The sequence below is a fragment of the Thalassotalea coralli genome (assembly GCF_055786205.1).
Window position 1 is genome coordinate 57,672 of sequence record NZ_JBVVBK010000002.1, and the last position, 57,671, is coordinate 115,342.

At 38.6% G+C, this 57,671-nt stretch carries 55 protein-coding genes (2 of these 55 cut by a window edge); 36 read left to right on the forward strand and 19 right to left on the reverse strand.

Translation table 11 applies throughout. The annotated features are described in order from the left end of the window. Positions 1–89, forward strand: the final stretch of a protein-coding gene (hda, locus tag ACOB80_RS05610; protein ID WP_473164842.1) for a DnaA regulatory inactivator Hda. 622 nt of this gene lie to the left of the window's left edge; 89 of the gene's 711 nt are visible here — the last part of the coding sequence; its start codon lies beyond the left edge, outside the window; its stop codon occupies positions 87–89. Positions 90–127: 38 nt separating this feature from the next. Here the strand turns inward: hda and ACOB80_RS05615 are convergent, their stop codons facing one another. Genes ACOB80_RS05615 through ACOB80_RS05630 form a run of 4 tightly spaced genes read right to left on the reverse strand, consistent with a single transcriptional unit; the run spans position 128 to position 2,955 of the window. Beyond that, positions 128–514, reverse strand: coding sequence for a DUF2069 domain-containing protein (locus tag ACOB80_RS05615; protein WP_473164843.1), 387 nt, complete (start codon positions 512–514; stop codon positions 128–130). Between the two features lie 3 nt (positions 515–517). Next, entirely contained in the window at positions 518–862 is a 345-nt protein-coding gene (arsC, locus tag ACOB80_RS05620; protein WP_473164844.1) for an arsenate reductase (glutaredoxin), read from the reverse strand. A gap of 14 nt (positions 863–876) precedes the next feature. After that, positions 877–2,334 (reverse strand): beta-barrel assembly-enhancing protease, encoded by a 1,458-nt coding sequence (bepA, locus tag ACOB80_RS05625; RefSeq protein ID WP_473164845.1) that lies wholly within the window; start codon positions 2,332–2,334, stop codon positions 877–879. A gap of 24 nt (positions 2,335–2,358) precedes the next feature. Further along, positions 2,359–2,955, reverse strand: a complete 597-nt coding sequence (locus tag ACOB80_RS05630) for a hypothetical protein (protein WP_473164846.1) — start codon at positions 2,953–2,955, stop codon at positions 2,359–2,361. A gap of 95 nt (positions 2,956–3,050) precedes the next feature. Between ACOB80_RS05630 and ACOB80_RS05635 the strand changes: the two genes are divergently transcribed. Beyond that, a complete protein-coding gene (locus ACOB80_RS05635) occupies positions 3,051–3,275 on the forward strand; it encodes a sulfurtransferase TusA family protein (protein WP_473164847.1) in 225 nt (74 codons plus the stop codon). Between the two features lie 3 nt (positions 3,276–3,278). Next, positions 3,279–4,352, forward strand: a complete 1,074-nt coding sequence (locus ACOB80_RS05640; protein ID WP_473164848.1) for an AI-2E family transporter — start codon at positions 3,279–3,281, stop codon at positions 4,350–4,352. A gap of 72 nt (positions 4,353–4,424) precedes the next feature. Here the strand turns inward: ACOB80_RS05640 and bcp are convergent, their stop codons facing one another. Both bcp and ACOB80_RS05650 read right to left on the reverse strand, forming a co-directional pair. Continuing rightward, positions 4,425–4,895 (reverse strand): thioredoxin-dependent thiol peroxidase, encoded by a 471-nt coding sequence (gene bcp, locus ACOB80_RS05645; RefSeq protein WP_473164849.1) that lies wholly within the window; start codon positions 4,893–4,895, stop codon positions 4,425–4,427. A 15-nt stretch (positions 4,896–4,910) separates the two neighbouring features. Beyond that, positions 4,911–5,438, reverse strand: coding sequence for a glycine cleavage system transcriptional repressor (locus ACOB80_RS05650; RefSeq protein ID WP_473164850.1), 528 nt, complete (start codon positions 5,436–5,438; stop codon positions 4,911–4,913). A 300-nt stretch (positions 5,439–5,738) separates the two neighbouring features. Here ACOB80_RS05650 and bamC point away from each other — a divergent pair, with 300 nt between their 5' ends. Together bamC and ACOB80_RS05660 are read left to right on the forward strand one after the other, a co-directional pair. Then, positions 5,739–6,833, forward strand: coding sequence for an NlpB/DapX family lipoprotein (gene bamC, locus ACOB80_RS05655; RefSeq protein WP_473164851.1), 1,095 nt, complete (start codon positions 5,739–5,741; stop codon positions 6,831–6,833). Positions 6,834–7,083: 250 nt separating this feature from the next. Further along, positions 7,084–8,631 (forward strand): HD domain-containing phosphohydrolase, encoded by a 1,548-nt coding sequence (locus ACOB80_RS05660; protein ID WP_473164852.1) that lies wholly within the window; start codon positions 7,084–7,086, stop codon positions 8,629–8,631. Between the two features lie 60 nt (positions 8,632–8,691). On the opposite strand, the gene ACOB80_RS05665 is transcribed toward ACOB80_RS05660, so the two are convergent. The 7 genes from ACOB80_RS05665 to ACOB80_RS05695 form a co-directional block, all read right to left on the reverse strand. After that, positions 8,692–9,174, reverse strand: a complete 483-nt coding sequence (locus tag ACOB80_RS05665; protein ID WP_473164853.1) for a YchJ family protein — start codon at positions 9,172–9,174, stop codon at positions 8,692–8,694. A gap of 111 nt (positions 9,175–9,285) precedes the next feature. Beyond that, positions 9,286–9,684, reverse strand: coding sequence for a hypothetical protein (locus ACOB80_RS05670; protein ID WP_473164854.1), 399 nt, complete (start codon positions 9,682–9,684; stop codon positions 9,286–9,288). Between the two features lie 115 nt (positions 9,685–9,799). Beyond that, the gene (locus ACOB80_RS05675; protein ID WP_473164855.1) at positions 9,800–10,201 is read right to left on the reverse strand and encodes a lysozyme inhibitor LprI family protein; all 402 of its coding nucleotides are present in this window, start codon (positions 10,199–10,201) and stop codon (positions 9,800–9,802) included. Further along, positions 10,201–10,503, reverse strand: a complete 303-nt coding sequence (locus ACOB80_RS05680) for a YciI family protein (protein WP_473164856.1) — start codon at positions 10,501–10,503, stop codon at positions 10,201–10,203. The genes ACOB80_RS05675 and ACOB80_RS05680 overlap by 1 nt, the downstream gene beginning before the upstream one ends. A gap of 5 nt (positions 10,504–10,508) precedes the next feature. Continuing rightward, on the reverse strand, positions 10,509–11,063 hold the full coding sequence (locus ACOB80_RS05685) for a septation protein A (RefSeq protein WP_473164857.1): 555 nt from the start codon (positions 11,061–11,063) through the stop codon (positions 10,509–10,511). A gap of 111 nt (positions 11,064–11,174) precedes the next feature. Beyond that, positions 11,175–12,395: a M24 family metallopeptidase gene (locus tag ACOB80_RS05690; RefSeq protein ID WP_473164858.1), complete on the reverse strand. Its 1,221-nt coding sequence runs from the start codon at positions 12,393–12,395 to the stop codon at positions 11,175–11,177. 92 nt (positions 12,396–12,487) lie between these two features. Further along, positions 12,488–13,195, reverse strand: coding sequence for an SEL1-like repeat protein (locus tag ACOB80_RS05695; protein WP_473164859.1), 708 nt, complete (start codon positions 13,193–13,195; stop codon positions 12,488–12,490). A gap of 303 nt (positions 13,196–13,498) precedes the next feature. Between ACOB80_RS05695 and ACOB80_RS05700 the strand changes: the two genes are divergently transcribed. The 17 genes from ACOB80_RS05700 to ACOB80_RS05780 are packed head-to-tail and all read left to right on the forward strand — an operon-like array spanning position 13,499 to position 37,514. Continuing rightward, positions 13,499–13,774 (forward strand): STAS domain-containing protein, encoded by a 276-nt coding sequence (locus ACOB80_RS05700; protein ID WP_473164860.1) that lies wholly within the window; start codon positions 13,499–13,501, stop codon positions 13,772–13,774. A gap of 40 nt (positions 13,775–13,814) precedes the next feature. After that, positions 13,815–14,177 (forward strand): response regulator, encoded by a 363-nt coding sequence (locus tag ACOB80_RS05705; protein WP_473164861.1) that lies wholly within the window; start codon positions 13,815–13,817, stop codon positions 14,175–14,177. 5 nt (positions 14,178–14,182) lie between these two features. Beyond that, the gene (locus ACOB80_RS05710; RefSeq protein WP_473164862.1) at positions 14,183–16,372 is read left to right on the forward strand and encodes a chemotaxis protein CheA; all 2,190 of its coding nucleotides are present in this window, start codon (positions 14,183–14,185) and stop codon (positions 16,370–16,372) included. Beyond that, entirely contained in the window at positions 16,372–16,908 is a 537-nt protein-coding gene (locus ACOB80_RS05715; RefSeq protein WP_473164863.1) for a chemotaxis protein CheW, read from the forward strand. The genes ACOB80_RS05710 and ACOB80_RS05715 overlap by 1 nt, the downstream gene beginning before the upstream one ends. 5 nt (positions 16,909–16,913) lie before the next feature. Further along, positions 16,914–17,426 carry a chemotaxis protein CheW gene (locus ACOB80_RS05720; RefSeq protein ID WP_473164864.1) on the forward strand — a complete coding sequence of 171 codons (513 nt, stop codon included), beginning with the start codon at positions 16,914–16,916 and terminating at the stop codon, positions 17,424–17,426. 2 nt (positions 17,427–17,428) lie between these two features. Then, a complete protein-coding gene (locus tag ACOB80_RS05725; protein WP_473164865.1) occupies positions 17,429–20,557 on the forward strand; it encodes a methyl-accepting chemotaxis protein in 3,129 nt (1,042 codons plus the stop codon). Between the two features lie 6 nt (positions 20,558–20,563). After that, positions 20,564–21,409 carry a CheR family methyltransferase gene (locus ACOB80_RS05730; protein WP_473164866.1) on the forward strand — a complete coding sequence of 282 codons (846 nt, stop codon included), beginning with the start codon at positions 20,564–20,566 and terminating at the stop codon, positions 21,407–21,409. Between the two features lie 30 nt (positions 21,410–21,439). Continuing rightward, the gene (gene cheD, locus ACOB80_RS05735; RefSeq protein WP_473164867.1) at positions 21,440–22,096 is read left to right on the forward strand and encodes a chemoreceptor glutamine deamidase CheD; all 657 of its coding nucleotides are present in this window, start codon (positions 21,440–21,442) and stop codon (positions 22,094–22,096) included. Between the two features lie 11 nt (positions 22,097–22,107). Continuing rightward, positions 22,108–23,190 carry a protein-glutamate methylesterase/protein-glutamine glutaminase gene (locus tag ACOB80_RS05740; RefSeq protein WP_473164868.1) on the forward strand — a complete coding sequence of 361 codons (1,083 nt, stop codon included), beginning with the start codon at positions 22,108–22,110 and terminating at the stop codon, positions 23,188–23,190. Then, positions 23,183–24,355: a methyl-accepting chemotaxis protein gene (locus ACOB80_RS05745; protein ID WP_473164869.1), complete on the forward strand. Its 1,173-nt coding sequence runs from the start codon at positions 23,183–23,185 to the stop codon at positions 24,353–24,355. Before ACOB80_RS05740 ends, ACOB80_RS05745 begins: the two co-directional genes overlap by 8 nt. Before the next feature lie 19 nt (positions 24,356–24,374). Then, on the forward strand, positions 24,375–24,683 hold the full coding sequence (locus ACOB80_RS05750) for an STAS domain-containing protein (protein ID WP_473164870.1): 309 nt from the start codon (positions 24,375–24,377) through the stop codon (positions 24,681–24,683). A 3-nt stretch (positions 24,684–24,686) separates the two neighbouring features. Continuing rightward, positions 24,687–26,417 (forward strand): ATP-binding SpoIIE family protein phosphatase, encoded by a 1,731-nt coding sequence (locus tag ACOB80_RS05755; RefSeq protein ID WP_473164871.1) that lies wholly within the window; start codon positions 24,687–24,689, stop codon positions 26,415–26,417. 31 nt (positions 26,418–26,448) lie between these two features. After that, entirely contained in the window at positions 26,449–27,381 is a 933-nt protein-coding gene (locus ACOB80_RS05760) for a diguanylate cyclase (RefSeq protein WP_473164872.1), read from the forward strand. A 43-nt stretch (positions 27,382–27,424) separates the two neighbouring features. Continuing rightward, a complete protein-coding gene (locus ACOB80_RS05765; protein ID WP_473164873.1) occupies positions 27,425–28,588 on the forward strand; it encodes a response regulator in 1,164 nt (387 codons plus the stop codon). Beyond that, positions 28,588–31,101, forward strand: coding sequence for a PAS domain S-box protein (locus ACOB80_RS05770; protein WP_473164874.1), 2,514 nt, complete (start codon positions 28,588–28,590; stop codon positions 31,099–31,101). The genes ACOB80_RS05765 and ACOB80_RS05770 overlap by 1 nt, the downstream gene beginning before the upstream one ends. Before the next feature lie 18 nt (positions 31,102–31,119). Beyond that, positions 31,120–36,132, forward strand: coding sequence for a PAS domain S-box protein (locus ACOB80_RS05775; RefSeq protein ID WP_473164875.1), 5,013 nt, complete (start codon positions 31,120–31,122; stop codon positions 36,130–36,132). 23 nt (positions 36,133–36,155) lie between these two features. Next, the gene (locus ACOB80_RS05780; RefSeq protein ID WP_473164876.1) at positions 36,156–37,514 is read left to right on the forward strand and encodes a diguanylate cyclase; all 1,359 of its coding nucleotides are present in this window, start codon (positions 36,156–36,158) and stop codon (positions 37,512–37,514) included. 33 nt (positions 37,515–37,547) lie between these two features. Here ACOB80_RS05780 and yfaE read toward each other — a convergent pair whose 3' ends face one another. The 5 genes from yfaE to ubiG all read right to left on the reverse strand — a co-directional run bounded on the left by yfaE (position 37,548) and on the right by ubiG (position 43,127). Further along, positions 37,548–37,805, reverse strand: a complete 258-nt coding sequence (gene yfaE, locus ACOB80_RS05785; protein ID WP_473164877.1) for a class I ribonucleotide reductase maintenance protein YfaE — start codon at positions 37,803–37,805, stop codon at positions 37,548–37,550. A gap of 49 nt (positions 37,806–37,854) precedes the next feature. Next, positions 37,855–38,985, reverse strand: a complete 1,131-nt coding sequence (gene nrdB / locus ACOB80_RS05790; protein ID WP_473164878.1) for a class Ia ribonucleoside-diphosphate reductase subunit beta — start codon at positions 38,983–38,985, stop codon at positions 37,855–37,857. Positions 38,986–39,097: 112 nt separating this feature from the next. Continuing rightward, on the reverse strand, positions 39,098–41,368 hold the full coding sequence (nrdA, locus tag ACOB80_RS05795) for a class 1a ribonucleoside-diphosphate reductase subunit alpha (RefSeq protein ID WP_473164879.1): 2,271 nt from the start codon (positions 41,366–41,368) through the stop codon (positions 39,098–39,100). A gap of 389 nt (positions 41,369–41,757) precedes the next feature. After that, positions 41,758–42,417, reverse strand: a complete 660-nt coding sequence (locus ACOB80_RS05800) for an HAD family hydrolase (RefSeq protein WP_473164880.1) — start codon at positions 42,415–42,417, stop codon at positions 41,758–41,760. Further along, positions 42,417–43,127, reverse strand: coding sequence for a bifunctional 2-polyprenyl-6-hydroxyphenol methylase/3-demethylubiquinol 3-O-methyltransferase UbiG (gene ubiG / locus ACOB80_RS05805; RefSeq protein ID WP_473164881.1), 711 nt, complete (start codon positions 43,125–43,127; stop codon positions 42,417–42,419). Before ubiG ends, ACOB80_RS05800 begins: the two co-directional genes overlap by 1 nt. A 212-nt stretch (positions 43,128–43,339) precedes the next feature. Between ubiG and ACOB80_RS05810 the strand changes: the two genes are divergently transcribed. The 10 genes from ACOB80_RS05810 to pyrF all read left to right on the forward strand — a co-directional run bounded on the left by ACOB80_RS05810 (position 43,340) and on the right by pyrF (position 55,009). Next, positions 43,340–43,873, forward strand: a complete 534-nt coding sequence (locus ACOB80_RS05810; RefSeq protein ID WP_473164882.1) for an Mpo1 family 2-hydroxy fatty acid dioxygenase — start codon at positions 43,340–43,342, stop codon at positions 43,871–43,873. A 298-nt stretch (positions 43,874–44,171) separates the two neighbouring features. Further along, entirely contained in the window at positions 44,172–46,874 is a 2,703-nt protein-coding gene (gyrA, locus tag ACOB80_RS05815) for a DNA topoisomerase (ATP-hydrolyzing) subunit A (protein WP_473164883.1), read from the forward strand. Positions 46,875–46,956: 82 nt separating this feature from the next. Then, entirely contained in the window at positions 46,957–48,042 is a 1,086-nt protein-coding gene (gene serC / locus ACOB80_RS05820; protein WP_473164884.1) for a 3-phosphoserine/phosphohydroxythreonine transaminase, read from the forward strand. Positions 48,043–48,044: 2 nt separating this feature from the next. After that, entirely contained in the window at positions 48,045–49,325 is a 1,281-nt protein-coding gene (gene aroA, locus ACOB80_RS05825; protein WP_473164885.1) for a 3-phosphoshikimate 1-carboxyvinyltransferase, read from the forward strand. A gap of 210 nt (positions 49,326–49,535) precedes the next feature. Next, the gene (gene cmk, locus ACOB80_RS05830; RefSeq protein WP_473164886.1) at positions 49,536–50,216 is read left to right on the forward strand and encodes a (d)CMP kinase; all 681 of its coding nucleotides are present in this window, start codon (positions 49,536–49,538) and stop codon (positions 50,214–50,216) included. 119 nt (positions 50,217–50,335) lie between these two features. Next, entirely contained in the window at positions 50,336–51,997 is a 1,662-nt protein-coding gene (gene rpsA / locus ACOB80_RS05835) for a 30S ribosomal protein S1 (protein ID WP_473164887.1), read from the forward strand. A 76-nt stretch (positions 51,998–52,073) separates the two neighbouring features. Next, a complete protein-coding gene (gene ihfB, locus ACOB80_RS05840) occupies positions 52,074–52,361 on the forward strand; it encodes an integration host factor subunit beta (protein WP_473164888.1) in 288 nt (95 codons plus the stop codon). A 73-nt stretch (positions 52,362–52,434) separates the two neighbouring features. Beyond that, the gene (locus ACOB80_RS05845) at positions 52,435–52,671 is read left to right on the forward strand and encodes a lipopolysaccharide assembly protein LapA domain-containing protein (protein WP_473164889.1); all 237 of its coding nucleotides are present in this window, start codon (positions 52,435–52,437) and stop codon (positions 52,669–52,671) included. Positions 52,672–52,680: 9 nt separating this feature from the next. After that, on the forward strand, positions 52,681–53,850 hold the full coding sequence (lapB, locus tag ACOB80_RS05850) for a lipopolysaccharide assembly protein LapB (protein WP_473164890.1): 1,170 nt from the start codon (positions 52,681–52,683) through the stop codon (positions 53,848–53,850). Positions 53,851–54,313: 463 nt separating this feature from the next. Then, a complete protein-coding gene (pyrF, locus tag ACOB80_RS05855; protein WP_473164891.1) occupies positions 54,314–55,009 on the forward strand; it encodes an orotidine-5'-phosphate decarboxylase in 696 nt (231 codons plus the stop codon). A 57-nt stretch (positions 55,010–55,066) separates the two neighbouring features. Here pyrF and ACOB80_RS05860 read toward each other — a convergent pair whose 3' ends face one another. Then, on the reverse strand, positions 55,067–55,660 hold the full coding sequence (locus ACOB80_RS05860; protein WP_473164892.1) for a Maf family protein: 594 nt from the start codon (positions 55,658–55,660) through the stop codon (positions 55,067–55,069). 116 nt (positions 55,661–55,776) lie between these two features. On the opposite strand from ACOB80_RS05860, the gene yceD reads away from it, so the two are divergent. The 4 genes in view from yceD to fabD are tightly spaced (at most 49 nt apart) and all read left to right on the forward strand, a layout consistent with a single transcriptional unit that may run on beyond the window. Continuing rightward, complete coding sequence (yceD, locus tag ACOB80_RS05865; RefSeq protein WP_473164893.1) at positions 55,777–56,289, forward strand: 23S rRNA accumulation protein YceD; 513 nt, start codon at positions 55,777–55,779, stop codon at positions 56,287–56,289. Positions 56,290–56,313: 24 nt separating this feature from the next. Continuing rightward, a complete protein-coding gene (rpmF, locus tag ACOB80_RS05870; RefSeq protein WP_169074728.1) occupies positions 56,314–56,484 on the forward strand; it encodes a 50S ribosomal protein L32 in 171 nt (56 codons plus the stop codon). An 11-nt stretch (positions 56,485–56,495) separates the two neighbouring features. Continuing rightward, positions 56,496–57,533: a phosphate acyltransferase PlsX gene (plsX, locus tag ACOB80_RS05875; protein ID WP_473164894.1), complete on the forward strand. Its 1,038-nt coding sequence runs from the start codon at positions 56,496–56,498 to the stop codon at positions 57,531–57,533. Between the two features lie 49 nt (positions 57,534–57,582). Beyond that, positions 57,583–57,671, forward strand: the 5' end (the start) of a protein-coding gene (gene fabD, locus ACOB80_RS05880) for an ACP S-malonyltransferase (RefSeq protein WP_473164895.1). Its footprint extends 847 nt past the window's final position; 89 of the gene's 936 nt are visible here — the first part of the coding sequence; its start codon is at positions 57,583–57,585; the stop codon falls past the right edge of the window.

Sequence of the window (57,671 nt, forward strand, 5' to 3'; positions counted from 1 at the left end):
TATCAGTATTAGATCAGCTTGATAAGGCATCCATTCGAGAACAACGTAAGATAACCGTTCCCTTTATTAAACAAGTGTTACTTGATTAATCGTTAGCGAGTAGTGTTTTACTCGCTAACTTGTCAATTTATTTCTTCTTTTTACGAATACTTAAGCCGAGTTCTTGGCCGCGATATTTCGCGTAATAAGTACCTGAAATAAACATCATGGTGGCGAATATTAATTCTAAAGCTGCCCAAACTCTGTCTTCTGGTGACACCCATAGCGTGGTTAAACTGTGAAGAAAATACCACATAACCACGAAATTAGACCATGCAAAAGTATATGGGTTTCCTTGTACCAGACCTTTCAATGGAAAAAGTAGAGGTAGGGTGAAAAACACTAATGAAGTAATAGGTGAAAGGCCATCGGAAGGGTTAATAAATATTAACCATAATGGCATGTAAATAAGCAAAGAAAAATAGCCTGCTAAGGCTATTTTCTTATGCGTTTGCGTCGAAAGTTGTTTAGCCATTTACTACTCGTTTATCAGACTTAACACATTCTCTGGTGGGCGACCTATTATCGCTTTATTGCCTTTGACGACAATAGGGCGCTCAATAAGTTTTGGGGTATTTTCCATGGCACTAATGAGCGTGTTATCGTCTGCACCTTTTAGATTTTGTTCTTTAAATTCCGTTTCTTTAGTTCGCATCATCTCAATTGGCGATACATTTAGAGCAGATAATAAACCTTCGATTTCAACCTTTGTTAAAGGTGTTTTTAAATACTCAACGATATTGACTTCTTGATTGTTTTCTTCAATTAGCGCTAAAGTTTGGCGGCTTTTCGAGCAGCGAGGATTGTGATAGATAGTTAACATATATATCTCTAATTTTAGTTTAAGCGTTTTAGTTTATCTTCTTGATCTTGGAATTGGATTATACGTGCTTTGATACGTTTTCTTACCAAGGGTTTTGATTTAGCAAAATTATAACCTGTTTGAAGCTCATCAACAGCTCGAGAATAACCGCCAAGAAGTGCGAATACTTCTGCTTTAGTTGCGTGCATCATCGCCATTTTCTTTTGCTTTTTGTAAGCTTCAGTGAGTAAGTCATAAGCGATGTAGCTTTCAGAGTTTAAAATGACGAAATCTTGTAGCAAGTTTTCTGCTTGCTCAAATTTTTCAGCTTTGATTAACGCATTGGCATAATTTAATGCTACAACTTGATTGTTCGGCATGACTTTATTTAGCTCATGTAACATATTTAACGCGAGATCATATCGCTCGGTTTGGATATAAACATCAGTTAAAACATCTACATAAAATAAGTTTGTTATGTCACTAAAGCGCAAATCAAGCAATATTTTTTCTGCTTTTTCGTATTCTTTTAGTTCAAAGTAGGTGACGGCTATAGCGTACAATGCCGCTTCTTTAAAGGCGTATTTTTGTTTGTTTAAATCGTCTTCAAATATTTTTATGTTGTCTCTAGGCTCACCAATATAACGAGCTTTTATACGTGCCTTAGCTAAATGAAAACTCAAATTAGGCGCTATTCGACGCGTCCCGTAGCTTTGTGCTCTGACTCTTGAGTCGGATATACGTGAATCAGGTAATGGGTGAGTTAAAAGCATTGCCGGTGGCTTACTGGTATAGCGATATTTTTCCGCTAGTTTTCCAAAGAATTGCGGGGCTCCATTAGGATCAAAGCCGCTGTCTGCTAATAAACGTATACCAACACGGTCAGCCTCTTTTTCGTTGCTGCGAGTATAATTAATACTAGACTGTTGAGAAGCTGCAATACTTGTGCTTAATGCAGCCATGCCTACCGTTGGGTTAACCATAGACAGTAAAATCCCTGAAACCATTCCGGCCATCGTTAATGGTTGAGATTTTGATTGCGCTTCAATTTTTCGAGCTAAGTGACGTTGCGTAACGTGTGATATTTCGTGAGCAACGACAGATGCTAGTTCACTTTCTGTGTCTGCAGCTGCAACCAATCCTGTGTGCATGCCTATATGACCGCCAAAAAATGCAAAGGCATTAATTTCTCTATTATTCAGAAAGAAAAATTTGAATTTATAATTAACATTATTCGCATTGCGAACCATGCGATTTCCCAGATCGTTTATATATTCATTTAAAATAGGATCATGAAGAATGGGTTGTGTTGCTCTCAGCTGGCGCATCATAGCATCGCCAATTTGTCGCTCTTTTTCTATTGATAAGACGCTACCACCAGCAGCACCTATATCTGGTAGTTTATTTTTGTTTTGTTGAACGGCGTTAGTGGTAAAAGTAAGACCAAACAAGCAAGACGTTATTAATAGTGTTTTAGCGCTAATTTTAAACAATCGAATGTTCCGTTTTTATGAGACCTAGAAAGGGGGATTACCGCGTTCTTTAATTTCTTTGCAAAACTCGGCGATGTTATATCCTATGACGTCAACAATCTCAAATGATTCCGCCAAATGATCAATTAATTTCATTATTGTTAAATGGGTAAATCTGATCAGTGCCATATCGGCTTCGTCACCTTTCTGAAAGCTATAAGTAATAAATGATATGAGATGGTTGACTCGAAATAGCATTTGCAATGATTCCGGTGCCCATACTTTAAATGGGCAGCCAGGGTGATTTGATAAATTTTGATGAACTGGCTCGTCATCAATCATAGGAAAACAATGTAGTTCATAGCATTGATTGGTGTAAACATGTTTTAACTGAATTCTTGGTTTTAGTAATACATGTATTTCACCGTTATTATCTTGGTGGCCTTTTAGTAAAGGTAAATTCCACGTCGATTTATCGAGTATTTGACGGTAAGCACTATCAAAACCGTGACTAATAAGTCCATCAAGTTCACTAACTGCGCCACTCGCTAAACTATAGACGAGAGGGACTTCTCCCCATGTGAGCTTTTTTTTGTAGGCATTTATTTGTCTTAAATCAGGGTTTTCCAAGAGATCAACCATTTACCGTTATTAAATGAGATTATACTAATATCTATATTGTAATAGATTGTCGCAAATTAGATAATTAAACGAAAGAGCGGTTAACAATTTTACTTATGATTTATCAATATGATGGCAGAAAAGATAAATGCCCTTTACCTTTAGTAAAGATGCGTTTACTTTTGAAAAAGTTAACGGTGGAAGATAAGTGCATTATTCAAATTTTCGATGCCGGTTCTTTGTCTGATATTCCTAAATATTTAACAAATAAGGGGTATTGTTACTCAACGATTATTCTCGATGATGGAGCTAAAGAGCTTCATATTGCTTTAGGAAAGTAGTTTATGGTTTCATTTTTTTCACAATGGTATAAGCAAAAATTTTCAGATCCACAAGCGGTCAGCTTGATGGTTATCCTAATTTCGGTTTTCTTAGCTATTTATTTTTTAAGTGGTTTGCTTATGCCTGTTTTTGTGGCAATTGCTTTGGCATTTTTATTAGAACTACCTGTAAATAGGCTAACGCAACATGGCTTTTCCAGAAGTTTGTCGACATCTGTGGTTGTTCTCGTTTTTGTAGGCTTGGGGTTATTGGCTTCATTTGGTTTATTTCCTGTGATATGGCAGCAAACAAGCCAATTGGTGCAGGAAATCCCTAATATGGCGTCACAAGGGCAAACTTACTTGTTAACTCTTCCAGAGAAGTACCCTGAGCTGATTAAAACATCTCAAATCGAAGCGTTAACATCATTAGTAAATGAAAAGCTGTTAGATTGGGGGCAAGTCGTACTGCAAGCATCTTTAAATTCTCTGACAGATTTGGTGGCATTGCTTATTTACATCATTCTTGTACCAATTATGGTTTTTTTCTTTCTGAAAGATAAAGGTGAACTGTGGGGCGGTGTAAAAGCTATGCTACCTAAAAACAGAGGAATGGCGTCTAAAGTTGGTAAAGAAATGAACCAACAGATCATGAACTATATCCGAGGAAAAATTATAGAGATATTGATAATCGGCACCATTTCTACGATAACGTTTATATTTTTAGGCTTGAATTATGCTGTGTTATTAGGTGTGTTAGTCGGATTGTCAGTTCTAGTCCCTTATGTTGGGGCAACACTTGTCACTTTTCCCGTGATGTTAGTCGCCTTATTTCAATGGGGACCAGGAGCCGAATTTGGTTATGTAATGCTCGCTTACGGTATCATTCAAGCATTTGATGGTAATTTGCTAGTGCCTCTTCTTTTTTCTGAGGCGGTAAATTTGCACCCAGTGACGATTATTATCGCTGTAATTTTGTTTGGTGGTCTATGGGGTTTTTGGGGGGTGTTTTTCGCAATTCCTTTAGCAACGTTAGTAAAAGCTGTAGTGAATGCTTGGCCAAGTTCCGAGTTAGAAGCATCTGAACAGACGCAATAATGTCTGTTTTTCACCGCATAAAAAAAGCACGGTATCTACCGTGCTTTTTTTATGCGGTTGCTTCATTAACCGTTACAAAGCTTTAATAACTTCCAAGACAACTTCATGATGATTCTTCGTTTTAAACTTGTCAAAAACGTGAATAACTTCACCGTCTTTGTTTATTAAAAAGCTAATACGGTGAATTCCATCATATTCTCTTCCCATAAACTTCTTTAGTCCCCAAACACCAAAAGCATCAGCTACTTTGTGATCTTCATCAGATAATAATGAAAAGTTTAATTCGTCTCTTTCAACGAATTTAGTTAAACGTTTTACAGCATCAGGGCTGATGCCTAAAGCAACAGTGTCTAATTTCTCTAACTCGGATTTTACGTCACGTAACCCTTGTGCTTGTACCGTACAACCTGGTGTCATTGCTTTAGGATAAAAATAGACTAAAACATTTTTTTCTCCGGCAAAATCACTCAAGTTAATGGTTTCGCCAGCTTCATTTTGTAAAGAAAACTCAGGCGCTTTATCGCCCACTTGCAAAGTATTCATAGTGTTCCTTTATTATTAATGGTGATTACTTACAACTTTAGTAATACGGCCTTGAACGTCAATTTGTTCACATAAAGCTATATAATCACTTTCTAGTTCTTCGATAGATAATTCTTCATTGAGTGCTATTTGTATTGTTGCACTCATGTTTTTACTCTCATTGTCGATTTCAGACTTTAAAGAAGAAATATCGATATTACGTGCAGCAAAAAATGCCGTTACTGCTTTTAGTACACCGGGTTGATCTATGCCTGCATATTCCACCAAGTAATGTTCGGTATAATCTTTTAAACTGTGCTCAGAGGTGCGCTTCATCATGGTAATCAGCTCACGCTTTATCGCCATAGCTGGAAGTTTGGACTCTAGCTGATTTATAGCTTTAGCAGATCCTTCTAGCATCATGATCATGGTAAACTCTAGCCCAAAAATTGCCATGCGACTATCGACGATATTACAACCGCATTCACTCGCTAGTTTCGTGAGGCTACTAACACTACCTGTTCTGTCAGGACCCATAACGGTCAAAACTAAATATTGAGACACCCTAAATTCCGATAGGCTAAAAAAAGGCCGACATTGTAGCTCAATTAAATGTGCTTTGCATTATGTGTAACCTGTGATTAACCAACTATTGATGAATTGTCCAAAATTGCTGAAATTTTTTATAACTTTTAGTTGTTGATAGGTCTTTCTAATATATCCTTGTGTTTAGTGCTTTGTAGCATTACCATGTAGCGCAAATAAGTGACTAAAATAGTGAACTTTATCTAAGTATACTCATCTATGTAGGTAAGTATTTTTATAGTTTCCAACGTTTAGATGTGCGTTTTTTCAGGAGTATTAATGAATCGTCAGTTGTTATGTTGTTCTGTGTTGTCAATTCTTGTCGCTGGCTGTAGTTCGGTAAACAACAAACAAGCTATGGGAGAGTTTGACTACGCAGAAACAGCAGAAGCTAAGCCGTTAACGATCCCCGCTAACTTGTCTGCCCCAAATCAAGCCCAGGAATTTTATGTACCAAGTGACATAAATAAAAAAGGATCAATTGGGAAAAATATTGATGTAAGAGCACCTTCATTAGTGTTACCTGTTGCTAGTGCTTCACGCGTAGAGACTGGTCAGAAGAACGCCAATGTATGGTTTGATCAAGTATTAGAAAATGAATCGATCGAATCATTTGTTGTTAAAGCAATGAAAACACAATTATCGGATGATGGTGTTGGTATCGAATCTATTGACTCAGATAATACTGTGTATGAAAGCCAGTGGTACAACAAAGAAACGATATCTGGTGTTTGGGGTTTTGAATCAATCGATACTACCGAGAGCTTTCGATTTAAGTATCAGTTAGAGAGAAAACCGCATGGAAGAAGTGTCGGTTTGTCTGTTAGCTTAATTGATTACATGAAAACAGATAGCTCTGGTTCAAGTAAAGCAATAGATCCTATTGATCAGGAGCGAGCGGAAATTGCGATGCTTAACCAGATAGTTGCGCAAGTAGATTATCAATATCGTAAGCAAAAACGTGACAACTTATTGTTACGTTCAAAACAAAAGTTAGTTTCCATTGGCGAAAACTTGCTAGGTGAAGATGCTTATCTTGTTGACATGGACTTAGAAAGCCTTTGGTCTAATATGCCTATATTTTTTGAAGACCACGGCTTTACTATTACTGACTTAGACGAAAGTAAAAAGATTTACTATGTCGATTTTGTTAAGCCTGAGGTGAGCCTTTGGGACTCAATTTGGGGAGACGAAGTACCTATTGTCGATGTTTCGAATCAAAACTATCAGTTTGTTTTAGCTGGTTTGGATGCTAGTGATGAAAAAACATCGGTTACTATATTTGACTCAGCAGGGAATGTAGTTTCAGAAGAAACGTTAACCAGGATTTTTCCTGTGATGGAAGTTGGCTTGTCGTTTAGAACTGCATTTTAGCTGCTAATGAATAGTTGATAATAAAGCGTCGCAATAGCGGCGCTTTTTTTTGCTTCAATTAAGCTTAATTTAAGTCATACCCATTTAATGGAATTGGTACAAAAAGATAAATTAATTACAGACTGTCATCAATTTTCTTTTACATTGAACAAAAGTCTAATCGTAAAATTCAACGAATTCCTTGTCATGCATTATTTAGTTTTGTAGCCTACACTTATAGATACCTATGTAAATTAGTGACTTAAAGTACATGTCAAAATTCATATTTAAGGAAGAGTCTGAAGGCGAATCAGCAAAGCAAACCGCAGCAAAGCTAGAAAAATGTTGGCGAATTTTAGTTGTTGATGATGATGAGTCTGTTCACCAAATTACGCGATTGGTGCTTGCCGATGCGATTATTGAAAACAGAAAGTTAGATATTGTTTCTGCTTATTCATCCGCTGAAGCGAAAGAGATCTTAGTCAAAGATCAGTCTTTTTGTATGGCTTTTGTCGATGTTGTTATGGAAACCGATCATGCTGGTTTGGAGCTAGTGGAATGGATAAGGAAAGAGCAGAGAAATCAGTCTATTCGCTTAATCTTAAGGACAGGGCAAGCTGGTAACGCGCCTGAGGCTAAAGTTATTAAAGAGTTCGATATTAACGATTATAAAGAAAAAACGGATTTTACTGCTGGAAAAATGACGACTACCGTATATGCCAGTATTCGAGCGTATCGGGACATCATGACGATTCAGCGAAGTTTAGATGCATTTAAGCATCTGATAAAGTCGACACATGACCTGTTAAAAATCAGTCAATTTCGTCCCTTTGGATCGGCTGCGTTAAATCACTTACTTACGTTAATGGATGTAGAAAGCTCAGCTTTGTACATTGCCAGAAGCCAAAAAGATATAGACAAGCACAGCTCTAATTTAATTATTGCCTGTACGGGAAAGTATGTTTGTGAATCGGACTCTTTAGAATCCTCTAACATAGACCAAGAGGTACAAAAACTGATACAGCGCTCGTTTGATGAGAAAAAGCATTTTAGTAGTAAAGACTACTTTGTTGGGTACTACGAAACTTCAGCGAATGCGAGTTCTGTACTTTATATTGAGTTTGAAGATGACGCAGAGCATTTTCGTTCTAGTCTTGCAGAATTATTTGCAACGAATGTAGCACTTATTCTAGAGAGCTTAACTAAACAACATGAAATAGAGCAAACACAAAATGAGTTGTTGTTTATTGTTGGTGAAGCAATAGAAAAACGCAGTAGAGATAGTGGTGCGCATGTAAAAAGGGTAGCGAGGATTTCAGAGTTATTGGCGAAGAAGTTGCAGCTCGATGAATCTTTTGTTCAAGCGATAACATTAGCTGCGCCTTTACATGATATTGGAAAAGTTGCTATTCCCGATCATATTTTAAATAAACCAGGTAAATTAGATGATTCTGAGTGGGGGATCATGCAATCACATGCCAGTATCGGTGCTGAGCTGCTAAGTAAATCGAAAGCTAGGATCTCTCGATTTGGCGCTCGTATGGCAAAATATCATCATGAAAATTGGGATGGTAGCGGATACCCAGAAGGCCTTTCCGGCGAAGATATACCAATAGAGGCAAGAATTATGGCCATTGCCGATGTGTTTGACTCGTTGGGCTCGCATCAATGTTATAAAGAAGGTTGGGATACAGAAGCAATTAAAGTTTATTTAGTTGAGCAAAGAGGGATTAAGTTTCAACCTGAGTTAGTCGATATTGTTATTAGTAACTTTGACGACTTCAAAAAGATTCGAGAGTTATTACCTGACTCAATTTAATGCAGAGAACTAATATATAAGGTCTATAGCCGCCTCAGTCGCTGCTGTAGACGTTTTTTATTATATGTAGTTCATGCAGCACTGTTTAAATTTCTTGCCACTATTGCAAGGGCAGGGGGCATTTCTTTTTAATTTCGTATAAGTAACACTTTCTTCGATATTTCCATCGAGATAAAACCACTGATCTTGAGTAAAAATAAATCGAGAGGTTTCCGTCATTTTATGTAATTCACGCTCGGCTATATAAAAAGCTGAGAATCGAACGTAATCAACAGTTAATTGTTCGTCTATCGGTGTTAGAGTATCTAACGTGGTAATAGAGCTTCTAGGGTGAACTTCTAACTTGCGCCAAGTTGCTTGTTCAGCCCAAGCAGATAAATCTGCAAGTGTTAATTCTTTCTGAGTTTCTTTGGCATAAGTGTCATAAATATATTGAGCATTTTTATGAGCATAAGCATAGTACCTTGAACGCATCAGTTGTTCAGCCGTTTCAGCATTGCGATTGCCTCTCAAAATTGAGTCACAACACGACGTTTGATCCAAATTACTTCCACATATACACAACATAAAATTGACCACGCAATAAGAAAGATCGCTAGTTTAAACAGATAAACGAAAGATTCCAACGAATTGCTGTGAATATTAGCTTTTTACCTAGTGCACAGTTTGATTGTTTAAAATGACACAGGTGGTTTGAGAGCGTTTCGCTAAGTTTTGTAACTTCACTAATTCGTCTTGTTCTAAACATGCGTTGCATAGGACGATAGCAGAACAAGTACCATGACAAAATGCGCTTTCAATATTAGCTAAGTTTACGTTGGTTTTACTTGCATTAACTCTGAGTATATTTCTGGTATCGATATCGGTATTTTGTTGTAGCTTTTCCAACGATGTATTTTCAGGGTTAATCATTAAAATCCATTTGTTGTCAATTTTATGCTGTTGATAAATTGCTTTGTATTGCGTCGTTAGATCCTCGGCGTTAGTTGCTAGTACTTGAAAGCGTGAATTGTTTTCATCTCTGTAGTGATTAACTGTCGTTTTGTGAAGCATATTTGTCTCTGTATAAAATGAGCTGATGTAATATACAGTACTGTACAGATAAACAGTTGTCAAATTTTAGGACAAAAAAAACACACTCTAGGTGTGTTTTTCTTAAAAAGCCTTTTTAGTTCAATTGGCTAAGCTCTTCTATCCTTGAGAGTGTTTGCCTTATATAACACTTCTTAAAAGCAGGTGCCGCACCGGTAGCTGGCGATATATGTAAATACTGCCATCTACAGTTATTTTCTCGGTAGGTAATAAAGTTACGCTGTGAACGTTTAAACATATCTAACGCAGAGTTTCGTCCAGTTGCAAGAGCAAACTCTTCTAATACAAACACTTGGTTATTAATCCAAGTTTGCAACTCTCGGTCTGTAGCACTTTTTACTATGTCGAGACATTGCGATAACTCGACATTGTTTTTGCTTTGCTGTTCACATGACTCTATCGACTTCTTTTGCGCACTATATGCGGGAAAAGAGCAGAATAGGCTTGCAGATAAAACAAGGATCAAAGATTTCATCATTAAGCTGGCAACACCTTTTTGTATGGCTTGACTATGACATTGTCATAAACACCTGCTTCAATGTATGGATCAGCATCAGCCCACTGTTTAGCGTCAGTTAATGATTCGAATTTGGCAATCACTACTGAGCCAGTAAAACCAGCTTCCCCAGGGTTTTCACTATCAATTGCAGGGCAGGGTCCTGCTACAAGTAATCGACCTTCGTTTTGAAGTTGAGATAATCTTGCTAAATGCTTATCTCGAACACTTAGTCTTTTTGCCAAGCTATCGGCAACGTCTTCACTGAAAATTACATAATACATTGGTGTTACTTCGCGTTATCTTCTTTAGTTTCTTCTTCTGGCAGGTATTTATGTATTGCTATAACCGAAGAAATAGCAAAAACGAACGTTAAGCCCATTAGGCCAAATACCTTAAAGTTTACCCAAGTTTCTTGAGAAAAATTGTAAGCCACATATAAGTTGAGTAAAGCACATACGGTGAAAAAAGCCGCCCATGCTAGGTTTAATTTTGCCCATACTTTTTCTGGAAGACTTAATGCTTCACCCATAAGTTGCTTGATAAGGTTCTTCTTAAAAATTGAATTACTTACCACTAATGCTACAGCGAAAATGCCATTAATTATGGTTACCTTCCATTTCAAGAAAAGGTCATTTTGAAAAAAGATCGTTAAGCCACCAAAGACGACAATAAGCGCAAAGAACACCCAAAGCCTATTTGGTACAGGTTGTTTTTTTATAAAGTAATAACCTATTTGAATAGCAGAAGTCACTATGAGTGAAGCGGTTGCCCAGTAAATTCCCGCCAGTTTCCAAACAATGAAAAAAATAATTAGCGGTAAATATTCGAGAAGTGCGTGCATAAATTTTGATGTTACTAAGTCGTTATTAGATTCTATCTAACAGGTTACCGATCCTTCAACTTAAATGGAAGAAAAAAGGATCGGTAATATTAGGGAGTGTTGATCTTTAACTTAGTCTTTTTGATATCCGAAAGGGTCGTCTATCGAATGGCTTGGCTCAGTAAACCATTTGGGACCGTTCGCCGTCATATAAAAGTGATCTTCTAATCTAATGCCAAATTCGCCCGGCAGAACTAACATTGGTTCATTTGAGAAGCACATTCCTTCGGCAAGTGGAGTTCTATCACTTCTGACCAAGTAAGGCCATTCATGAATATCTAGACCAATGCCGTGTCCTGTTCGATGAGGGCAACCCGGCGTTTCGTAGTCTGGTCCCATGCCACATTCTGCAAGGTAATTTCTTGCTGCAACGTCTACATCGCCACACGGCTGACCTAGTTTAGCTGCTTCAAATGCTGCAAGTTGTGCATTCTTTTCTACTTGCCACATTTCTCGTTGACGTTGGTTAGCATCACCGAATACGTAGGTACGAGTTATATCAGAATTATACCCTTCGACTTGGCATCCTGTATCAATTAATACCACATCGTTTTCTTCGAGTGCTTTAGGTGTTTTCACACCATGAGGATATGACGAATCTTCACCAAACAAGACAATGCAGAAATAGGAACCTTTTGGTGCACCAACGCGTCGATGAGCTTCATCGATAAATGCTTCTACCTCTTTCGTCGTGATTCCTTCACGTAATATACGAGCAACAGCTTTATGAACTTCAATCGTCATATTTTTTGCTGTTTGCATAAGTGCAAGTTCGTGCTCAGATTTTTGACCTCTACAACCAGCCGTAACAGGTTTTGCGTCAACAATATTTAAATCTGAAGAAAGCTGCTTAATGCCATTAACAATGAAAAATGATGTGGATTCATCAAAAGCTAATGTTCCGTTAACGATGCCATTTGCTGACAAACGTTCGACTGCAAGTTGATAAGGGCTCTCATGCTCGTGCCAACCAAAAATTTCACCCTCAACAGCCATATATTGGCGTAAGGTGTCTATTTCGAAGTTCGGCGAAAGGTACTCTAAATTACCGTCTTGAGTGAGCAGGGCACCCACTAATCTTTCGCTAGGGTACCAACGAGTTCCGGTGAAATAATAAAGGTTAGTTCCTGCATTTAAATAAATTGCATCAATGTTATTTTCACGCATTAACGTTTTAGCTTTCTCAATACGTTGTTGATACTCTGCTAAAGTGATAGGTTTGGCATCAATTGCCATATTACTTAATTTTACTAATTCAACTTCTGCTGTTGAACCGCCTACTCCAATAGTCATAGCTACCCTTAAAATATGAAAAATTCGCTGGCATTATCACATGGAATATCTTTTGAAGAAACAAGATATACAATATAAATTAATGCTAAAGGTTATAACTTTTGTTGGGCTAGGGCGTAAAGTTCAGGATCTTGCTCTTTGTACACTTCTACCCTTGCTTGCGCCTGTGGTAAACCTGTACTAGCGGCTTTGATTAAATAGGCTAACCCTTCTACAGGATCTTCTTCTACACCTTCCGCTAAAAAGTAAGCGCGAGCTAAGGCTCCTAGCGCACTTGCATGCTGAAGGTTCGCCGCTGTCATAAAACAGTCGATGGCGTGCGTGTAATCTTTATCTGTGCGGGCAACAAGGCCATTTTGGTAATATTCTTCAGCGTCTTGATTTGGATTATCCTTGTTGATTGCTTCTTCATTGTGAACAGAAGAGTTTGTCGAATTTTGTTGACTGTTATCTAATTCGGCTTCTCCTTCTGTGTTTAACATAGGATCATTTAACACGACATTTTTGATATTCGAATTTTGCGGCTGTTCTTTTATCATATAAGCCATAACTGTGTCATAACGCGAATTCAATTGTTCTATGGTTTGCTGATGAGATGCGAGTTGTTGCTTATAAAATTGAATATCTTGACTGAGTTGCTCTATGTGGCGTTGCTGACTTTGTAACTGCTCTTGGTGAGTTTCTTTAAGACTGTCAATGTGCTCTTGATGAGCTTTATCAATTTTTTCCTGTTGGATAAAGGTTTGAGCTTCAAATTTGCTAAGTACTGACTGCACACTAGATTCATAGTTCGACTTCATTTTTTCAAACCATCGAAATATTTGACTCGGTACTTTTGTATTATTGTTACTCATTGTATAACGCGTTATTTCCATTCGATACGATAAACATTAAATTGACTCACCTATGAAATCAACAAAATAACAAACAATTATTGCGGTTTATCGTTAAAGCATTACCGTCGATCATTTATTGCTCACTTTTGTTATCACAGTGTTAAAGAACTAACTTTTCCCTATTTTTTATTACTTTAGACTTGCGAAAAGGCTATTTTGATATATCTTCAACTTTAACGATGATTAACACACTAATGGAATTAGGCGATGTTTGAATTACCTGTCGAACTCACTATTGTTCAGGTAGACGAGTGTAAAGAAGCTTTCCTTGAATATGTCGAGCAACACGATGAAGTTGCGATAAATGACAGCGAATTGATTAGAATTGATACAATTGGCGTGCAGTTACTGCTTTCAATGTTGACATATGCCATTTCTCAACATAAAACCATTTCCTGGCAAATTAATTCGCCAACCATAATAGATAGTATAAGAAGTTTAGGAATAGATGAACCATTGTTTAATCAGCGAATAGCTGACTAAGCAAAAGCTATTTCGGCTTAATAAAAATAGGACGGAAAATATGACCAAAATTTTGGTTGTTGATGATTCGAATTCAATTCGTGACATGGTGAGCTTTACCTTAAAAAGTGCCGGATACCAGACGGTAGAGGCTGCTGATGGTGTATTAGGCTTAAATGCTGCTAAGTCTGGCTCTTTCGATTTAGTAATAACTGATGTAAACATGCCAAATATGGATGGCATCACCTTATGTCAGGAACTCCGAAAGTTACCCGCTTTTAAATTCACACCAATTTTGATGCTAACCACAGAAAGTTCAGGAGACATGAAAATGAAAGGGAAGGCAGCAGGCGCAACAGGCTGGTTAGTAAAACCTTTCAACCCAGAAAAACTACTTGCAACCATTAAGCGCGTCGTAAGGTAACTACTATGAGCGTAGACCTGTCTCAATTTATTCCAAGCTTTTTAGAAGAGAGCTTTGAAGGGTTGGCTCTAATGGAGTCTAGTTTGCTCGAGCTAGAGCAAGGCGATAGCGAAACTATAAATTCTATATTTAGAGCTGCGCACTCGATAAAGGGAGGGGCAGGTACCTTCGGTTTTGAACAAATTACAGAGTTTACACATCTCGTTGAAACTTTATTAGATGAAGTTAGAGATGGTCGTCGCACTATTGAAAAAGACGATGTTGAGTTGTTATTAAACTCAGTAGATTGTACTCGAATGATGCTAGAAGCTGTACGTGATGAAACAAGCTACGACACTGCGAAAGTAGAAGAAGTAGCGAAGCTTCTTACTGTTGCTCTAAACCAACCAACTGGCGATGAAGTCATAGAGTCAAAAGCTCCGGAGATTGAATCTGCGCAAAAGGCGACATGGAGCATTAGTTTTATTCCTGAACATCACTTAGTACAAACAGGCAATGACCCATTATTGCTATTCAACGCTTTGCGAGACTTTGGCGAGTTAGAAGTTAAAGCCGATTGTAGTCAGTTACCTTCTTTGACAGATAAAGACCCGGAAGAACTTTATCTAAGCTGGCAATTAACATTAGTTTCTGATTCTGCTACGGAAGAGGATATTCGAGAAGTTTTTGAATGGGTAGAAGATGAATGTCAATTAGACGTTTCGCAAGAAGAAGCTGAGCAAGTAGTTGTTGATCCAACTGAAACTATTAACAGCAATATCGGTGGTGAACAACAAGATACTATTGAAAACGCTTCTGTTGACTTAGTTGAAAGTGAAGTAGTAGGAGAGAGTGAGCCTCTAACTGATGCTAATAACGCAAATGGAACTGCACAAGTTGCCTCTTCTATACCAACAAATTATGGTGGAAATGGAGAAGGCACGAACGCCAAAGCGACAGAAAAAGTAACGAGTACACCTAAAGCCAAAACAGATTCTGGTTCTATCAGAGTTGGCGTTGACAAAGTAGACAATTTGATCAATTTAGTAGGCGAGCTCGTTATAACGCAATCTATGTTATCGGAATTGGGTAACGACTTTGATATCTCTAAAGTTGAGAGATTAACCAACGGGCTTGAGCAACTTCTGCAAAATACTAAAGAATTGCAAGAAAGTGTTATGCGTATTCGCATGCTACCAATTAGCTTTTCTTTTAATCGATTTCCACGACTTATTCATGATCTTTCTAGAAAAACAGGTAAGGAAATCGAGCTTATCATCAAGGGTGAGCAGACCGAGTTAGATAAAACTGTCATGGAACAAATCGGTGACCCACTTGTTCATCTAGTGAGAAATGCGGTGGATCACGGTATAGAGCCTGCTGACGTCAGAATAGCAAATGGTAAACCTGAAAAAGGCACTATTACGTTAGATGCATACCACCAAGGCGGTAGTATTGTTATCGAAATTTCTGATGATGGCGGTGGCATTAATCGTGATGCTGTTATGGCAAAGGCTATCGAGAAAGGCGTTGTTGACGCTAACGCCGTTCTGACAGACCAACAAGTGTATGAACTTATTTTTGAACCCGGCTTTTCAACCGCAAAAGAGATTAGTGATATTTCGGGGCGTGGTGTTGGGATGGATGTTGTTAGAAAGAACATTCAAGCTTTAGGTGGTCGTATTCAGATCGAATCGGAGCTAGGAAAAGGATCGAAGTTTAAGGTTAACTTACCACTTACGCTCGCTATCGTTGATGGTCAACTAGTTAGGGTGGGGAGTGAAACATATATTATTCCACTGATTACAATTGTCGAATCGCTGCAAGCAAAAGAAGAGCTGATTAATCGTGTTTCTGGCAATATGGTTTTATATCGCTTGCGAGAAGACAACGTTCCTGTTTTACCTATTTATCAATTGTTTAATTTGCCGGCCGATTCGAAAGACATTGAAAATGCACTCTTAGTGGTAGTTGAAGCCGACGGTCAAAAAGTGGGGTTGATGGTAGATGATTTGCTTGCTCAACAACAAGTGGTTATCAAAAGTTTGCGAGACAATTACCAACAAGTAGAAGGTATTTCAGGTGCGACAATTTTAGGAGATGGTTCCGTAGCAATGATTTTAGATGTCCCCGGTTTAATTTCTTTAGCTATGCAGAGTAATTCAGGCAACAGTGCTCGAGAAGTAGAGTCAATACTTGAAAGGGAGCCATGCTAATGGATATTCAGAGTTTAGCTGGACAAATCCCTGTTGAGGGAGAGTACTCTTTAGAAGGGATAGACTTTATCACCAGCGGTGAACAATATCTTACGTTTAAATTGGCCGAAGAGCAGTACGGTATTGATATATTGTGTGTTGAAGAAATACGAAGTTGGGAAAAGCCCACAGTTATTCCGAACGCCCCTAAACACGTTTGCGGTGTTATAAATATGCGCGGTGTTATTGTCCCTATTGTAGACTTGCGCATTAAGTTCAATATTGGGGAAGCACTGTACAGTGATACCACCGTAGTCATTGTATTGAACCTTGAAAATGAAGGTGTTTCTAAAACAATAGGCTTTGTTGTAGACGCGGTATCAGATGTTTTAAACGCTGAAGAGTCTGATATTAAGGACGCCCCGGCTTTCGGTGGCTTGGTACCACAAAAGTTTATTTCTGGGCTCGTTAATGTCGGAGATAACTTAGTGACTTTATTAGATAATGCTGCCATGCAGCACCTTGAACCTCATACTAACCAAACTAAGTTAAGGTAACTGAAATGGAACAAGAGTTTTTAACCTTTTTTCTAAATAACGAGGAGTATGGTGTCGACATACTGTGCGTTCAAGAAATTAGAGTTTGGTCCAAAGTGACAGAGTTACCGAATAAACCCGATTACATAAAAGGTGTTATTAACTTACGTGGCGTAATTATTCCTATCGTCGATTTACGTCAACGTTTTGGTATGGACGCTCTAGACTACAACGAGCAAACGGTAACTATAATTTTAAGAAGTCATCAAAGTACAAATTCTCAAGCCGTCGGAATTATCGTAGATGCGGTATCAGAGGTGTATAAATTTTCACCCGAATCAATTCGAAAAGCGCCTGATTTTGGTAGTAACATCGATTCTTGTTTTATCAAAGGGCTTACGTCTGTGGACGATAAATTAGTGATTCTTCTCGACACGATAGCTTTGTTAGCGCAAGAAGAGCTGTATCAAATTAATGATGACATGTCACTCACTGGGAGGCTTGACAGAGAACAACTCTGCCCAGAAACGGAGGTCTGATAATGACACCAAAACAAATTAGTTTAGTTCAAGAATCATGGCAAGATGTTGTACCTATCGCCAAAGAGGCTGCCGAATTATTCTATCAAAATTTATTTGAATTAGACCCTAGTTTACGGCCACTCTTTAAAGACGATTTAACTGAACAACAGGACAAGCTTGTTGCTATGCTTGACACTGCTGTTAAATCACTAAGTGACATTGAAAAGTTAACACCCGCATTAGAAAAATTAGGGCAACGACATCTCCAGTATGGCGTTAAACCTGAACACTACTTAACAGTAGGAAAAGCATTAATACAAACCCTGAAAACAGGGTTAGGTGAAAAATTTACTGTTTCTTACGTAAGGGCGTGGAATGCAGTATATAAACAACTCACTAAAATCATGGTAGATGCTGCAGAAGTGTTGTCGCAGCCAGCAACACGAGAAGGGCAGAATATGAGCGATTCGAATTCAGACCAAAGTCAGTTTATACAAGCAGCGCTTGAGCAATCAGGCACGGCTTTTATGATGATTAATCGAGACTTTATTGTCACCTATGTAAATGCGGCGACGATGAAGTTACTAAAAGAGCATGAAGCTGTTTTTCGTATGAAATGGCCTGAATTTAGTGCAGACAAAGATAACATTCTAGGCACCTGCATTGATGTATTTCACGTAAATCCTGCGCATCAAAGAACAATGTTAGATGATCCTAACAACTTACCTTATGTTACTGACATTGAAATAGAACATTTAACCATTGAGCTTAATGTAACTGCCATCATAGATGAAGATGGAAATTACATCGGTAACTCACTAGAGTGGAGTGACGTAACAGAAGCTCGAGCAGCAGCGAATAAAGCTGTCCAACTTCAAGGAGCGATTGATCAATCAGGTACCCCTAATATGCTGATTGATAGAGACTTTAATATTACTTATGCCAATAAAGCGACATTTGAGCTGTTAAAGAAGCATGAACAAACATTTCAACTGAAATGGCCTGGTTTTTCAGCTAATGAAGATAAAATTATTGGCACAAACATCGATGGTTTTCATAAAAATCCTGAACATCAGCGAAAGCTATTAGCAGATCCTAACAACTTACCTTACCAAGCTGATATCCACATTGAACATTTGACCTTTGAACTCAACGTAACTGCGGTTTTAGATGCTGCTGGTAGTTACATAGGCAACTCATTAGAGTGGAGCGATGTAACTGATGTGCGCGCCGCAGCAAATAAATCTGCACAGTTACAAGGAGCTGTGGATCAATCAGTAACGCCAAGTATGCTAATTGATCGAGACTTTAATATTACTTATGCAAATAAAGCGACATTTGAGTTGTTAAAGCTTCATGAACGTACATTTCAAAATAAGTGGCCGGGTTTTTCAGCAGATGAAGATAAGATAATAGGTACTAATATCGATGGTTTTCATCAAAACCCTGCGCACCAAAGAAAGCTGTTAGCCGATCCTAATAATTTACCGTATAAAACAGATATACACATTGAGCATTTGACCTTTGAACTCAATGTTACCGCAGTGCTAGATGCGGCAGGTAATTATATTGGTAATTCACTAGAATGGCAGGATGTAACAGAAGTTAGAGCTAAATCCGTTGAAGTTGGTCGCTTAATGTCAGCAGTTGAAGGCATGTCGACGAATCTAATGATGGCTGATTTGCATGGCAATATTGTGTATGCAAACCCGTCAGTTAAGACCATGCTAAAACGACGTGAAGCACAACTACAAACTGTATTAACTGCGTTTAGTGTCGATACCATGATCGGGACTAACTTCGATGCATTTCATAAAAACCCTTCTCATCAACAAAATTTACTTGGTAATCCTGAAAACATGCCATATAGAACTGAAATTTCAGTTGTTGGCTTGACCTTTGAATTAATTGCTATTGCGTTGAGAGATGAAAGCGGCAATCACGTAGGCACTGCTGTGCAGTGGTTAGATTTAACCGAAGAAAAAGACGCTCAAGGCCAAGTTGAAGGATTAATTAACGATGCTATTTCTGGCCAACTGGATAGCCGTATTAATACGTCTGAATACCATGGGTTCATGAAAGACCTAGGCCAAGGTATTAATAATTTAATGGATGCTGTCGTAGCGCCTATTACAGAGGCTATTAATGTTGCTCAGTCGCTTTCTGAAGGTAAGCTAACAGAAACTATGGATGGCAATTACGCTGGCGAATTTTTAGCACTAGCGCAAGCGATGAATGGCTCTATAAATAACCTTAGTAACATGGTTGATGAAATTAGAACAGCTTCAACAAATGTCTTTGATTCGTCTCGAGAATTAGCTGAAGGAAATAATGAGCTAAGCCATAGAACCGAATCACAAGCCTCTAGTCTTGAAGAAACGGCGTCTGCAATGGAAGAGCTAACAAGCACGGTTCAGCAGAATGCCGAAAATGCTACTGAAGCGAGTAAATTATCTAACTCGGTGATGGAAAAAGCGACCAACGGTGGAGATGTTGTTAAAAATGCCATCGATGCGATGAGCGATATTAACAAGTCGAGTAAGAAAATTGCCGATATTATTAGTGTAATAGACGAAATAGCCTTCCAAACCAACTTACTTGCCTTGAATGCTGCGGTTGAAGCCGCGCGAGCCGGCGAGCAAGGTAGAGGCTTTGCAGTTGTTGCAGCTGAAGTACGCAATTTAGCGCAGCGCTCTGCTGGCGCTGCTAAAGAAATTAAGAGCCTAATCAACGATAGTGTGGAAGCCGTTGGTCAGGGTACTAAATTGGTTGACGAAACGGGTCAAACGTTTACTGAACTGGTTACTTCAATTGAGGAAGTTGGCAAGATGATCAGTGACATTGACAGCGCAGGTAAAGAGCAGTCAGCTGGCATAGGCGAAGTTAGCGCAGCAGTGAGTCAAATGGACGAAATGACCCAGCAAAACGCGGCATTAGTGGAAGAAGCGGCTGCATCGAGCAAGTCAATGGAAGATCAAGCTCAAGCCTTATTGGAGCAAGTAGCATTTTTCGATAATGGTGAAGCAACCCCTTCATCTAGTATGGGACAGTCAAACAGACGGTCTTCTGCACAACGGGCGACTATACCTAAACCTAAAACGAGAGAAAGAGTAAAAACGCTGTCTGATCAAGAGTGGGAAGAGTTTTAAACGACAATGAATGCCGTTAGGGATCCCGCTTTTGAATTAAGCGATAAAGAGTTTAAGTATATTTGCCAGCTCGTTTATGACTTTGCTGGCATTGTACTTAATCATAGTAAACGCGAAATGGTGTACAGGCGCCTAACTCGAATCGTTAGAGAAAGAAAACTAAACTCATTTCGTGAATATTATCAGATATTAAAGGCGGATCCGGAAAAAGAACGGGTTTATTTTGTTAATGCGATAACGACAAACTTAACCAGCTTTTTTCGTGAGAATCATCATTTTGATTATTTACGAAACGAGTATTTACCTTATTTAATTTCAAATAATAATAGCTCTAAACGAATCCGAGTATGGTCTAGCGCCAGCTCGACAGGTGAAGAACCTTATAGTATCGCGATGGTTTTAGAAGATGTTCTTGGCCAATATCGACGGTCGTGGGACATAAAGCTTTTGGCAACAGATATTGATTCAAATGTATTAAGCCATGCAGTTTCGGGCATTTATGATGAAAAGCGTATTGAGGGCCTAACACCTGAATATGCTTCTCGTTTTTTAACCAAGGGTAAAGGTGCGAATGCTAGCAAGGTAAAAGTTAACGATAGGGTTAAGAGTTTAATTACGTTTAAGCAACTTAACTTATTACATGATTGGCCGATGAATGGTCCGTTTGACATTATATTTTGCCGAAATGTCATTATCTATTTTGACAAAGAAACGCAAAACGATTTGTTTGATCGCTTTTACGATATTTTAGCCCCAGGCGGATTATTGTTATTAGGGCACAGCGAGAGTTTGGGACAATACCAAAAATATTTTGAGAATATTGGCCGAACTATTTTTAGAAAACCTGCTTAAGGTTGAATTCAGACGCGTGAATGTAGAGAAATGATAAGAAAGCACAGTGAAGTGGACCAGTGCATTGAAAATTGCTTACCTGAGTTCTCACATGTAAACCATTACTGGGATAAATATCGCAGTAAAGTTGTCGCAAAAATACTACCGGGCGAGTTTTATATGACTAGTGAAGACGTCATCATTGCAACGACTTTAGGCTCATGTATTTCGGCGTGTATTTGGGATGAACGTGTAGGTATTGGTGGCATGAACCATTTCATGTTGCCTTTAACTGACAAAGAAGCCCATGAAGTAGATTGGGGACAAAGAGGGTTAGCATCTGATGCTACCCGATACGGCAACTTTGCCATGGAACATTTAATTAATATGATTTTGAAACATGGAGGACGTCGCGTTAACTTGCGAGCAAAAGTCTTTGGTGGCGGAAAAGTATTAAAGAAAATGTCAGATGTAGGGCAGCGAAACACCGAGTTTGTTTTAGATTATCTAGAGAAAGAAAATATTGAGTTATTAGGCGCAGATTTAGGGGAAATTTACCCTAGAAAAGTATTGTTTGAACCAAGTTCAGGCAGAGCTTTTGTTAAAAAACTTGATAATTTACATAATGATACAATTGCTAGGCGTGAATCTGATTACCGCTCTAGCATTGACAAAGAGCCAGTGGATGGCGATATCGAATTATTTTAGGATGTTTTTTCATGAATAAAACAAAAGTCCTTATCGTTGATGATTCAGCAACAATAAGAACCATAGTTAGAGAAATTATTAATCTTGACCCACAACTGACGGTTGTAGGTGAGGCTAAAGATCCGTTTGAAGCGAGAGAAAAGATCAAAACGCTTCAACCTGATATTATTACCCTTGATGTTGAAATGCCCAAAATGGATGGCATTACCTTTTTGAGCAATCTCATGAGGTTAAGGCCAATGCCGGTGATTATGCTTTCAACATTAACCACACAAGGTGCAGATATAACGCTGCAAGCGTTAGAAATTGGTGCAATTGACTTTATTGCCAAACCTAGCTTTGAAGAGCTGATCAAATCTAAAGATAGCTTTAAAGATGCCTTACTGGCCAAATTAAAAGCTGCTGTTGGTATTGACCAGCGTAATTTAGCATTAGACAAGGCGCGCAGTATAAAGTCTGAAGAAAGCAACGATTTTCCAGGATCAAAAAGGCTGAATCACATCGTGGCCATTGGTGCTTCTACTGGCGGCACTGAAGCAATTAAAAGCTTGTTGGTGAATATGCCTGAAAATTGCCCTCCGATTGTCATAACGCAACACATCCCAAAAGCCTTTAGCGGACGATTTGCTAGCCGTTTAAATGAGCATTGTTCGATTACCGTTGAAGAAGCACAACATGGCCAAAAGATAAAAGCCGGTCACGCATATGTTGCACCAGGCGACTTACATTTAACTATTTCCGCAAAAGGCAGTTCACTTTTTTGTCATTTAAATGATAGAGAGCCAGTTAATCGTCACAAACCGTCAGTAGATGTACTTTATGATTCTTTAATTCCAATTGCAGATAACGTACAAGCGATATTACTTACCGGTATGGGGCAAGATGGTGCGCAAGGAATGTTAGAACTTAAACAAGCGGGCGCTCGAACCATTATTCAAAGTAAACAAAGCAGTTTGATTTGGGGCATGCCAGGAAGTGCACATGCATTGAATGCCCATACAGATGAGCTTCATTTAGATCAAATAAGAAATAGTATGCTTGAATTTGCGACGCTTAATAAACTTCAAATGCAAAAGGCATTAGCACATGAATAAAATCACACAGGTCGCTGCAGGTGCCGGCTTAGCGGTTATTGTTTCGAGTATTCTTGTTTGGTTAGACAATTCGCCGTGGTTGATATCGCTTATTAACATTTTGGTACTATTTGCAGTCGCTTATTTGCTTAAGCTTTCAAAACCTGGTGAACCAGTAAAAATTCAGCAATCTAACCATACAAACCAACAGGATATTAAAGACTTATTAAGTAGGCTTGAGACAAGTCTAGAACAACAAGCTCATGTGATTGAATCGGAACTAGAGCGCTCTAAGATGATCATGTCAGATGCTATTAGAGGGATCTCGTCAAGTTTTACAGAGCTTCAGCAGCTAATATCTGACCAACAAGAATTGATCAATGCTGTGATTTCTAACCAGCATCATTTAGGTGAAAATGAAGATGTAACGCTCGAAACATTTGTTGAAAGCTCCGACAAAACGCTACAGTCGTTTGTAGATGTTATTGTTTCAACCAGTAAGCAAAGTCTAGAAACCATGGCCTATACCGATGATATGGTTAAACAATTTGAAGGTATTTTTAATTTGATCAGCCAAGTTGAAAGCTTGGCGAGTCAAACTAATCTACTTGCCTTAAATGCCGCGATTGAGGCGGCACGAGCAGGCGACGCGGGTAGGGGCTTTGCTGTAGTTGCCAATGAAGTTCGAGCGTTATCTATTAATTCCACAGAATTAAACAATGATATTCGTAATCAAATAACGAATGCTCAAGAGATTATTGAAAATTTACGTCAATCAGTAGAGCACATGGCTTCAGCTGATATGACTGGCACGTTAGAGGCGAAAGAAAACGTTAGTTTGATGATGGACAACGTGAATCAAATGAACGTACGTAATGCTGAAATTATGAATGCAATTGCTCAGATAACACCAAAAATTAGTGAAAGTGTAGCATTGGGGGTTCGTTCCTTACAGTTTGAAGATCTAGCGAGTCAAAGCCTGACATCAGTCAACTGTAATGTTGAGCATATTAGAGGGTTGTCAGACAAAATTAGACACTTAAGCACTTTAAGCGCTATAGAAAGTGAACATGTCGTTGAGTTAAAACAATACTGTCAAGAACTAGACATGACGTTAGAAGAATCGGATAAAAATAGAAGCGTTACTCAATCTTCCATGGATGAAGGTGACGTTGAATTATTTTAGTTAGTTTTAAGGAGATAAAATGGCCGTAAAAAAATATTTATCAGATGATAACAAAGAAATATCAATTGCTATTGATGATAGGTTTGATTTCTCTGTTCATCAGGAGTTTAGAGACGCTTATAGTGATTGTATAGCTAGCGGTGCACAATTTACGTTAGATTTATCTAAGACCTCTTATATGGATAGCTCGGCGTTAGGTATGATTTTACTCTTAAAGGATCACGTAGAAAAAATATCTGGAACTTTAGTCATTGCCAACCCAAATGAAGCAGTGAACAAAATACTAGAAATTGCTCAATTTCATCGCTTAATGACTATTGAGAGATAGCGAATGAAAGAGGCGTCACTGGCAAATAAAACAAAATTAGCATTGGTTGTTGACGATTCAGCAATGCAGTGCAAGGTATTAAGCGTTCTACTAAAAGAAGAGGGTTACCGCGTTTTTAGTGCTAATGACGGTGCTCGTGGTGTTGCAATGTATATTAAGTATCAACCGGATTTGGTATTAATGGACATTAATATGCCTGTAATGAATGGTTATGAAGCTGCGCGTAAAATTAAAGCATTGTCTAAGAAAAATAGTTTATGTCCGTTAATTTTTATTACGAGCATGGACACAGATCAAGCCTTTATTGAAAGTATAGAAGCAGGCGGTGATGGTATTTTGGTTCGACCATTTTCTCCTGAAGTGTTTAAAGCAAAAATAAAATCAATTCAACGTATTAGTGACTTATACGGAAAGATAAAAGAGCTTCAACAAGAGCAGCAAAAAGACGCCGAGCTAGCAGAACAATTAATGTCTGGTGTTATCGAGTCTAGAAATTTTGCTCTTGATAGGATAGGGATCCTTAAAAAAGCTGCAACTTTATTCAGTGGCGACATTCAATTAACTGCTTTGAGCCCTAATGGTGATGTGAACGTGCTGTTAGGTGACTTCACGGGCCATGGATTAAGATCTTCCATAGGCGCCATTCCTTTGGCTGAAACTTTTCGAACCATGACTAAGAAAGGATTTTCGCTTAACGAGATAATCACACAAATAAATTATCAGTTACACTCTCTACTTCCACCTGATTTATTTTTAGCAGCTGCTTTTGTTACAGTATCGAGCTACGATGACTCCATCTATGCTTTTAATGCAGGCTTACCAGATACTTACGTTTTTAGTGCTGATGGTACCGTAAAGCATAAATTAAGCTCTCAGCATCCACCTCTTGGGGTTCTTCCCGAATTATTGCCAGATTCAGGTTTAACAATGCTTCCCATAGAATCATCTGATCGTGTGGTATTAATCAGTGATGGAATAATCGAAGCGCGAAATGAAGCTGGCGAAATGTATGGATTAGAACGATTTGAAACATCAGCTAAAGTTGGCATTTTACAAAACAATGTCGCTCAAGCTGTGTCGAAAGATATGAACGACTTTTGTCAACGAATGCCACAAGAGGACGACATTTCGCTAATTGACGTTCCATGTAGTGGTTGGCACCAAACGTTTGAGTTACCAGTCGGCGTGAACAAAGAACATCAAACGAAAGATTTGTTACAAGATGAGCCAGCCTGGCAATGGAAGATTAAGCTAACCGGAGCTAAACTAGCTCAAGTAAACCCTATTCCAATGGCCATGAGTCAAATTCAGGAAATTGAAGGTCATGCTGAGCACTGGCAAAGCTTGTTTACTATTTTAACCGAACTTTTCGTTAACGCGCTTGATCATGGTGTGCTGGGGTTAGATTCCTCAATGAAGTCATGTGCAGAAGGGTTTTCACAATATTTTTCAGAACGAGAGAAACAACTGAAAGCCTTAAAGGAAGGGTTTGTAGAAATCAATTTATATTATTATCCGGGCAGTGCAGGTGGCGGAAATGTGATGATTTCAATCGCCGATAGTGGAGAAGGGTTTGATTTTGGCTTATATAATATTAATAAGGCGCTTAATTTAGAAGAAGGTACAAGTAAGCAATTAAGTGGCCGAGGTATTCAATTAGTCAGCCAACTTTGTGATAGTTTGCAATACTTAGCAAATGGTTCAAAAGTCGTTGCTAGTTATGTTTGGAGTTAATATATAAAGCTCTTATTTTTATCAGGTGTCTATGAATATATTAGTGATAGATGATAATAAGTTTATTCGCGATATTGTCGGATCAATGATCCAAGAAAGTGGGCATCATCCAATTGTCGCAGACGGACATAAATTAGCATTACAGTATTTAGATGAAGAGCGTGTCGATTTAGTTTTAATGGACATTGAAATGCCAGGAATGAATGGCTTTGATTTAACCAAAGAGATTAGAAAGAGCCATGTTGAGTGGATACCTATTATATTTTTAAGCTCAAATGATAGCGAAGAGTACTTGTCTAAAGGCATTGATGTTGGTGGTGATGACTATTTAACAAAACCTGTAAAGCAGGTGATTTTGACTGCCAAGATAAGAGCAATGGAACGCATCGCTCATATGAAAGAGCAACTCGATAAAGCGAATCGAAAGCTAGCACGTTTGACCAGTATTGATCCATTGACTCAAGTGCTTAATAGGCGTGGTTTAGATGATATGTTGAGTAAATCTATTAAGTCTAATAACCGTCACAATGGTGAGCTCTCTATTTTGATGGTAGACATAGACTATTTTAAACCATACAACGACAATTACGGCCACCCAGAGGGCGATAAATGTTTAAAACAAATGGCTCTGATAATGAAAAAGAGTTTAAACAGATCGACTGATTTTATTGCTCGTTACGGAGGGGAAGAGTTTGTTATTGCCCTTCCATTTACACCTATTGATGGAGCAAGATTTAAAGCAAAAGAAATTTTAAAATCTGTGGAATTAGCTGCGATTCCACATGAGCATTCTCCTATTCGTCACTACGTAACCGTCAGTATTGGTATTGCGACAACAGCGAGTAACGGTATGTCTTCAAAGCAGATCATAGAAAGTGCAGACCAAGCACTTTATTTAGCAAAAGAAACAGGTAGAAATCAGTATCAAGTTTTTCAACAACAACACGATGGTAAAAGTTGTTAACTTGCGTTTATTGGACTAGCTACACTATAAGGAAGTCAACTTAATGAATAAACCTAAAGTACTTATCATAGATGATGACGAAAGTTATCTAGAGTTATTATCAGAAGCGCTTGAAACAAACTTTACTATTTATGCTGCGAATTCTCTCGCGGCAGCAGAATCTATATCTAACGAAATTGGCTTTGTCGATATCGCTTTAGTTGATGAATACATTGGAGAAGAAACAGGTTCGACGTGGATCAAAGCGAATTCTGACAAAAATACGGTGGCGACATCATTTGTTTTATACTCAGGATTAGCAACAGAAGAAGCTATTTTAAAGGGGCTTGAGTGTGGGGCAGATGACTTTTTAGCCAAGCCTATTTCTCTGTTAGCGTTGAACAATAAACTCGAAAAGCTCATTGCTTATCAAAATCAAATCAGCCAATTCAAAAGTGATATCTCGTCAAAAGAGCGAGTCATTAATATTTCAATGGCACAAGCGTCAAAATATGGTGCTTGTATGCAACTTACGTCGAAACTTAACCAATGTTTTTCTTATGAAAATATTCGAGATGAAGTGTTCTCTTTTTTGTATAGCATGGGATTACACGGCTGTATTGCCTTTTACCCGTTAAATGAAAAGCCTGCCTATTATAGTTCGCGATCAGGTTTGTGTTCACCTGTTGAAAAAGGGGTGATGGAACTTTTAAAAGTAAAACCTAGACTTTATCGATTTGGAAATAGGACTATATTTAACCACCCCTTAGTTTCCTTATTGATTTTAAACTTAGAAGAAGGGGCGATAGATACAGATATTTATATTGACGCACTAGCCTCTGTTATAGAGTGTATTGGCGCGAGAATGGCGTTTATTACATACAAAAACTCGTTAGTAAATGTTCAAGAACAAATTGAGCAAGCTGTTTCAAAAACCAAACGCATGATAGAAATATCTAAACATCACCATCAAGAGGTGATGGATGAGATTGTTAAGAATATAGGCATGAGCTTTCATGTTCTAGATCTAAATATGGAGCAAGAAGAGTATTTAACTAGCTTAGTGCATAATGCGCTGAAGAAACATACTCAAGATGATGTTAACTTTTTTGAAATTACCGGCCTGTTAGATAAAGCGTTGGAAAAAGTGGATGAGCTTCGTGCTATTAATGATATAGAACAGGACATTGAAGCCACAGAGATTGACGATGAGGATGTGCTATTTTGATGCCGTCAGAATGTTTAACGATTGAAAATATACCTTATGCGGTTGCCTTAATTGATAAATTGGGCGTTATTGTGGATGTTAACAAAGAACTCGAATTATTGTCGGGCTTTGAAAAAAAAAGCATTCAGGGTGAGAATATTGAAAATTTGTTTACTCGCCACTTTTCTCAAAAAAGTTTCATACAGCAATATGGTCAGGAAAAACATTTAAAAGTTGAACATTATTTAAGACTTCAGTGTATCAATAGCAATATTAAACCTTGCATCGTTAAACTCACTAAGTTTAACGATTTGTTTTTGGTTTATGTCGACCACATTACTAGCGCACCTCAATTAGAGGATGAGCATCATTCGATTGATTTTGTTACTAACAGGCAAAATTTCGAAGAAGCCTTTTGGCAGTGGGATATTAAATCAGGTGTTATACATTGCTCAGCACAGGCGATGGAAGTACTTGGCTATCCGAGCGAAAGTTTTGTTGGTAAAGCAACGTTTTGGGAAAAGCATGTTGCTCCCCAAGATATGGTGGAAATTTATCGGCAGGTTAAGCTTCACTTCAAAGGTGAATTACCTTTTATAAATGTTAGTTGCCCAGTTTACACTGTTGAAGAAGAAGTACGTTGGGTGTCTGTCATTGGTAAAATATTTGATTATCAAAATGACAAACCTTATCGAATTTTTGGTTCAGTTAAAGACATCTCGGATTCTAAACGACTGATCCAGCAGTATGAAAAACAAAAGCGTTATTTGCACATTGCTGAAAGGCTAGATAACTCAGGCCATTGGCGTGTTGATTTAACCACTAATGAAATGTTTTGGTCAGGCGGCGTTTTTGATATCTACGGCTTATCGAGTGAAAACTATGTGCCTACGGTCGATTCTTCATTTGAATTATTTTTCGAAGAAGAGCGAGAAAAAGCCAGAACTTACTATCAGCAATCTATCGAAACAAAGGAAGGGTTTCGATTCAAAAGTGTTATCCGTCATGCGCTAGGAAAAAAAGTAAAAATAGAATGTTTAGGCGATGTTGAGTTAGATAATAATGGGGATGTCATCGCTGTTTTTGGGGTTATTCGAGATATTACTAAATCTGAAGAAGTCTTCGAAAAGTTAAAACTGCTTGCGCTCGTTAATTACACGATTAAAGTGCCTATCTTCTTTATTGATGATAAAGACAACGTTGTTTATCAAGATATATCTTCACAACAACATGATCAAAAGCGTGTTTTGTTTAATTATATTAACTTTTCTATTAATGATTACCTGAATTACAAGCGTCAAGCAAAAGAGAAGGGCCAAGTAAAACAAAAAAATATCAGTTTTGATAAATATCACTCGGTTTTTGACTTATCGGTGACCTATGAGCGAGATGAAGGAATTTATATTTGGATTGTTGAAAATGTAACGGATAAATTCCGAAAAGAGCAACAGCAAATTATTAGTAATCGATTAGCACTATTAGGAAATACATTTGGTAATGTTTCTCACGACATCAACAACGTTCTTGGCGTAGCACTCGGTGCGACTGAAATGCTAGAAATCAAGGTATCTCAAGGCGAAAGAGATATATCTAGATATGTCGAACGGGTAAAAAACGCGATTGATAAAGGAAAAAGCGTAACAGAGCGCCTGCTTGCCTTTACGCGAAAGCCACCAGTTAAAGTGATCGAGTTTGATCCTATTAGCGAAGTGGAAGAAAACTTATATCTGTTCAAGCAAATGTTACTTAGCACCATAGAGTTTTCTTTTACTAAACTCAATTCAAATTGCCTTATTACTTTCCCGCAAGGCGAGTTTATTAATATCTTGCTTAATATTGTCTTAAATGCTCAAGACGCCATTAAAGAAAGGGAAGTTAATGGAAAAATTCAGATGAGTGCTCAGGTCATTGATGGCAACCGGTTTGAAATAAAAGTAAAAGACAGCGGTATTGGCATTAAAGAAGAAAACTTGTCTAAAATCTTTGATCCTTTTTACAGTAGTAAATCGTTAAACAAAGGGAACGGTATAGGGCTGGCGAATGTGTATAGCACTATGTATAAGCATAATGGTGAAATACAAGTCTCTGGTACGAGTGATCTAGGTGGAGCTGAATTTACGTTAGTTTTTCGCTGTAAGTCATTTAATACCGCTATAGATCAGAATAGCCCGACGATTTCTTCAGCGGGTATAGAAAACCATTCTTATCTCATACTCGATGATGAAATTAGCATAGCCGAATTTGTTTCGTTATACCTAGATAGCGAGGGTGCAACCACCAATCATGTCACGAGTAAAACTGCATTAGAAGGGGTGTTAAAAGGCAGTCAAACCTACGATGTATTTATCACTGACATGATACTGCCAGATATTTCTGGTCGTGAAGCCGTAGCCTTGGTTAAAGAGCGATACCCTAATATAAAAGTATTGTCGATGAGCGGTTATATCGCGGAACAAGAACATGAATGGGAATATCCTGTGCTAAGGAAGCCCTTTAATTCTAAAGAGTTAGTGTCATTCTTGATGAGTAACTAATAAGCGATAGGAGACATCGTGTTCGGAAGAGTACTGGTCGGCATTGCAGGGAACTACTGGCGAAAAGCAATCATTTTTGGCTTGATTGCTTGTTGTATTCTTCCTTTTACTTTGATGTTAACGGGTGTAGATTTTTCATCGTATTCATCTGGGTACGATGTGACATCCAATATTGAGCTCAGTTCAGAGTTCGCTTTACAACGATTTGATGGGGCGTTCCATCACTTAATTTTGGAGTGGAGCGCTATTGTTGTTGCAGCTATCGCAGCTTTATTGGCGTTTGTCCATTACCGGCTCCACAGCGATATTGCAGTGCCTGTGATAGGCTTAGCGTTGCTTTCAGCTGCATTGTTTGATGCTTATCATATTCTTGCTGCTTCTCAACTCATCACCTCTTCAGCACCCAATCAAGACTTTATTCCTTTTACTTGGGCTTTATCTAGATTTTCTAATAGTATTCTCATGTTACTAGCGGCAGCTATAAGTTTATGGTTAAGCTCTAGGCGACATTTGTATACAAACAAAAAGAAAAGCCTAAGGCTATTACTGTTTATCGGCATAAGCTTTTTGCTGTTTTTTGTGTTTGTGGTTGCAAGTGTTTCTAACAGTGTTTCCTTACCTAAAACAACTTTTCCCTTATCTATAATTACGAGACCCTATGACGTTTTACCGCTAGCCATTTTCTTATGTAGTTCGGTGATTTATTGGCTATGGTTTAGCCAATACAAGTCGATATTAAGGTTTGCAATTTTAGCGAGCATGTTGCCGGAAATCGCTGCTCAACTTCACATGGCATTTGGCTCGACTCAACTGTTTGACTCACATTTTAATATTGCACATTTTTTAAAAGTCATTGCCTACAGTACGATTTTGTTTGGTCTAGCAATTGATATTGCAAATAACAGAGCGCCTTTTGTTGAAAAGGTGCAAAAAAATAGTGAGAAAAATGAGGTTGAAGATCATAGAGCAAGCGGGCAAGCAAAAATAGCGTTGGGTGATGTACGACGACCACTTGTTGTCACCATTCCTTTTGCAGGCTTTATTTTTGCGCTTATTGTTTCTTTATCAATCGGATTATTATTCTATTTAGAAAGTCATAATTTGGTAGAGCGTCAAGAGCAAAGTAAAGTGGTTATGGAATCTGATGTTGTAAAGCCACTTATCCAGCAAATATTTGTTGAGGCAAATTACGATATATCCTTGATGGCTAATGTCGTTGAAAACTCAGGTTCAATATCAAATTACGTAAATGACGGAGCCCAAACTCGTTTATCTAGATCTAAACTGGAGCAGTCGTTTAGCACATTACTTAACTCAAGAAGTTATTATTCTCGAATTAGTTATTTAACGGTAGCAAACAGGCAAGCAAAAGTATCGCTTAGTGTCAGGAAAAAACAAGGGATCGCAGAGGTAATACCGTCAAGGCTACTTGAACAAGAAGTTAAATTAGTTGCTTTAGCGCCTATGATGTCTGTATCGAATGATCAAGTGTTTTTTTCTGATGTGGAAGTATCCTCTGAAACAGGAACTTTACCGCAGGCAAAATTTTACGCGGCTAAACGAATTATTAATTCGGGTTCAGAAAATAACGTGTTTGTTGCGATTGAAATCGACTTATCTATATATTTACAAGAGCTTAAACAAAGTGTTTTAGCGAACATTTCTTTTTATCTTGCCGATGAACAAGGAATGTTTATCTATGCCCCTCATGCTGATGTTCAAGACAAAAACTATGACCTAATTTCTGTTTTTCCAAAACTTGATTCAACAATAGCAAATGGTGGAGTTTCGTTGAACATGCTAGATGTGACTATTCCACATAGTAATTCCAGTATAGCGTATTACCAGCAAGTGCCTTTAGACAAGTTTGGAAATAAGGCTGCGTTACATCTTGTTGTTGAAAATCACAGTCAAGAATACATTCAAGCCGCGCAAAATATGCGTAACAGAACAATAATTACTAGCCTAACGGTAGCCATTATTAGTCTTTTGTTTTCTATATTGATTGCTAGAAAGCTAACGTCTTCTTTAGCCGCGTTAACAAAGAGTGTTTTTGATTATGAAGAACATCAAGTTGTTAAGAATTTACCGACTAAATATAAAGATGAGATTGGGTTTCTTGCGAGAAGCTTTCATAACTTACTGATATCGTTAGAAACCAAATCACAGCTACAAATTGACGCTACCCAAAAGGCTCAGAGTGCTTCTATGCAGCTTGAAGCAATTGTTGATTCCATTGTAGACGCAGTTATCTCAATAGATAAAGAAGGGCGTATTCTTGCTTTTAACCGTGCGGCGACAGAAATGTTTGGTTATGAAGAAGAAGAAGTTTTAGGTAAAAACATCACATTATTGATGCCGGATGAATTTGCTGAAAGGCACGAAAAGAAGCTGGCTAGTTATGACTATTTACTGCAGAAAAACATTGTCGGTAGAGAGCTACCTGCTGTCAGAAAAGATGGTGAAGTGTTCCCTATGCAACTAAGCGTAAGCGAGGTCAAAACGGAGGCGGGCAGCATATTTACTGGACTAATTAGAGACTTTACGGAAACGAAATTAATTGAGGCTGAGCGTCGACGAATATTAAATGAAGCTAATAGTGCTGCCTGGCGTCTTAATTTTGCTTTGTCTGCACCGAAAATTGGCGTTTGGGATTTAAATTTAAAATCAGGACATTTGCAGTGGGATGAGCGAATGTATCGAATATTTGATACAGGCCCAGAATTAAATAAATCCACTGAAGAGCTTTGGCGCTCTATCGTTCATCCAGATGATATTACTGATGTCGAACAACGATTAAACTCCCTGATTGATAAAGGCAAAGAAGCTCAATACCAACATAGAATTGTGCTTAAAGAGGGCCAGATTGCTTATGTGGAAGTGCACGCACAAATCATGTTTGATGACATGGGCAATAAAGAGCGTGTTGTCGGGACATACCGCGATATTACTGAGCAAATAGCCAACCAAAACTTAAAAGAAGAAGCGCTAGATATTGCCAAAAACTCATTGCAACTGAAGTCAGAGTTTTTAGCAAGCATGAGTCATGAGATAAGAACGCCAATGAATGGTGTTATTGGTATGCTTGGGTTGCTTAGTCAAAGTAAATTAACTAAGCAACAAAAGCACCATTTACTGCTAGCAAATTCTAGTGCTCAGTCATTGCTAACCTTAATAAATGATATTCTAGATTTTTCTAAGATCGAAGCTGGTAAACTAGAGTTAGAAATCGTTGATTTTAACCTTCATCAATTATTTGGTGAATTTGCAGAGTCAATGGCGATTAAAGCACAAGAAAAGTCTGTTGAACTGATCTTAGATTTAACGCTAGTTGAAGATATTATGGTTCGCGGGGACCCTAGCCGTTTAAGGCAAGTATTAACTAATCTTGTAGGCAATGCGATTAAATTTACCGAACAAGGTGAAGTTGTTATTAGCGCTGAATTGGTTAAGCAGAAGCAAGGTTTTTGTCTAACCTGCCATGTTATCGATACAGGGATAGGGATCCCTGAAGAAAAGCAGCAACATTTGTTCGACTCTTTCACCCAGGTGGATGCCTCTACAACACGAAAATACGGCGGAACAGGCTTAGGGCTGGCGATCGTACAGCAATTATGTCACTTGATGTTAGGAAATATCTCAGTAAAAAGTGAAGTAAATAAAGGAAGCACTTTTACTTTTGATATTGTTTTAGAGGGAAGTGATGTTGAACCTTTCAACCGTCCTGAGACAAACTTAAAGCACCTTAGCATTCTGTTGATCGATGAAAACGAAACAAATTTACGTGTATTGCAAAAGCAGTTGCAAGGTTGGGGGGCTAGCGTTACTACATCGACATGTGCAAAGCAAGCTACGCATGTTATTGAAAGTCACCGAAGTCACTTTTTTGATATTGCGATTATCGATTATACTTCTTACACCAAAGGAGATGAACCATTAAGTAACGCGATAAAGCAAGGCAATAAATCACGGATGACGAAAGTTATTTTGATGACTCCATTAGACCAGCAAAACGAGCCAAGCTACTTTTATAAGCTTGGTGCTGAAACCTATTTTCCTAAACCGGCTACAACTGCAGATCTTTATCAGTCCATTTCTATTGTACGTAATATGGAAGAAATTCAGTTGGATAATGGGGAAGTGGGACAGTATAAACAAGAAGAAGTCCCGATGCCGAGACAAGCTCGTATTATGATTGTTGAAGATAATCGAATTAATCAAGTGGTATTACAAGGCATACTGAATAATATTGGTTTAACAGCAGATGTTGCTGGTAATGGGTTAGAAGCCTTGGCTTTGCTGAAAGAGTGTCCTGAAGATTATCCGTATGAACTGTTAATTATGGATTGCCAGATGCCTGAATTAGACGGTTACGAAACAACGAAATCTATACGTAAACATCACGCTGGACAACGGTTTAGCTCAATTCCCATTATTGCTATGACCGCTAATGCAATGAAAGGTGATGAAGAAAAATGCTTAGCAGCAGGAATGAATGATTATGCCACTAAACCTATAAATGCAGATCAACTTCAACAAAAGCTAGTGAATTGGTTAGGAAGAAAAGAAGAAGAAAAGGTTGTTGACCAAGCACTTCAACATGACCAAGTCAATGTGGCAGAAAACGTGAATCATCAGAGTCAAGAAGAACCTAAAGATGAATCTGAAAATGATCTAAGAGAGAATATTGTCTGGTGTCAACGAGAGTTTCTCAACAGAGTAAGAAATAATCGAGATCTAGCAGCTAATTTAGTTGCATTATTTGTTGAGGAAACACCTGAGTTAATTAGTAAATTAACTCAGGCTATCAATAGCAAAGATTATGCTGAAATAGCCGCGATTAGTCATAAACTTAAAGGAAGTAGTAATAACTTATCTGCCTATCAACTTGCTTCGATTGTTGAGGAACTTGAGATAGTTTCCAAAGAAAAAGAGCCGATTGATTATGCGTATTGGAATGAACAACTGACCGTTTCTTTATCTAATCTAATTAGTCAGTTAGAGAAATTTAATGTTGAATCAGTCAGCTAAAGGCGGTAAAAAAGGTAATAATTATGAAGTCAATGGAAAGTGATGTGAATTTGACCAACCAATATACTGTTCTAGCAGTAGACGATGCAAAAGATAGTTTAATGCTTTTAGAGTTTGATTTGACTGATGCCGGTTATAAAGTTGTTACTGCGGAGTCAGGTGAGCAGGCGCTTAAGGCTCTAGAACAGTTTGATATTCAATTAATTGTGTTGGATATGCATATGCCTGGTCAATCAGGACTTACAATATTAAAGAGATTGAAGTCTGAATATGGCACTAGGCAAATCCCGGTCATTATGCTGTCAGCCTCAGATGATGAAAATACTATTGTATCTTCCCTAGAGCTAGGTGCCGATGACTATGTGACAAAACCTTATATTCCGAAAGTATTACTTGCTCGAATGTCTAATGCGCTTCGATTTATGGAGCGTACAAAGCAACTAGAAATGGCAGCAAAGACAGATTATTTGACAAAATTACTCAACCGAGGTGGCTTCCAAAAAGAGTCATCGCGCGCCATTAGCCAAGCTAGCAGAGCTCAGTCAGCGATATCTTTTGCAATGTTTGATATCGATCATTTTAAAAAGTTAAACGACCAATACGGCCATGAGGCGGGGGATATTGCACTTCAAGAATTTGCTTCTTTACTGGCAGATAATTTTAGAGACTATGACATCATTGGCCGCATCGGTGGCGAAGAGTTCGCTGTTTGTATGCCAGACACTGCGATTGAACAAGCATTTATCGCGTGTGAGCGTTTTAGAACTGCACTATCGAGTAAAATAATAACGCCTAATAATTCGTCTGATTTAACTGAAATTGTGATCACAGTAAGTATTGGCGTGACAACTTCGCCATCAGCTAAATGTAATTTAGATGAATTGTTGAGGAAAGCTGATGCAATGTTATACCAAGCAAAAGAGCAGGGTCGCAACCAGACGGTTGTTGATCAAGAAGTGAACGCTGCGCCAGAGAATACGCTAGACGCTAACTTGTTAATTAAAGATTTAAATATGCAAGCAGACGCGCCGGTAAATGAGGGGCTCAGCTTTCCTGGTATAGATGCTAAAACGGGTCTAAATAATGTATTAGGTGATGAAGCTTTATTTAAAGAGATTTTGGATATGTTTGTCCAAGATCATGGCGAAGATATCAATAAGATAAAAACCGCGATAGAAAATGAAGATCATAGTTCAACTAAGGCTCTAGTCCATACATTAAAGGGAGTAGCGTGCTCGATTGGTGCTTTGGACTTATTTGAATCTTGTAAAACACTAGATCATGCAATAAACGAAAATAATTATGGTCGATACAAAGAGTTGTTTTCTCCGATAGAAATGGAGCTAGACAAAGTTCTTAAAGGGATAGCTCAAGGCGGGTAAGCAATGAGGTTTACTGCCTCTGGGATACATCTTCTAGTCGATAGAAATATCAATATCTGATACAGGGATACAGCAGCAAGCTAAAATTTCATCATCGCCAACAAATGCAAGAGGTTCACCTTGAGGGTAAAGCACTTGTCCTTTATTGAGCTTAACGCGACAAGCGCCACAAAAGCCGTCTCGGCAGTGATAATGGCACTCCAGTCCATTTGCTTCAATACAATTTAAAAGCGTCTTATCTTGCTCTTTAAAGGTAATAGTATCTTTTTTGTTGATGGTTACGGAAGGCATAAATTAAGAGAAGGGCGTCTACCTAATAAAAGGTGACGCCAATTCGCTGTTATAAGTCGAAATCACCAAAGTCGTCAGTAGACACTGCTGAATCAACTTGGCCAACTAAATAAGAAGAAATTTCTGTTTCTTGCGGTGCTACTTGAACGTTGTCACTAACTAAATAGGCATTCATCCAAGGTAACGGGTTACTTTTTATATCAAACGGCATATCAAAACCAATAGCGGCTAGGCGCTGATTTGAGATATATTCAATGTACTGGTTTAGAATTTGTGCGTTAAGGCCGATCATTGAACCATCTTTAAATAGGTATTGTGCCCATTCTTTTTCTTGTTCAACAACATCAAGGAAAATTTGTAATCCTTGCTCCTTAAATTGTTCAGAAATTTCCTGCATTTCTGGGTCATCTTTACCTGAGGCCCAATTATTTAATATATGCTGCGTACCCGTTAAATGTAAGGCTTCATCTCTGGCAATTAGCTTGATAATCTTAGCATTACCTTCAAGTAATTCACGTTCAGCGAAAGCAAATGAACAGGCAAAGCTAACATAGAAACGAATGGCTTCTAGTGCGTTAACTGAGCAAATAGCTAAATATAAACGCTCTTTTAATTTACGCTCGCTAACTTCTATAGATTTACCTTCTACTTCATAAGTACCTTCACCTTGCGCCTGCAATAATTGGGTTGTGATGATTACATCATCAAAGTACTTTGAAATACTGCTAGCACGCTTTAGTATTGCTGGATTTACAACAATATCTTCAAAAACTTCACTTGGGTCAGTAAAAAGGTTACGCAAAATATGCGTATATGAACGGGAGTGAATAGTTTCACTAAATGCCCAAGTTTCAACCCAAGTTTCTACTTCTGGCAAAGAGACTAAAGGCAATAAAACCGCGTTTACTGAGCGAGCAGCAACACTATCTAATAGTGTTTGATACTTTAAATTAGAAATGAAAATGTGCTTTTCTGAATCGGTTAAACCTTGCCAATCTGCTCTATCTTTTGAAACATCGATTTCTTCTGGACGCCAGAAGAAAGAAAGTTGTTTTTCAATTAATTTTTCAAACGCACTAAAACGTTGTTGGTCGTAACGGGCAACATTAACACTGTTCCCTAAAAACATAGGCTCTAAAAGCGGGTTGTTAGGTACTTGGTTAAATGTAGTGTAGGTCATTTATTGCTCCTTGAGATAGCTTATGTTTTAGTACGTATTAGCTAGCTCGATCGTTCAATGTTTTTTTGTTTATTTATTAAAAAGGCGCCTGATTTAGACGCCTTGGTAAGAACTAGATCTTACAAGCGCCGCCTTCACAGCCATCATCTTCTTCGATGTGACTATCGTCTGCACCATCTCTTGTATTGTGGTAGTAAAGAGTTTTAACACCTAGTTTATAAGCTGTCAGTAAATCTTTGATGATTTGCTTGACTGGTACCTTACCGCCTTCATATTTTGAAGGATCGTAGTTAGTGTTAGCTGAAATTGTTTGATCAATAAATTTCTGCATAATACCAACTAGTTGTAGGTAGCCTTCATTGTCTGGAATATTCCATAACAACTCGTAGTTATCTTTCAGGCGGGTATACTCAGGAACAACCTGTTTTAAAACGCCGTCTTTACTTGCTTTAACGCTAATTAGGCCACGCGGTGGTTCAATACCATTAGTCGCATTAGAAATTTGCGAAGAGGTTTCTGAAGGCATAAGTGCAGATAACGTCGAGTTTCTAACACCGTGCTCTTTAATGCTTTCACGCAAACCTTCCCAATCAAGGTGAAGAGGCTCGCCAGTAAGCTTATCGATTTCCTTTTTGTAGGTATCAATAGGCAAAATACCTTGTGCAAGTTTTGTTTCGTTAAATTTAGGGCAAGCGCCTTGTTCTTTAGCTAACTGGTTAGAAGCTTTCATTAAATAGAATTGAATCGCTTCGAATGTTCTATGCGTTAAATTGTTCGCACTACCATTTGAGTAGTAAACACCATTTTTAGCTAAGTAGTAAGCATAGTTAATAACACCTATACCTAGGGTGCGTCGACCCATAGTAGCGTTGTAGGCTGCTGGAACTGGGTAGTCTTGATAATCCAATAAACTATCTAAAGCACGAACTGCTAAATCTGCCAACCCTTCAAGCTCATCAAGGCTCTCAATTGCACCTAGGTTAAACGCAGAAAGCGTACACAGAGCAATTTCGCCATTTTCGTCATTAATTTCATTTAACGGTTTAGTTGGAAGGGCGATTTCTAAACATAAGTTACTTTGGCGAATAGGCGCGACATTTGGATCAAATGGACTATGCGTATTACAGTGGTCGACATTTTGTAAATAGATACGGCCAGTGCTTGCGCGCTCTTGTGCAAATAGACTAAACAACTCAATTGCTTGAATACGTTTCTTGCGAATTGACTCATCAGCTTCGTATTTTACGTATAGCTCTTCGAATTTATCTTGGTCTTCAAAAAATGCGTCGTAAAGACCAGGTACATCACTTGGGCTAAATAAAGTGATATGCTCACCCTTGATCAAGCGTTGATACATCAATTTGTTAAACTGAACACCGTAATCTAAGTGGCGAACGCGGTTCTCTTCTACACCACGGTTGTTTTTCAACACTAACAGGCTTTCTACTTCTAGATGCCATAGCGGATAGAATAGGGTAGCAGCACCACCACGAACACCACCTTGTGAACAACTTTTAACAGCTGTTTGGAAATGCTTGTAAAAAGGTATACAGCCAGTGTGGAAAGCTTCACCATTTCTAATTGCACTACCTAAAGCACGAATACGTCCAGCGTTAATGCCTATGCCAGCTCGTTGTGAAACGTATTTAACGATTGCACTTGAAGACGCGTTAATTGAATCCAAGCTATCATCACATTCAATCAATACACATGATGAGAACTGACGTGTTGGTGTTCTTACCCCAGCCATAATAGGTGTAGGTAAAGAGATCTTGAATGTTGAAATCGCATCGTAGAAGCCTTCGATGTATGAAAGGCGACTATCTTTTGGATATTTCGCAAATAAACAAGCGGCAACTAAGATATATAAAAACTGAGCACTTTCGTAGATATCGCCAGTAACACGGTTCTGAACTAAGTATTTACCTTCAAGTTGTTTAACAGCAGCATAGCTGAAGTTAAGGTCTCTTCGATGGTCAATAAATTGTTCCATCTGTTCAAATTCGTCTTGTGTGTAATCAGCTAATATATGCTGATCGTAGCGTCCATCTTCCACTAACTTAACGACATGTTCGTAAAGCTTAGGTGGTTCAAACTGACCATAAGCTTTCTTTCTTAGATGGAATATAGCAAGACGCGCAGCTAAATATTGATAATCAGGCGTTTCTTCTGAAATTAGATCAGCGGCTGCTTTAATGATGGTTTCATGAATGTCTTCAGTTTTAATGCCGTCATAAAATTGAATGTGGGATTTTAATTCAACTTGAGAAACTGAAACGTTTTCTAAGTCTTCTGCGGCCCAAGCAATTACTTGGTGAATTTTTTCTAGATCAATTGGCTCTTTCTCGCCATTGCGCTTAGTTACAAAAAGGTTGTTATTCATGAAAAACCTGTATTCTGTTTCGATTATTCTAATTATTGTTAATCTGGATGTTCACGCTAGTGTCAAAATTTTTACTTACACACAACATCTAGGGGGTGAACGCTAAACTTATCACAAGATAATGAGGTTTTTACTGCAATGCAAGCACAAAAATCGCTTTAAAATTTAGCATAAAAGTATTGACATTTATTTTGTTAGTAGTGACTAACTTAGTATCGGTTTTTTAATTTGATTTTTTAAAAAGGCAAACTTTTTTTTCAATTTTTTTTCTTATTAGATTTATTTTGTTTTTTTTAGTTTTATGTTTATTACAAAAAGTAATAAAAGATTTAAACCCTATATAAAACAATGGTGTATAGGGTTTGTGTTATTATTGACCAAGCTGATTGCTAAATAATCATTAAGATATTTTCAGGTACTTCGAATAAAAAATCAGCGTCCCATAAAGAAGTATTATCGGTTGCTTTAATATATCCCCAATTTGCTACACCCGTGATATTCGTCGCTCGATTTCCCGCTTGAATATCACGCAAGGCATCGCCGACATAAAGACATGTGCTAGGTGATCGATTCATTTGTTCACAAGCAAACAAAATTGGCTCAGGATCAGGTTTTCTTTTCGTTAAAGTATCGCCAGCGACCATTACTTTGCATGTGTTAAATTCTTGGTAGTGAGGTAGAAGTAACAACGTTAGGTCTTCAGGCTTGTTTGTTACTATGCCCCAAGGAATCGATTTATTGTCTAGTGTTGTTAGGAGCTTAGCAATGCCAGGATATAACTTGGTATGTTGGGCGATATTCTGTTGATAGTACTCAAGGAACTCTTTTCTTAACGATTCGTAGTCATATTCCTTAAGCTGGTCACCAAAACCAAGTTCAAGTAATCCTTTGGCTCCATCTGATGCAACGGGGCGATATAGTTCAGGAGAAACTGCCGGCATACTATGCTGACTTAATACATAGTTAAGAGCAGCCCCTAAATCGTCAGCAGTATCGAGTAAGGTGCCATCTAAATCGAACAGCACGCTGCTAATTTTATTGTTATTCATTATGCTAGCTTCTCAAAACACAAAATGTAATTTACGTCTAGAGAGTCAATGAGTTTGTGATTCTCGGTTAACGGGTTGTAATGAATACCTGCAGCATCACGACATTTTAAGCCTGATGCTTCTGCCCAACGAATAAGCTCTGATGGTTTAATAAATTTCTCATGTTCGTGGGTGCCGTCAGGCACTATTTTCAACAGCTTTTCGGCAGCAACAACCGCTAATAAATAGGCTTTTATTGTTTTGTTTAAGGTAGAGAAAAAAACAAGCCCACCTGGCTTGACCATTTTTGCGCATGACGCAATCACAGAAGATGGATCTGGAACGTGCTCTAACATTTCCATACAGGTGACGAAATCATATAATTCCGCGCATTCCTCTGCTTTTTCTTCAGCAGTTATACGCTGATATTCAACCTGAACCCCCGACTCTAAAGCGTGAAGTTTCGCTACATTTAACGGCTCTTCACCCATATCTATGCCCGTTACTTTAGCACCTAACTTGGCTAAACTCTCAGCTAAAATACCGCCGCCGCATCCGACATCAATAACTTTCTTTTCGAAAACGTCTTTTACGTGTTGTACGATAAACTGTCTTCGAACGGGGTTAATTTGATGAAGCGGCTTAAAATCACCGTGTAAATCCCACCATTGGTGAGCAACTTGTTCAAATTTTGCGATTTCTTCAGGACTAACATTGATTGAATCTGACATAAGGAATTCTGGTTATATTAATTGAAATTTATCAAAAAAAGTTAATGACATTCTAAACCAATCTTATCGTTTAAGTTAACGCTTTTAATAACTATTTTTTGGTAGCGCTTTTCACGCGGGGTCAGTATATGAATTAGTGAGAATTCTCATGTCTTGACCTTATACGGAAAAATGACTAATTTAGTACAAATGTATAAAAATGGAATTCAGGTATGAAAAATCTAGTAGAACAACTTTCCACGTATAAAAGCGTGCATTTAAACAAGAGTAATATAAAAACACACTTTATCGGCATTCCTTTAATTATTTGGTCTGTCGCTTTATTAGTGTCATCGTTATCTTTCACTGTCGCGATCAACGATTTATCTATTCCCGTCAACGCAGCTGCAGTGCTGGGCGGAATAGTTTTACTTTACTATGTATTGCTATCTAGGCCATTAGCATTCATGTCGATTATTTTATTTGGGCCATTAATGTATAGCGCCATTGCAACAGCTTCCATCGATGGGCATTACTGGATAGCGTTCGGTGTATTTACTGTTGGCTGGATTTTTCAATTTATTGGCCATGCTTATGAGAAGGCGAAACCGGCATTTGTTGATGATCTCAATCAGTTGTTTATTGGTCCTCTATTTCTGCTCGCTGAAATTTATTTTGCATTAGGCTTGAATAAAGAATTAGAAGCAGAGGTGAAAGAAGAAGCTATTATTAAACGAAAAGCCTTTGAGGCGAAAACGACGAACTAAAACGGTAGTTTTAGTGCCTTGGCTAAAGTTTAGCCAAGGACTGTTCGTTTTATATTAATGACCGTGCTTGAAAGTTATACAACCGAATTACTCTTTTCAAACATCTTTTATTTAATTTCTTTTAAATCAATTAATTAGCCTCTCTAAAACAAGAAAGAAATAATAGCTTGAAATCCTTTGATATCCAGCGCAAAATGACAGGTTATTATAGTGGTATTGTCTCACTAACGAGTGTGTTATCATTCGCGTCAATACAATAATAATTTCCAAATCTCAACGTTAGGGATACAGTCGATTTATGTCCGATCTGGCAAAAGAAATACTTCCCGTCAACATTGAGGACGAGCTGAAAAGTTCTTACTTAGATTATGCAATGAGTGTAATCGTAGGGCGTGCTCTTCCTGATGTACGAGACGGTTTAAAACCTGTACACAGACGTGTGCTTTATGCAATGAATGTGTTAGGTAATGATTACAACAAGCCTTACAAAAAATCAGCGCGTGTCGTTGGTGACGTAATAGGTAAATATCACCCGCATGGTGATACAGCTGTATACGATACGATCGTTCGTATGGCTCAGCCTTTCTCACTCAGATACATGCTGGTAGATGGCCAAGGTAACTTTGGTTCTGTAGATGGCGATTCCGCTGCGGCAATGCGTTATACGGAAATCCGTATGGCGAAAATCTCCCACTCTATTTTAGCTGACTTAGATAAAGAAACTGTAGATTTTGTTCCTAACTACGATGGTACAGAACACATCCCAGCAGTTATGCCTACGCGCATTCCTAATTTGCTGGTAAATGGTACTTCTGGTATCGCAGTTGGTATGGCGACAAATATTCCGCCACATAACTTAACTGAAGTTATTAATGGTTGTCTTGCGTTAATCGAGAACGACGACATTACTATTGATGAACTTATCGAGCACATTCCAGGTCCAGACTTTCCAACAGCAGGTATCATTAGTGGCCGTGCTGGTATTATGGAAGCTTATAAAACAGGCCGCGGTAAAATTAATATCCGTGCTCGTGCTGAAATTGAAGTAAACGAGAGTACTGGTAAAGAAACCATTGTTGTTCATGAATTGCCATACCAAGTAAACAAAGCTCGCCTAATCGAGAAAATGGCTGAGCTTGTTAAAGATAAGCGCATTGAAGGTATTTCTGCTTTACGCGATGAGTCTGATAAAGACGGTATGCGTATGGTTATCGAAATCAAGCGCGGTGAGGTAGGTGAAGTTGTATTAAACAACCTATACAAACTAACGCAGATGCAAGTGTCTTTTGGCTTGAACATGGTTGCCTTAACTAATGGTCAGCCAAAACTGTTTAACCTTAAAGAAATGCTTGAAGCTTTTGTGCTTCATCGCCGTGAAGTTGTTACTCGTAGAACGATTTACGAACTAAGAAAAGCACGTGATCGTGCTCACATCTTAGAAGGCCTTTCTATTGCTTTAGCTAATATCGATCCTGTTATTGAATTAGTTAAAAATTCAACTAACCGTAAAGATGCAGAAGAAAAACTTGTTGCACAAGGTTGGGCACTTGGTAACGTAGCCGGCATGCTTGAAACGGCTGGTACTGACGCTGCTCGTCCGGAATGGTTAGAGCCAGAATACGGTATTCGTGACGGTTTATATTACCTGACTCCTGAGCAAGCAAAAGCGATTGTTGACCTACAACTTTATAAGTTGTCAGGTATGGAACACGAAAAGATTCTAAATGAGTACAAAGAGTTATTAGACTTAATCGCTGAGTTGTTGCACATTTTAGAAAGTCCAGTTCGTTTGATGGAAGTAATCAAAGAAGAGCTAGAAGCGATTCGTGACGAATTTGGTGACGAACGTCGCACTGAAATTACTAACGCTTCTCATGATCTAAATCTTGAAGATTTAATCAACGAAGAAGATGTAGTAGTGACTTTATCTAACGAAGGTTATGTTAAGTACCAAGCATTAACCGATTACCAAGCGCAACGCCGCGGTGGTAAAGGTAAAGCTGCGACTAAGATGAAAGAAGAAGATTTCATCGAAAGGTTATTAGTGGCGAATACTCACGACACTATTTTATGTTTCTCTAACCGCGGGAAACTATATTGGTTGAAAGTATATCAGTTGCCGTTAGCGAGCCGAACCGCTCGTGGACGCCCAATAGTCAACTTATTGCCTTTAGAAAATGATGAGAAGATTACGGCAATTCTTCCAGTACGTGAGTACGAAGAAGATAAATATATCATCATGGCGACTGCTTCAGGTACAGTGAAGAAAACGCCACTTACAGCATACTCAAATCAACGAGCTAACGGTATTATTGCTCTTAACCTACGTGATGACGACACCCTTATTGGTGTTGATATCACTGACGGTAGCAATGACATTATGCTGTTCTCAGACGAAGGTAAAGTTGTTCGCTTTAATGAGAAGCAACGTGACAGCGAAACTGGTGAAGTTAAGTTAGATCCTGAGACAGGTGAAGAGCTATTGGCACTTCGTCCTATGGGCCGAACAGCAACGGGTGTTCGCGGTATCAACTTAGAAGAAGGTCAAAAAGTTGTCTCATTAATCGTACCGAAAAACGATGGTGCAATTCTAACGGTAACTGAAAACGGCTACGGTAAGCGAACTGCGATAGAAGAGTATCCTGCTAAGAGTCGAGCAACTAAAGGTGTTGTATCTATCAAAGTGAGCGAGCGTAACGGTAAAGTTGTTGGCGCGGTTCAAGTTGAAGAGCAAGACGAAATCATGTTGATTACTGATAGCGGTACTTTGGTAAGAACACGTGTTAACGAAGTAAGTGTGATCGGTCGTAACACCCAAGGTGTTCGTATTATTCGTACTGCCGATGACGAACATGTTGTTGCACTTCAGCGTATTGACGAAGTTGAAGAAGAGGAAGGCGCGGAAGAGTTACCGGAAGGTGCTGAGCAAGTGATTGAATCTTCGGAAGAGTCAGAACAACAAAAAGATGAAACGCCAAGTGAAGATGCTAGCGACGAATAGCTAAGCAATTAAATATCAAAATAGGCGGCTAACACCGCCTATTTTTTTTCCTAAATTAGAAGAGAGTGAGGTAGTAAACGATATGTCAGTTATCTATAACTTTTGTGCAGGACCCGCTATGTTACCTGTGCCCGTTATGGAAAAAGCACAGCAAGAATTTATAAACTGGCAGGGCACAGGATGCTCGGTCATGGAATTAAGTCATCGAAGTAAAGAGTTTATGGCTCTTGCTCAACATGCAGAAGCAACACTTCGCACTTTGATGGATATTCCTGACAATTATCGTGTTCTTTTTACTCATGGCGGCGGTCGCGGCCAATTTTCAGCGATTCCGTTAAATCTGCTACCTAAGGGTAAGTCAGCTGATTATATTGTTTCTGGCTCTTGGTCTAAAGCTGCTGTCGCCGAAGGAAAGAAGTTTGGTGACATTCGCGCTATCAATGTAATTGAGGAAGTAGAGGGCTTGAAATCGGTAAAACCGGTTTCTGAGTGGCAGCTAGACTCAAACGCTGCGTATGTGCATTACTGTCCAAATGAAACTGTTGATGGCATTGAAATGTTTGACATTCCTGACACAGGTAACGTGCCACTTGTCGCTGATATGTCTTCTACCATACTGTCGCGAAAAATGGATATTTCAAAATTTGGCTTAATTTACGCAGGTGCTCAGAAAAACATAGGCCCGTCAGGCTTGTCTATCGTTATTGTTCGTGAGGATTTAATAGGTCATCAGCAGTTAGAAACGCCTTGTATTATGGATTATAAGTTAACGGCAGATAACGATTCCATGTACAACACGCCTCCGACATATGCCTGGTATTTAGCAGGATTAGTGTTTGATTGGTTAACGGCGCTCGGCGGTGTCGGCCACGTTGAAGAAATAAACAAGAAAAAAGCGCAATTACTTTATGACTATATTGATCAAAGTGACTTTTATTCGAACTCAATTGCTAACGAATACAGAAGCCGAATGAACGTACCATTTTGGTTAAATGATGAGTCTTTGAATGATGCATTTTTATCACAAGCAAAACAAGCAGGGCTGCTAGCTTTAAAAGGTCACCGAATGGTAGGAGGCATGCGAGCGAGCATTTATAACGCGATGCCGATTGAAGGCGTTATCGCCTTGGTTGAATTTATGAAAAGTTTTGAACAGGGGAACCAGTAATAATGGAACAGTTAACCTTAAACCCAATTAATAAAATTAATGGCGAAGTATTCTTACCTGGCTCTAAAAGCCTTTCAAATCGCGCTTTATTAATTGCGGCTTTGGCTAAAGGTACAACCAAAATAACCAATTTGTTAGTGAGTGATGATATCAATCACATGCTAGAAGCCCTTACTAAATTGGGCGTTCAATATAAATTAAGTGACTGTGGAACAGAGTGCATTGTTACCGGAAATGATGGCTTTTTTGAAGTATCTGAACCAACAGAGTTGTATTTAGGTAACGCAGGAACAGCAATGCGTCCTTTATGTGCAGCGTTAGCGGCAAGTAATGGTGAATTCGTGTTAACGGGTGAGCCACGCATGAAAGAAAGACCCATTGGTCATCTTGTTGATGCGCTTTACCAACTTAATGCTGATATCGAATATTTGGAGAATAAAGATTACCCACCGGTAAAAATTACTGGAACTGATTTATCTGGCGACAAAGTCACGATAGATGGTTCTATTTCTAGCCAGTTCTTGACGGCTATTTTAATGGTAGCACCACTGTTAGGCTCAGATACTGTTATTGAAATTGACGGTGAACTCGTATCTAAACCTTACATTGATATTACGTTAGATATCATGGCGCGTTTTGGTGTTTCTGTTGAAAATAATGATTATCAATCATTTTTAGTAAAAGGTAATCAGACTTATCAAGGCCAAGAACGTTATATGGTCGAAGGGGATGCATCGTCTGCTTCCTACTTTTTAGCGGCAGGTGCGATTAAAGGCGGCGAAGTTACTGTGCATGGTGTCGGCAAACTCAGTGTACAAGGCGACAAACACTTTGCTGACGTTCTGGAAAATATGGGCGCTGAAGTCATCTGGAACGACGAATCTATCACGGTTAAAGGTCAACCATTGAAAGCTGTAGATATGGATATGAACCATATACCTGATGCGGCTATGACTATAGCCACTGCCGCACTATTTGCTGAGGGCACAACCAGTATTCGTAACATTTATAACTGGCGAGTAAAAGAAACTGATCGTTTGCATGCGATGGCTACTGAGTTGCGTAAAGTTGGCGCAGAAGTAGAAGAGGGTGAGGATTATATCTCAGTTACGCCTCCTAAACAGTTGGTTCATGCAGAAATAGATACTTACAATGATCATCGTGTTGCCATGTGTTTTTCATTAGTTGCGCTAAGTGATACGCCTGTCACTATAAATGATCCAAAATGTACTGCTAAAACCTTTCCTGACTACTTTGACAAACTTGCTCAAGTAGCTAGTTAACGTTTTATCTATCCAAGCCAATTAAAGCAACGTTGATTAATAATTGTAATATAATCAACGTTGTTTGAATTTTTTCTCGTTAATCACCAACTAATTCCCGCTATTTAATACAATTACGTTCTAAAATTGTTACAGAATAATTTTTTAGGCGATTTTAAAAAACATTTCCCGTATAATGCCCGCCGATTTTCGACTTTAGGAGAAAAATGTATGCAGGAAAGCGTTCCTATTATTACCATAGACGGCCCTAGTGGTGCAGGAAAAGGCACTGCTGCTAGATTAGTCGCCGAACGTTTAGGCTGGCATTTACTCGACAGTGGCGCGATTTATCGTGTCCTTGCGGTGGCGACTCAGTACCACCATTTAAATATTGAAGATGAAGAAGCACTGATCCCAATTGCTGCGCATTTAGATGTTCAGTTTGTCATTAATGAAGACGGTAACAGCAAGGTTGTGCTAGAAGGTGAAGACGTCACCGATACCATAAGAACTGAAGAGATTGGCGCAATAGCTTCGCAAGTAGCTGCATTTCCTCGCGTTAGGGAAGCATTATTACGCCGTCAACGCGCCTTTAGAACAGATCCAGGCTTAGTTGCAGATGGTCGCGATATGGGCACAGTCGTGTTTATCGATGCACCGGTAAAAGTCTTTTTGACAGCTAGTGCAGAAGAAAGGGCGCATAGACGATTTAATCAGTTGAAGGAAAAAGGGTTTGATGTTAAAATCGGGCGCCTTTTGGATGACATACGTCAACGAGATGAGCGTGATCAAAATAGAAGTGTTGCGCCATTAGTACCTGCGGAAGGTGCGTTACTTATTGATTCTACTGAACTTTCTGTGGATGAAGTGGTAGCTAAAATCTTGTCGTATGCCAATGAAAAATTAGCATAAATCGCCAGTTTTTTAGGCGGTTTATAACTGGAAACCCAATGTAAGGATGTATTGGGTATTTTTAACAACCCCATGACACACGTAAGTGGATTGGATTTATATAGAGTTCATAACCTATTATGACTGAAAATTTTGCACAACTTTTTGAAGAAAGTTTAAAAGAAATCGAAACACGCCCTGGTTCAATCATCAAGGGTACTGTAGTACAGATCAACAAAGACAACGTTTTAGTTGATGCTGGCCTTAAGTCTGAGTCTGTAATCTCAATCGACCAATTCAAAAACTCTGCTGGTGAAGTAGAAATTAATGTTGGCGACGAAATTGACGTAGCGTTAGACGCAACAGATGACGGTTTCGGTGAAACTGTACTTTCTCGTGAAAAAGCAAAACGTCACGAAGCATGGCAAGTGCTTGAAAAAGCATACGAAGAAAAAGAAACTGTTATCGGTGTTATCAACGGTAAAGTTAAAGGCGGCTTCACTGTTGAAGTTAGCAACATCCGTGCATTCTTACCAGGTTCTTTAGTAGATGTTCGCCCAGTTCGCGACACTGCTCACCTTGAAGGTAAAGATTTAGAATTCAAAGTTATTAAGCTTGACCAGAAGCGTAATAACGTAGTTGTTTCTCGTCGTGCTGTTATCGAATCAGAAAGCAGCGTAGAACGTGAAGCACTTCTTGAGTCATTAGCTGAAGGTATCGAAGTTAAAGGTATCGTTAAGAACCTTACTGACTACGGTGCATTCGTTGACTTAGGCGGTATCGACGGTCTATTACACATCACTGATATGGCTTGGAAGCGTGTTAAGCACCCAAGTGAAATCGTAAACGTTGGTGATGAGATCCAAGTTAAAGTATTGAAGTTCGACCGTGACCGCACTCGTGTATCACTAGGTATGAAGCAATTAGGCGAAGATCCTTGGGTAGCTATTGCTAACCGTTACCCAGAAGGTTCTAAGCTTTCTGGCCGTGTAACTAACCTAACTGATTACGGTTGTTTCGTTGAAATCCAAGAAGGCGTTGAAGGTCTTGTTCACGTTTCTGAAATGGATTGGACAAACAAAAACATCCACCCATCTAAAGTTGTTAACTTAGGTGACACTGTTGAAGTTATGGTTCTTGAGATTGACGAAGAACGTCGTCGTATTTCTCTTGGTCTTAAGCAATGTGTTCCAAATCCTTGGGAAGAGTTTGCTAAGAACTTCAGCAAAGGTGACAAAGTATCAGGTAAGATCAAGTCAATTACTGACTTCGGTATCTTCATTGGTCTTGACGGTGGCATCGACGGTCTTGTTCACTTATCTGACATTTCTTGGAACGGCGGTGATGAAGCTGTTCGTGAATACAAGAAGGGTGATGAGATCTCAGCTGTTGTATTACAAGTTGACCCAGAGCGCGAGCGTATTTCACTAGGCGTTAAGCAAACTGAAGACGATCCTTTCAATATGTATCTGACAGATAACAAAAAAGGTGCTATTGTAAAAGGTAAAGTAGTTGAAGTTGATGCAAAAGGTGCTAAAGTTGAATTAGCAGAAGGCGTTGAAGGTTACTTACGCGTTTCTGATATTTCACGTGACCGCATCGAAGATGCTACTACTGAATTGTCTGTTGGTGATGAAGTTGAAACTAAGTTCATGGGTGTTGACCGTAAGAACCGTACTATCAGCTTATCAATCAAAGCGAAAGACCAAGCAGACGAGCGTGAAGCTATTGAGAGCCTTAACCAAGTAGAAGACACTGGTTTAAGTGCTATGGCTGAAGCGTTTAAAAACGCTAAGAGCTAAGATACCTGGCGGTAAGGAGTAATAAGCTCCTTACCATTTACCATTGTCGTGATGCAAAGGAACACTGGAGGGTCGCATGACCAAATCAGAACTAATTGAAAGACTAGCTGATAAACTAAACCACTTAGCTGCCAAAGATGTTGAGCTAGCTATAAAAGAAATCTTAGAGATGATGGCGCAAACCTTGTCTAAAGGTGAGCGAATTGAGATTAGGGGTTTTGGTAGCTTTTCACTTCATTATCGCGCACCACGCGTTGGTAGGAATCCGAAAACTGGCGAATCTGTAGATTTAGCTGGTAAGTACGTTCCTCACTTTAAACCAGGCAAAGAATTGCGCGAGCGTGTTAACGCAACACACGCGTAATTTGCATTAGTATTGAATAAACGGCATGCTCTAGCATGCCGTTTTTGTTTTCTTTCCTTTATTGGAGCTATTTGTGAAACTTTATCTAACTGGATTTTTAATTTTGTTTCTTGTGGTATTAGCGTTTATGTTTGGTAGTCAGAATGACCAAATACTGTCGCTAAATTACTTTATTGCAAAAATCGAGTTAACAGTTGCCGCAGCTGTCAGCCTTTTTACCTTAATTGGCTTTGTTATTGGTATTTTGTTCTCTGTGCTGTGGGGAATTTTAAGTAAGCTTAAAGCTCGTAAGGCGCAAGTGGAAGGGTAGAAGACACTTATGTTAGAACTACTATTTTTGTTGTTACCCGTCGCCATGGGGTATGGCTGGTTTATGGGTAGAAATAGTGTCAAGCAAAGTCAGCACAACGAAAAACAAGACCTATCTATCAAATACTCAACGGGTATCAACTACCTGTTGTCAAACCAACAAGATAAAGCCATCGATTTTCTGTTGGAAACATTAACGGTTGAAGATGATACCGTTGAAGCCCACTTTGCTATGGCGAATTTGTTTAGAAAGCGTGGCGAATTAGATCGAGCCTTAAAAGTACATGAATATTTAGTACACCAAAAACATTTACCTACCAAAGCAAAACAACAAGCTGCCTATGAATTAGGTAAAGATTTTTTAAGTGCTGGTTTATTCGACCGTGCTGAATCTATGTTTATGAGCCTTACCAAATCAAAAGAGTTTGGCTTAAAGTCGTTAAGTTACTTACTGCAAATTTATCAATCGACTAAAGATTGGCAACAAGGTTTGTCCCTGAAAAAGCCTATTGTCAAATCAAAAGATAAAAGGCTACTTCATGTTTTAGCTAATTTTTATTGTGAGCTCGCGACACAAGCACTAGAACAAGATAAATTTATTGAAGTTATTGAGCTGTTAGAAGAAGCGCTTAAGTGCGACCCTACGTCGTGTAGAGCTAATTGGTTACTTGCTAAAATATACGAAAACCATCAGCAGTATGAAGAAGCATGTAAATCCTACAAAGCCATCTATAGCCAAGACAAAGAATTTTTTCCTGATGTTATTGATCAAATGGAACAGTGTTTCATTCAACTAGATGCAACAGATGACTTTTCAAAATTTATTAAAAAAGTGTACGACGAGACGGGAAGTTCAAGTGCACTAATTAAATACCTTTCGTATGTTGAATCGAATCATGGTGCCAAAAAAGCACAAGAGTATTTACTTTCTGCATTAAAAAGACGTCCTACCATTGTTGGCTTCAAACACTTTGTCAAAATGCAGGTGAACGAAAATAATAGTGAAGGCGATGCTGAAGCGCTAGATATGATCAAACAACTGATCTCCGCGTATCTAAACGTTAAACAGCGCTACAATTGTAGAAATTGTGGGTTTAATAGTAGCAAGCATTATTGGGCTTGTCCGTCTTGTCATGATTGGGAGACATTAAAGCCGGTTCGGGGCCTCGAAGGCGAGTAGTGCAGCTTAGACTTGTTCTTTCTTTATTTTACTTTGTCTTCGTTGCTCATTTACACTTGTAACCTGTGCGACTCATCCTAGTAAAATAAAGAATTAACTTCGCCTAACTCTGCGCTACTTCGCTGGAAAATAAGCGCCTTTTCTTTGCCAAAACTCCTTCTAACGTTGAAAACTGATAATTATACAATCTTTGTTTTATTAGAATTAACTACGGCTAATTCTTCACTATTTATCATAAAGTAACTGCGCCTTTCCTTTGTCAAAATTCCTTTTAACGTTGAAAACGAGTAGTTAATTACCTTCTAAATCTTCTTAACTTATTTTTTCGTATTTGAATTTGTATTTATGCCGTTACAACAAATTGATTATTTTCCGCCTTACTAAACTTTTTCATTGTTTTTGATTTATTAAAACAGTGCTTTCGCGGTAAAATAATGGCAAGTTTTTTGGAGGGATATTTTCTATGAGTGATGCAAAAGTTGTCGTTGCATTAGATTTTGATAACCAGGCTGATGCCTTAGCCTTTGTTGATAGAGTAAACCCAAATGATTGTCGATTAAAAATTGGCAAAGAAATGTTTACTTATTTTGGCCCGGAATTCGTTAAAGAGTTAGTTGCGAAAGGGTTTGATGTATTCCTAGATCTGAAATTTCACGATATTCCTAACACAGTAGCAAAAGCTGTTACTGCGGCGGCTGAATTAGGCGTTTGGATGGTGAATGTCCACGCCTCTGGTGGATTAGCTATGATGGAAAAGGCGAAGCAAGCGCTTGAGCCTTATGGTAATAAAGCACCATTGCTAATTGGTGTTACTGTTTTAACCAGTATGAGCCAAGAAGACTTAACCACACTTGGTATTGATAAAACACCAGCAGAACAAGTAAAACATTTGGCTAGTTTAGCTAAAAAGGCAGGCCTTGATGGTGTTGTGTGTTCTGCGCAAGAAGCTAAATTACTAAAAGAGTCACTTGGTAAAGAATTTAAGTTAGTCACTCCAGGTATTCGTCCAGCAGGTTCGAGTGCTGATGATCAGCAGCGTATCGTAACGCCAGAGCAAGCAATCGCAGATGGCGTTGACTATTTGGTGATCGGACGTCCAATTACTAAAGCAGACAATCCTCAGCAGGTTTTAGAGTCTATTAATAAGGCAATTGATTAGGCTTAAACCTTTCAAATAATAAAAAGGAGCGTTAAGCTCCTTTTTTTGTTCGATTTACTATTTACTCATATGTAAAAACACATCGTAATCAAGTTGTTTGAGCAACGATATGAGCTTTATCAGTGGTAAACCTATTAAACTATTCGGGTCATCGCCAGATAACTTTTCAAACAAACTAATCCCTAATCCTTCACTTTTAAAACTACCGGCACAATTTAATGGTTCTTCTATGTCTACATAGGTTGTGACTTCTTTTTCCGTCAACTGCTTAAAATCCACATAAAAGGGCTCGACTAAAGATTTTGTTTGGTTTGAGTTTGAATCAAATACACATAAACCTGTAAGAAAAGTGACACGTTTGCCACTAAAGCTCATAAGTTGTTTGATAGCGTTTTCACGGGTATGAGGTTTACCTAGAATGACATCATCACAAATAGCAACTTGATCAGAGCCGATGATAAGGGCGTCGCTATGCCTCTCAGCTACTTTCTTTGCTTTTTCTATTGCTAGTCGTTCTACTAATGCCATAGGAGATTCATTCTCAAGGGGAGATTCATCTATATTAGGTTTGTCACAGTCGAACGGAATATGTAGTTTTTCTAATAAGCTACGTCTAAAAGGAGAGGTAGAGCCTAAAACAATTTTTCTCATTTTTTACTCAAAATTTAAGCGGTTTCTGCTAATATTGGGGCAATGTGGAATTTTTAAATCATTTTCGCTAATTTTCTTTTGACACTTGGGCTGAACGACTATATCATGCGCGCCTTATGCAGAATCTGAAACTACCAATTACGATTGACCCTTATAAAAGCGCACAACGTCGTTTAGTGTGTGAAGGTTACTTTGAAGTTTCAGAAATGGATCGACTGTTGGACGCATGTGAAACATGCGATCAACATATAAACGTAAAAGTGGCGTTTAGCGTTGATGAACTCGGCCTAGTAGTAATTACTGGAGAAGGGCGACTTGATAGTACACTTTTATGTCAGCGATGTAATGAGCCTCTTGAAACAGAGCTAGGTTTTGAGTTAAATTTCAGCCCAGTGAAAAATCAAGAAGCCGCTGATGATTTGCCGTCATATTATGACGCAATTGAATTAGATGAAAATGGTGAAGTGAATTTACGTGAGCTAGTGGAAAATGAGTTGTTACTCGCTATTCCATTAATTCCGAAGCATGAACCTAAAGACTGTAAAGCGAATGCTGATAGTGTTTGGGGAGAATTGCCAGAGGAACACGAAAAGCCGAATCCATTTGACGTATTGAAAAAACTTAAGTAATTAACCGATTTTAGGAGTTGGGCAATGGCAGTTCAAAAGAGCAAGAAGTCTCGTGCAAGACGTGGTATGCGCCGTTCACACGACGCTTTAACAGCAGAAAACTTATCAGTAGATCCAGTATCTGGTGAAACTCACCGTCGTCACCACGTAACAGCTGATGGCTTTTACAAAGGTGTTAAAGTTATCGCTAAATAAGCGAGCTTTTCATGGTGAATAATCTAACCATAGCGTTAGATATTATGGGGGGCGATCAAGGCCCCCTTGTAACTATTCCTGCTGCAATCATTGCACTGGAAAAGACCTCTGATTTACATCTAGTTCTTTGTGGCGATAAAAACGTCATTGAAGAAACTCTTCAAAAATACCATTTTACTGATCATTCTCGTATTACCATCGAACATACTACGCAAGTTGTTGGTATGGACGAAACCCCTAGTTCTGCTTTAAGAACGAAAAAACAATCTTCTCTACGCCGTGCTTTAGACTGTGTTAGCGAAGGAAGAGCTCAAGCTTGTGTTAGTGCAGGAAATACTGGAGCTCTATTTGCTACCGCCCATTTTGTCTTAAAAACCTTACCTGGGGTAGAGCGTCCAGCTTTGATTTCTTCATTACCGACTCATCTGGAAGATAAACACGTGTTTATGCTGGATTTGGGCGCCAATGTTTTTTGTGATTCGAATATTTTGTATCAGTTTGGCGTGATGGGCGCAGTGTTAGCTGAGCAGGTAGACGGCATAGATAAGCCACGAGTCGCATTGCTAAATATGGGCGAAGAAGAGATTAAAGGCAGCGATCATATTAAAATGGCGGCAAGTAAACTCGCCGATAATAAAGATATAAACTATATTGGTTTCGTTGAAGGTAACGATATATTTACCAATAAAGCTGATGTCATTGTTTGTGACGGATTTGTTGGTAATGTCGCATTGAAAACGTGTGAAGGTGTTGCACGGTTAGTGTACGAACGCATGAAAACTGTGCTTTCAAGGCATTTCTTTGCGCGAATTTTCGGCAGACTACTATCGCCAACGTTAAAAAAGCTATTTAAAAGCTTGAACCCCGACCAGTATAACGGCGCAAGTCTGATAGGATTGCGCGGAATTGTCATTAAAAGTCACGGCAACGCGGGTACGAAAGCGTTTGCTACGGCCATTGCCGAAGCCGTGAAAGAAGTGGAACGTCAAGTTCCTGAAAAAATTGCTAGCAAACTTGAGCTAGGATTAACGGAGTCAAGCGACAACTAGTGATTTGCTGATTAATGCGCTTGGCCGACAATAATAAATAGGTATCACTATGCAAAACAATTTAGCGTTTATCTTTCCTGGACAAGGTTCACAAACCGTCGGAATGTTAAACGACTTTTCAGATAACGCTTCCGTTCA

What these genes read in the sequence shown, in the direction of transcription:
- ACOB80_RS05615 (WP_473164843.1), bottom strand. Translation starts at nt 514, where the DNA reads ATGGCTAAACAACTTTCGACGCAAACGCATAAGAAAATAGCCTTAGCA.
- arsC (WP_473164844.1), bottom strand. Translation starts at nt 862, where the DNA reads ATGTTAACTATCTATCACAATCCTCGCTGCTCGAAAAGCCGCCAAACT.
- ACOB80_RS05630 (WP_473164846.1), bottom strand. Translation starts at nt 2,955, where the DNA reads ATGGTTGATCTCTTGGAAAACCCTGATTTAAGACAAATAAATGCCTAC.
- ACOB80_RS05635 (WP_473164847.1), top strand. Translation starts at nt 3,051, where the DNA reads ATGATTTATCAATATGATGGCAGAAAAGATAAATGCCCTTTACCTTTA.
- ACOB80_RS05640 (WP_473164848.1), top strand. Translation starts at nt 3,279, where the DNA reads ATGGTTTCATTTTTTTCACAATGGTATAAGCAAAAATTTTCAGATCCA.
- bcp (WP_473164849.1), bottom strand. Translation starts at nt 4,895, where the DNA reads ATGAATACTTTGCAAGTGGGCGATAAAGCGCCTGAGTTTTCTTTACAA.
- bamC (WP_473164851.1), top strand. Translation starts at nt 5,739, where the DNA reads ATGAATCGTCAGTTGTTATGTTGTTCTGTGTTGTCAATTCTTGTCGCT.
- ACOB80_RS05660 (WP_473164852.1), top strand. Translation starts at nt 7,084, where the DNA reads ATGTCAAAATTCATATTTAAGGAAGAGTCTGAAGGCGAATCAGCAAAG.
- ACOB80_RS05670 (WP_473164854.1), bottom strand. Translation starts at nt 9,684, where the DNA reads ATGCTTCACAAAACGACAGTTAATCACTACAGAGATGAAAACAATTCA.
- ACOB80_RS05675 (WP_473164855.1), bottom strand. Translation starts at nt 10,201, where the DNA reads ATGATGAAATCTTTGATCCTTGTTTTATCTGCAAGCCTATTCTGCTCT.
- ACOB80_RS05680 (WP_473164856.1), bottom strand. Translation starts at nt 10,503, where the DNA reads ATGTATTATGTAATTTTCAGTGAAGACGTTGCCGATAGCTTGGCAAAA.
- ACOB80_RS05685 (WP_473164857.1), bottom strand. Translation starts at nt 11,063, where the DNA reads ATGCACGCACTTCTCGAATATTTACCGCTAATTATTTTTTTCATTGTT.
- ACOB80_RS05690 (WP_473164858.1), bottom strand. Translation starts at nt 12,395, where the DNA reads ATGACTATTGGAGTAGGCGGTTCAACAGCAGAAGTTGAATTAGTAAAA.
- ACOB80_RS05695 (WP_473164859.1), bottom strand. Translation starts at nt 13,195, where the DNA reads ATGAAGTCGAACTATGAATCTAGTGTGCAGTCAGTACTTAGCAAATTT.
- ACOB80_RS05700 (WP_473164860.1), top strand. Translation starts at nt 13,499, where the DNA reads ATGTTTGAATTACCTGTCGAACTCACTATTGTTCAGGTAGACGAGTGT.
- ACOB80_RS05705 (WP_473164861.1), top strand. Translation starts at nt 13,815, where the DNA reads ATGACCAAAATTTTGGTTGTTGATGATTCGAATTCAATTCGTGACATG.
- ACOB80_RS05710 (WP_473164862.1), top strand. Translation starts at nt 14,183, where the DNA reads ATGAGCGTAGACCTGTCTCAATTTATTCCAAGCTTTTTAGAAGAGAGC.
- ACOB80_RS05715 (WP_473164863.1), top strand. Translation starts at nt 16,372, where the DNA reads ATGGATATTCAGAGTTTAGCTGGACAAATCCCTGTTGAGGGAGAGTAC.
- ACOB80_RS05720 (WP_473164864.1), top strand. Translation starts at nt 16,914, where the DNA reads ATGGAACAAGAGTTTTTAACCTTTTTTCTAAATAACGAGGAGTATGGT.
- ACOB80_RS05725 (WP_473164865.1), top strand. Translation starts at nt 17,429, where the DNA reads ATGACACCAAAACAAATTAGTTTAGTTCAAGAATCATGGCAAGATGTT.
- ACOB80_RS05730 (WP_473164866.1), top strand. Translation starts at nt 20,564, where the DNA reads ATGAATGCCGTTAGGGATCCCGCTTTTGAATTAAGCGATAAAGAGTTT.
- cheD (WP_473164867.1), top strand. Translation starts at nt 21,440, where the DNA reads ATGATAAGAAAGCACAGTGAAGTGGACCAGTGCATTGAAAATTGCTTA.
- ACOB80_RS05740 (WP_473164868.1), top strand. Translation starts at nt 22,108, where the DNA reads ATGAATAAAACAAAAGTCCTTATCGTTGATGATTCAGCAACAATAAGA.
- ACOB80_RS05745 (WP_473164869.1), top strand. Translation starts at nt 23,183, where the DNA reads ATGAATAAAATCACACAGGTCGCTGCAGGTGCCGGCTTAGCGGTTATT.
- ACOB80_RS05750 (WP_473164870.1), top strand. Translation starts at nt 24,375, where the DNA reads ATGGCCGTAAAAAAATATTTATCAGATGATAACAAAGAAATATCAATT.
- ACOB80_RS05755 (WP_473164871.1), top strand. Translation starts at nt 24,687, where the DNA reads ATGAAAGAGGCGTCACTGGCAAATAAAACAAAATTAGCATTGGTTGTT.
- ACOB80_RS05760 (WP_473164872.1), top strand. Translation starts at nt 26,449, where the DNA reads ATGAATATATTAGTGATAGATGATAATAAGTTTATTCGCGATATTGTC.
- ACOB80_RS05765 (WP_473164873.1), top strand. Translation starts at nt 27,425, where the DNA reads ATGAATAAACCTAAAGTACTTATCATAGATGATGACGAAAGTTATCTA.
- ACOB80_RS05770 (WP_473164874.1), top strand. Translation starts at nt 28,588, where the DNA reads ATGCCGTCAGAATGTTTAACGATTGAAAATATACCTTATGCGGTTGCC.
- ACOB80_RS05780 (WP_473164876.1), top strand. Translation starts at nt 36,156, where the DNA reads ATGAAGTCAATGGAAAGTGATGTGAATTTGACCAACCAATATACTGTT.
- yfaE (WP_473164877.1), bottom strand. Translation starts at nt 37,805, where the DNA reads ATGCCTTCCGTAACCATCAACAAAAAAGATACTATTACCTTTAAAGAG.
- nrdB (WP_473164878.1), bottom strand. Translation starts at nt 38,985, where the DNA reads ATGACCTACACTACATTTAACCAAGTACCTAACAACCCGCTTTTAGAG.
- nrdA (WP_473164879.1), bottom strand. Translation starts at nt 41,368, where the DNA reads ATGAATAACAACCTTTTTGTAACTAAGCGCAATGGCGAGAAAGAGCCA.
- ACOB80_RS05800 (WP_473164880.1), bottom strand. Translation starts at nt 42,417, where the DNA reads ATGAATAACAATAAAATTAGCAGCGTGCTGTTCGATTTAGATGGCACC.
- ubiG (WP_473164881.1), bottom strand. Translation starts at nt 43,127, where the DNA reads ATGTCAGATTCAATCAATGTTAGTCCTGAAGAAATCGCAAAATTTGAA.
- ACOB80_RS05810 (WP_473164882.1), top strand. Translation starts at nt 43,340, where the DNA reads ATGAAAAATCTAGTAGAACAACTTTCCACGTATAAAAGCGTGCATTTA.
- gyrA (WP_473164883.1), top strand. Translation starts at nt 44,172, where the DNA reads ATGTCCGATCTGGCAAAAGAAATACTTCCCGTCAACATTGAGGACGAG.
- serC (WP_473164884.1), top strand. Translation starts at nt 46,957, where the DNA reads ATGTCAGTTATCTATAACTTTTGTGCAGGACCCGCTATGTTACCTGTG.
- aroA (WP_473164885.1), top strand. Translation starts at nt 48,045, where the DNA reads ATGGAACAGTTAACCTTAAACCCAATTAATAAAATTAATGGCGAAGTA.
- cmk (WP_473164886.1), top strand. Translation starts at nt 49,536, where the DNA reads ATGCAGGAAAGCGTTCCTATTATTACCATAGACGGCCCTAGTGGTGCA.
- rpsA (WP_473164887.1), top strand. Translation starts at nt 50,336, where the DNA reads ATGACTGAAAATTTTGCACAACTTTTTGAAGAAAGTTTAAAAGAAATC.
- ihfB (WP_473164888.1), top strand. Translation starts at nt 52,074, where the DNA reads ATGACCAAATCAGAACTAATTGAAAGACTAGCTGATAAACTAAACCAC.
- lapB (WP_473164890.1), top strand. Translation starts at nt 52,681, where the DNA reads ATGTTAGAACTACTATTTTTGTTGTTACCCGTCGCCATGGGGTATGGC.
- pyrF (WP_473164891.1), top strand. Translation starts at nt 54,314, where the DNA reads ATGAGTGATGCAAAAGTTGTCGTTGCATTAGATTTTGATAACCAGGCT.
- ACOB80_RS05860 (WP_473164892.1), bottom strand. Translation starts at nt 55,660, where the DNA reads ATGAGAAAAATTGTTTTAGGCTCTACCTCTCCTTTTAGACGTAGCTTA.
- yceD (WP_473164893.1), top strand. Translation starts at nt 55,777, where the DNA reads ATGCAGAATCTGAAACTACCAATTACGATTGACCCTTATAAAAGCGCA.
- rpmF (WP_169074728.1), top strand. Translation starts at nt 56,314, where the DNA reads ATGGCAGTTCAAAAGAGCAAGAAGTCTCGTGCAAGACGTGGTATGCGC.
- plsX (WP_473164894.1), top strand. Translation starts at nt 56,496, where the DNA reads ATGGTGAATAATCTAACCATAGCGTTAGATATTATGGGGGGCGATCAA.